Below are 43,021 nucleotides of genomic sequence, written 5' to 3' on the forward strand. Positions count from 1 at the left end.
TGGGTTCAGTTGGCTGGTGGGTAGGGCCGACCACTCGGGCGGGCCAGCGTGCCGTGCGGTGTTCGCGTCTGTGGTCACCATTGGCTGGGCTGGTTGCTGGCCGACCGCTCGGGCAGACCTCCGGCCTGCCGTCGCGGCCGGTGGCGAACACCACCCGGCGGCCCACCGTCGCGGCCGGCGTTGTGAATAACCCTCGTCAGCCAGAATTAGCGTGGAGAATTAAGTCCTGTTTGTGGACAATGCCGCACACCCCTGGGCACTGGACCGGTTCAGCGGTTTCCTGTCATTGGGAATCCACACCGACCGGAGGTGCTCATGCATACCACCCGCATCCGGCGCTGGCAACGCACGCTCGTCGCCGCCCTCGTGGCCCTGGCCACCCTGAGCACCGTGGTCTCCAGCGCCTCGGCGGCGCTGCCCACCAGCTTCCGGTGGAGCTCCAGCAACGTGCTGATCAGCCCGCGCTCGGACGCCACGCACAACCTGGTGTCCATCAAGGACCCGACGGTCGTCCGGTGGAACAACCGCTGGCACGTCTACGCCTCCACGGTCAACACCAACCAGCAGTACAGCCTGGTGTACCTCAACTTCAGCGACTGGTCGCAGGCCGCGTCCGCGCCGCAGTTCTACCTGAACAACAATCCCAACATCGGCAACGGCTACCGGGCCGCGCCGGAGCTCTTCTTCTTCGCCCCGCAGAACCGCTGGTACCTCGTCTACCAGACCGGGCCGCCGTCGTTCTCCACCGCCGCCGACCCCAGCCAGCCCGGCACCTGGACCAGGCCGGCCAACTTCTTCCCCAACGGCGAGCCGGCGATCGTCACGCAGAACAAGGGCAACGGCCAGTGGATCGACTTCTGGGTGATCTGCGGATCGGTGAACTGCTATCTGTTCTTCTCCGACGACAACGGCCACCTGTACCGGTCGCGGACCAGCATCGCGAACTTCCCCAACGGCTTCACCGACACCCAGATCGTGCTGTCCGACCCGAACCGGTTCGCCCTGTTCGAGGCCTCCAACATCTACAAGATCCGCGGCCAGCAGGCCTACCTGCTGCTCGTCGAGGCCATCGGCAGCGACGGCAAGCGCTACTTCCGGTCCTGGACCACCAACCGGCTCGACGGCGCCTGGACCCCGCTGGCCAACACCGAGGCGAACCCGTTCGCCCGGGCCAACAACACCACGTTCGCCAGCGGGGCGTGGACCCGCGACATCAGCCACGGCGAGATGATCCGCTCCGGCGTCGACCAGCTGCTCGAGATCGACGCGTGCCACCTGCAGTACCTGTACCAGGGCATGAACCCGTCCGCCACCGGCCCGTACAACCTGCTGCCGTGGCGGCTCGGGCTGCTCACCCAGACCAACTCCAACTGCTGAACCGGTTTGTTGACGCGCTGACGGCGTAAATGTTTAGCTCTGCTCTGGGAGCGCTCCCAGAGCCTTGTTACCCTGCGGCTGAGGATGGGATCTTCATGACATATCAACGACTTCGCAGATACACGGTGGCCGCGGCCGCCGTGCTCGGCGCCGCCCTGCTGACCGCCGGCAACCCCGGCGTCGCGCCGGCGGACGCGCCGGACGTCACCGTCACGGTGAACGCCAAGGCGGGCCTGGCCACGGTGCCGAGCACCGCGCTCGGCGTCAACCACGCGGTCTGGGACCAGGAGCTCGGCACCAACGCGGTGGCCGACCTGCTCGGCGGCGCCGGGGTCGGGATGCTGCGCTACCCCGGCGGCTCCTACGGCGACATCTACCACTGGGTGGACAACACCGCGCCGGGCGGGTTCGTGGCGCCCAACACCGACTTCGACCACTTCATGGCCGGCGTCCAGCGGACCGGCGCGCAGCCGATCATCATCGCCAACTACGGCACCGGCACCGCGCAGGAGGCCGCGGACTGGGTGCGCTACGCCAACATCACCAAGGGCTATGGCGCCAAGTACTGGGAGATCGGCAACGAGAACTACGGCAACGGCCACTACGGAGCCAACTGGGAGGCCGACAACCACGCGGACAAGAGCCCGACCGGCTACGCCAACCTCGTCGTCGAGTACGCACAGGCGATGAAGGCGGTCGACCCGACCGTCAAGATCGGCGCGGTGCTCACCACCCCGGCGAACTGGCCGGACGCCGTGGTCGCCGGCGGTGACGCGGCCACCTGGAACCAGACCGTGCTGTCCATCGCCGGCCCGCACGTCGACTTCGTCATCCTGCACTGGTACCCCGGCGGGGCCACGGCACCGGAGACGTTCGCCAGGCCCGACCAGGCCTCCGACATCGTCTACATGGTGCGCCAGCAGATCGCCCGGTTCGCCGGCCCGAACTCCGGCCGGCTCGGCATCGCGGTGACCGAGCTCAACACCTCGGTGGGCCGCAACACCCAGCCCGGCGCGCTGTTCGCCGCCGAGATGTACACCAACCTCCTGGAGAACGGCGTGTTCACCGTCGACTGGTGGAACACGCACAACGGCATGGGCAATGTGTCCACTGTGGCCGGTCAGCCGGACTACGACGACTTCGGCCTGCTCTCCAGCGCTAACTGCAACTCCGGCGGCGTCTGCGAACCCGCGCTGAACACCCCGTTCGCGTCCTACCACGCGATCAAGATGCTCAGCCTCTTCGCCCGCACCGGCGACACGCTCATCCGCGCCGGCAGCAGCAACTCCCCCGTGGTCAGCGCGCACGCCGCCCGCCGCGCCAACGGCGACCTCACCGTGCTGCTGGCCAACAAGGACCCGGACAACGCGCACACGGTCGGCCTCAACTACGCCGGCTACACCCCGGCCGCGGCCACCCCGACCGTCCACACCTTCACCAACGGCGCGCCCGGGATCACGACGGCCACATCCGGCACCGCGGCCAGCCAGATCCTGCCGCCGTACTCCCTGACGACGGTGGTGCTCCACCCGTCGACCGTCCCCAGTGGACTCCCCAACCCGGTCTTCGGGCTCTCGGCGAGCGCGGTCACCGACCGGAGCGCGACCATCAGCTGGCCGACGCCCCCGCCGAGCGGCAGCCCGGTGAAGTATGAGATCTACCGCCAGAACGGCGCGGTCAGCGAGCAGTGGGGCGAGACCACCGGTACCTCGTTCACCGCGCACAACCTCAACCCGGGCAGCCGGTACACGGTCAACGTCCTGGCCCGCGACAACGCCGGCCAGCTCTCGCCGACCTCTCCGCCGCTGATCATCACCACCGGCGCCCCGGCGACGAGCACCTGCTCGGTGAAGTTCACCGACGTGAGCAACTGGGGCAGCGGCCTGGTCGCCAGCATCGACATCACCAACACCGGAACCGCGGTGCTCAACGGCTGGACCCTCACCTTCAGCTGGCCCACCGCATTGCAGTCCATGGGCGGCGGCTGGAACGGCACCTGGAACCAGACCGGCACCACGGTCACCGTGACGCCGGCCGACTTCAACTACACGCTCAACCCCGGGGCCACCGCCAACGTCGGCTTCGTCGGCAACTACTCCGGCCCCAACATCATCCCCATCACCTACACGCTCAACGGCACCGTCTGCGCCAACCCGCAGTGATCGCGGGTCAGTACAGATAGACGTCGACGAGTAGCGCCGCGAGGGCGGCGAGCAGGCCGTAGCCGGTGACCCGGCGAGCCGGTTCGCCGCCCAGCAGGGCGAAGACGAGGGCAGCTGCGGCGAGGGTGAACACCCCGGATCCGGTGTCCTGCCAGCTGACCGGGAACACCGCGACCGGCGCGTCGGTGAAGAACTGGTTGCCGTGGGCGGCGCGCAGGATCGCGTTCCAGGCAACCGGTCCGCCCAGGGCGGCCAGCGCGCCGAGGGCGATGACGGCGGGGCGGCGCCCGCGCACCGAGATCGCCAGGAGGAGGGCCGCGGCGATCGCGGACAGCGCGGCACCATAGAGGATCTCGCTCCACTCGAGCACGGCGGCATCCTTCCCTACGAGTCATGCAACCGCGGTTACAGTAGACCGATCGGGGCGGGGTGGCGACACCGACCACGGTTACGCTGGCAGGGAGCGGATTCGTGGAGGTGGGGATGGCGCGCGCGGCTCGCCCGGCGGAGCCCGGCACATGGGTGCTGCTGTCCTATCGGGTGCCGCGGGAGCCGTCCACGCCGCGGATCACCATCTGGCGCAAGCTCAAGCGGCTCGGGGTTGCCCAGATCTCCGACGGTCTGGTGGCGTTGCCGGCAGACGCGCGCACCCGGGAGCAGTTGGAGTGGATCGCCGAGGAGGTCGTCGAGGCCGGCGGCAGCGCGTCGATCTGGCTGGCCCGGCCCGGCACGTTGGCCACCGAGCGAGACCTGGCCGCCGGGATGTCCTCGGCCCGGAGCGCGGAGTACGCCAAGATCACCGCCGAGGCGCGAGGGGGCGGGCGCCTCGACCCGGCCGCCCGGCTGGCACTGGTCCGCCGGCTGCGTGCGGACCTGGTCCGCATCCAGCGCCGCGACTACTTTCCGCCGGTGGAGCGGGACGCGGCCGGCGCCGCCGTGGACGCGCTGGCCGCAACCGCGCTGGAGCCGGAGGAGCAGCGCTCGTGAAGTGGGCCACCCGCGCCAACATCCATATCGATCGGGCCGCCTGTGCCTGGCTGATCCGCCGCGAGGTGGACCCGGAGGCGGAGTTCGTGTTCGTCGGGGATCCCGCCGGTGTGCCCGGGGGCGCCACCCCGTTCGACATGCGGGGCGTCGAGTTGTCCCATCACCACGGGGACTGCAGCTTCGAGACGATCCTGCGCAAGTACGACCTCGACGATCCGGTGCTGTGGCGGATCGCGGCGATCATCCACGAAGCCGACCTGTTCGACGAGCGCTACACCTCCCCGGAGGCCCCCGGCTTCGACGTCGCCCTGCGCGGCCTGTCCATGGTGTGCTCCGACGAGGAGATACTGGTCCACTCCCGGCCGCTGTTCGACGGCCTGTACGAGTTCTTCCGCCGCGCGGCGGTGCTCGGCCGCGACCCCGCTTGAGCCCGCGCGTACACCGCATGTCGATGCGGTGAATTGATCTCTCGACTTTCACCTTCCGGGTCAAGATCAACGGCTTCCGGGTCGAGCTCGGCGAGATCGAAGCCGCGCTGCACGTCCACCACGACATCACCGGTGCCGTCGTCATCGCCACCGGCAGCAGCCACCCTCGTCCCTGAGCGCTTCACCGCAGTGGAAAGGTTCCCGCTCACTCCCAACGGCAAAGTGGACCGCGCCGCACTGCCCTGACGCCAGGCTGGGCACGTATCACGGCTTTGCGTGATCCAATTCCCAAATGGAGCAGCACGCTGCTCCATCTCCGCTATCGAACACTCCTCGGAGTTTACACGGTTCACATTTTCTGAAATACCGATCTTGCCGGATTGTTTGCCGTCCGCGTAGGTTCAGCCGCGCAGGGTATTCCGTGTCAGCTCTCGCGCTGCTAGTGTCGGCTTCAAGAAGTGTAACCACGGTTCCACCACTCGGACCTGAGGCTGATCGACAGTGACTGGCCGCAGTGCCGGTCGTTCAGCGCCTGGGAGGGACACGAATGGCGTTGAGGCACGGCCGAAGATCTCGCTGACCTAACTCACCCTGCGCAACGGCACGTCCGCCGTACACACGCCACATGCCGCGGATTCCGCGCGGCCAAACGACGCCGAAACGGCGATCGCGCCCTCGGACTCTCTGCCGCCGCGCGCTCATTCGGCCAAACGTGAACCGAATATTGAATGATGCCAAGGAAAGGATTGTCATGAACTGGACCGCTTGGCGATTACTTCACCTCGGTGCGGATTCGCGCCGCGACGGAAGGACTGGGAGATGAGCGCCTTCCTGGCCCAGAACGGCGTCATGCTGCTGGTGTTCGGGGTGTTCCTGGTACCGGCGATCTTCAGTCGCCGGATGGAGCGCAGCGACTACCTGACGCTCGTGATCATGCCGATCGGCACCTTCTTCGTCGCGATCCTGCCCGGCGTGATCATCTACGGATTCGACAAGGACGCGGCCACCTACTTGCTGGGCGTGCTCATCGTCATCGCCGTCGCCACGCTGAACTACCGCTCCCAGCGGAACCTGAACGACCGGGACGGCCAAACCGCGGCGAGCGCTGCCGCCGCCGGGGAGAGGTGAGGGCCGTGGCCGTCATTGCCGAGCACTCCGCTCCCACCACTCCCGTCCCCAACCTCAGGCCATCCGGCGGCGTCACCGACGGCATCCGGGAATGGCTGCTCAAGCGCGGAATCCTGTGGGGGATGACGCAGACCCCGCTGCTGGCCATCCTCGGCGGCGTCTTCTTCCACATCGGGTCGTACCGGTTCCTGGTCCTGCCGATGCTGGTCAGCTTCATCGCGCTGCCGGTCTGGGTCGCCTACCGCAAGAAGGTGTCGACGGACCCGGACGAGCCCGTGCACCACCTGCACAAGTACGCGCTGTGGGCACTGGCCCCGGCGGCGATGTTCTCGGTGTCGCGCATCCCGCTGCACTACATGATCGGCATCATCTACTGGCACCCCTGGTATGACTTCGGCACCGCGCTCACCGGCACCGCCCTGGGCGGGCAGGACACCCTGGCCGTGGGCGGGCTGCTCAACGCGATCCAGGGCTGGTCCATCGGGGTGGGCTTCTACATCCTGTTCAAGCGGCACTCCTTGATCAACGTGCTGCTCTACGTCGCCGTCTGGGTGTCCGCGCTGTACTCCTACACCTTTGGCGCCTACTCCCGGGTCGGCCTGAAGTCCCCGCCCATCTGGCATGCCTCCATGGCCTGGGCGCACTGGTGGATGGCGCTCACCCTGTGGTTCATCCCGGTCTTCTACGCCCGGCGGTGGGCCCGGCTCAGGACCGGCCAGCGGGCGACGGCCGTGGCGATCGGGGCGCTGATCCTCGTGATCCCGAGCATCTTCGCCCAGTGGCGCGCCGTCACCTGGGAGTTCCCCAAGCAAACCGCGATCGACCAGGGCCTGTTCAACCGGCCGAACCTGGTGTCGCTGACCGGCACCCCGACGCTGCGGTCTACCGGCACCGATGCCCAGTACAGCTTCGCGCTCAGGCTCGGACCCCGGGACTACAACAACTGGTTCAAACAGGTGCGGACCCTGGACGCGAAGGACATCGACGTCACCGGCACGCTCTCGCAGAACGGGACCACCATCGCCTGGTGCGATGCCAGCATGGGCAGTGTGCCCAGCCCCAACGGCATCGTCCGGCCACTCTCGTTCCCCGCGGCGCTGCAGTCGACGAAGTTCACCGACATCCCCGTGACCTGCAGGGGCCCGGCTCCGGCAACCCAGACCCTGCAGGGAAACCCCCAGGTCACCGTCGCGTGGCACGCACAGATGACGCTCATCGGGGGCCGTGAACAACAGACCAAGGAATTCACCGGAACGCAGACCGTTCCAGTGAGCCTCAGTGGCTGAGCCGGACACCATCAGCGCGCGGTGATGGTCAGATCGTCAAAGCAGGTCTGTGAGTCCGCCTTGGTCCACAGGCCGACCCGGCCGGAGCCAAACGTCGAATCGCTCGCCTCGGCCAGCCGTGTGCCGTCGAGGTAGCTGGTCATGGACTGGCCGGCTACCTCGACGCGCAACTCGTGCCACTGACCGGCGGTGACGGTCGCGTTCGCTTCCTTCACCGCGGCACGCTGGCCATTGCGGTAGCGGTAGAAGTTCACATTTCCTTCCAGGGCGTTGGTCCGCAGGATGTAGTAGTTGTCGCGGTCGACCACCCGGAAGATGATTCCGGCCGCCTGGTCCTCCTTCCCGGAGATCGCTTTGAACCGCACCGCGAACACCCCGTCGCGGTAGTTCTCACCGCTCAACGCCACCGCGGGAAACGTGGCCGTGCCGGTCTGGCACAACGCGTTGGGGGCCGAGCCGGTGCCGTCCTCGGCGCGCACCGCCCACGTGCCATCGAATATCGTCGCCGTGGCGGGCAAGCTGGTGTCGCCGTCGAAGGCGAGGCGTTCGGTGTGGCCGGCGCTCGCAACCGAACCCGTTGGTGTCACAGAGGTTTGCCCGCCGCCGGTCGGGTTCGAACAGCTGGCAAGACTGGCTGCGAGCACGACAGCGGCCGAACCGGGCAGTAACCGCATCATCGATCCTCATCTCGGCTGGCGGCCGGGAAGCGGTCGGCGCCGCCCGTCTTCGCGGTGTTGATTGTGCGCGCCGCCGGCCAGATGGTCAGACCCATCACCGTCAGGCGGTGGTCGCGCAGGTCCAGCACGGTGACCGTGCCGCACTCGGCGGCCATGTAGAGGCGGTGCGCGTTGTGGTCGTAGGCCAGCACATCCGGATCCTCGCCGACCTGGTTGCTGCCGGTGACCCTGCCCGGTGCCCAGGTCCACGGTGAGCAGGATGGCGTTGCCGTCACAGGCTACGAACCCCAGCCCGTTTCCGGAGTCCACGGACATGCCGTGATCATGCTTGCAGCCGGGCAGCGGTATGCGTCGGGTGACCGCGAACATGCTGCTCTTCTGCTAGTCGGGGCCGCGATCGGGATGGTGATCACCACTTCCACTCGGGGCGACACCAGTCTGCCCGCCGCGGACTCCGTCGAAGTCGGCTTCGCGCACGACATGCAGGTGCATCACCTGCAGGCGGTCGCAATGGCTGCCCTGGCCCGGGCTCGTAGCACCGATCCGGCGGTCAAGACGCTCGCCGTCGCCATCGACGGGACCAGGGTGCCCAGATCGGCATGATGATCGGCTGGCTGGGTCTGTGGAACTACTCCGAACTACCCGACCCCGGCAGCAATCACTTGGCCTGGATGCCCGCTGAGCTCACCCGACCACGCTCGTTGTCCGGCAAGGAATTCGACATCTACCTCCTCCAACTCATGTTGCGCCACCGCCAGGGCGGCCTACCCATGGCCCGGTACGCCGCCGGCCACGCCGGTCAGGTCGTCACCGGACATGGCGCTCAACCACTCCCACCCCCAATCTGACGCCGAGGAACTCAACCGGCAGGACACCGGATCCGGCGTCTTCACCTCTCGCCGTCTAGACCTACAGCCGCACTTCGTCATGGGCGGTCCCGGCGCCGGCGTTGATTGGGGCGCCCGGGGCTGGTGCGCGGAGGTATGCGTTGAAGGACTCCTTCGGGACGTTGAACGTCCTGAAGGCGGCCTTTGCTCCGCCGCACATTGTCACACTAGCACCTGTGGTCCCAACAGCATCAGCACTGGCGTGGGAGATCACGAAGTGCGGCTGCGGATCTAGCCGCCCTCCTCGTCGACGAATTTCGGCGGAGGATGGCTCGGTGCCCTTACCCCGCAGTGAAGGTTGCGGCGGCCTCGATCATGATCGAGGTGAGTGTGGAGCAGGTCCTCGCGGTCACCGGCAACCTCGTCGGCGGAGCCGGCTACTTGCCGATCTCCCGCGTTGGAACCGTTGTCCGGTGGTCGACTTCGTCGGGGCGTTCGAGTCCCAGCTGCGAACGGAGATCTCGCGGTGTCACCGACAGGTCGGTCAGCCTGGTCGTGGCGGCCGCGTTGACGGCGGCGCGCAGTGCCCGGTGCGTCAGGGGCGGCGCGCCGTTTTCGGGGAGAACGAGTTGCAGGCTGCCCTCAAGGCGGGCGGTCAGCTGTTGGCGGTCGGCGCGCCGCCGGGTGACCATGCGCCGGACCTCGAGCATGATCGATTTCTCGACCTTCTGGCCGGGGACGTCGATGCCGTCGACTCCTCCGTCGTAACAGGACTCGATCTGGCGGAGCACGGTCGCCGCGACCGTGACCGAATGGTTCTTGATGGCGGCGAGGTTGAACGTGAACGCGCCCGTTCGTCCGTTTCGGACGATCTCGTCGCCCTCCCGCGGACTGCCGACCACCGAGATCGGGCCGGATGGGCCGCCCGCCGGCCCGAGAAGCCGGCCGCAGTCGTCCACTTCGACCCCCCGCCCGGTGCGCCGGTGCGAGCAGGCGATCTTGTTCCGGAGGAGGTTCGCCCACAGCGTTGAATCGACGCGCTCGTAATCCGACTCGCGCCCGAAGTTCGAGATGACGAGATCCGCTTCGATGGTCCGCACCGGCGCCGGACCGGAGACGGACAGGACCAGCGTGCCCGACTCGGTACCGTGGATGTCGTCGACTCTTCCGACGGTCCGGACGACCTGGGCATCCCCGGCCATCGCCGCGTCCACGATTTCGGTCGTGTAGGCCACGGCACACACCCGCAGTGTGGCCAGCAGGCTGCCATAGCGGTCGAGCAGCGCCTGGAGGTCGAAGGACGGTATCCGCCCCAGGATTTCGGGGAGATGAGGCTCCCACGACTTGGAAACGCGTTCCGAAATCACCACCGGTGGGACTTCGGGATACTCACGCGCGACGGCGGCGCAGGCCCGCTCCCATTCAGCCTGGAAACACCGGACGAGATGTTCCCGCCCTTCATAACTGTCGTCCCGCAGTTGAGGGGGCGGCAGCGTGATCACCCGGTGCTGATGGTCCGGCGGGTAGGTGCGGAGCGTCAGGCCGGACCGCGAGATCATGTGGATCGTTCCCGCGTGGCCGCGGCGCAGCAGGAGTGCCGCCTGGTCGTACGCGGTGAGCAGGGTGCCCACGATGGCGACGACGGCGTCCGGCCGGACGCCGAGAATCCGCTCGAGCCCGCTCTCCGAGTACGGGTGCCGCACGAACGCGGGATGGCCCAGCACCCCGGTGGCGAAAGCGGGAAACCTGGTCTCGAGGCCGGTCGCGAGAATGGCATGATCGGCTTCGAGAACCACCCGGCCGGCAGAGTTCTCGACGGCAACATGAACGTGGTTGGTGACCACCTCCACATCGACTGCTTCGCCGTCCGCCTCGATCAGCCGCACGCCCGGCAGCGCTTCGCTCGCGGCTTCGGCGAGGCGGCAGGCGAGATAGTCCTGGTATATCCGGCGCGGCGCGGGCCCAGATTCGGTGAACTCGAATTCGCTCCATTCCGGCGGCCAACCGGACCGGTCGGCCTCGTGGTTGGCCCACAACACGAAATCGTCGACGTTCTCCCGAAATGCCGACATACGGCCCGCTTGGATGTTGAAGACGTGGTGCCAGTGGTTTCCCACCCGATGGTAGGCCACCCCGGCATTCCGGTACTCGGAGCGCCGCTCGAGCAGCACGATTTCCAGGGGCTCACGGGCAAACTGAAGAAACCGGATGGCGGTAGCGGTGCCTCCCAAACCGGCTCCGACGACGACAACCCTGCGGGGCCGGTCGAAGCATCCCATCTGGCAACCTCTGTCGTCTCCAGCGCGACCAGTACCGCAAGCGCGTCGATGGATTGACTGCTATTTTACACGCCGGATGGCACCGCCCATTCCGCCAGATGCCGCAGCCGCCGGGGTTTGATCCACGGACGTGGTCGAGGGCGCCCCGTTGACGCCCGGGAGGCCGAGCGCACTGCGACCTACCTGTGGGGTGCCTACGCTCGTGCACCTCGGCCATCCGGACGCCGTATTCCTGGCCATCCGCGAGGCCCTGCGCATGGCACAGGAGGGAGATGACGAGCTGCTGCACGCCACGTTGCGGGCATCGGTGTCGCGGCAGTTGCTCGTGCAGGGCCGTTATGAGGAGTCCGAGGTGGGTAATTCGGCGGGCTTCGACGGCGTCGGCCCCGCGAAAGCGGTTCATGGCTACGCAGAACCGGGACACGGCTACGCCAACGCCGAACACGGCTACACGGAACCGGGACACGCCGAGACGGCGCGGACACCTCGGGTGTGTCCCGTCTTCACGTAGCCATGTCCCGCCGCTGCGTCGCTGTGTTCCGCGCCCGCGTAGCCGTCCGACGCGAATACCGCGCGACGTTTGGAAGGCGAAACGTACTTCGCCATGGACTTGCAGATCGACAACACGCTGAGTTGATCTTGCAGGAGGTGCGCGGAACGCAACGTGACGTTGCTTGCCCTCCAGGGCATCAACGTGACGTTGCTTTCCGCAGACCCGGCACAGCTCCGCGAACGCGCGACACGCCGGCCGCACGCCGGCGAACGGGGACGGCGGCACCGGCGAGGGCTCCGAGGACGGACAGCACGGCGGCGGTCGCCATCGCGGGACCGAAGCCGTCGCTGAACGCCTGCGCCGAGGCGTAACCGCCGGTCGAGGCGAACACGGCGGCGAGGACCGCGACCCCGAACGCCCCGCCGAACTGGCGCAGGGCGTTGTACGCACCGGACGCCGTGCCGATCGCGGCCGGCGGCACCGAGCTCACCACGGCGTTCTGCGCGGCCGGGATAGCCATCGAGGACCCGGCACCGGCCAGCACGAACGGCACGATCAGCGCGGCGTACGCCATGTCCGGCGCGGCGATCAGCGCGATCCAGACCATGCCGACCGCCTGCAGGAACAGCCCGGTCATGATCAGAGCCCGCTCGCCGATCCGGTCGACCACGCGGCCGGCGATCGGTGCGACCACGGCCGACGACACGGTCCACGGAACCAGTGCCAACCCGGCGAGCATCGGCCCGAAGCCCAGCGTGACCTGGAGGAACTGCGCGATGAAGAACACCTCGCTGAGCAACGCGCCGTACAGCAGGAAGATCGTCACGTTGCCGGCGGAGAACCGGCGGGAGGCGAACAACCCGAGCGGCAGCATCGGCGCCCGCGCCCGCGCCTCCCACCACACGAAGGCGGCCAGCAGCAGCAGCCCGGCGGCCAGCGTCGCGACGACCTCCGCACTGCCCCAGCCGACGACGTTCCCGCGCACCAGCGCCCACACCACGCCGAGTGCGCCGAGACCCTGCAGCACCAGGCCGCAGACGTCCAGCCTGGTGTTGGGGCCGAAACTCTCCGGGATCCGGCGCGGCGCCAACGCCAGCAGCAACACGGCGACCGGCACGTTGATCCAGAAGATCCACTGCCAGGCCAGACCCTGAGTGACCGCGCCCCCGACCACCGGTCCACCCAGGATCGCCAGGCCGGTCACCCCGGCGAAGACACCCAGCGCCTGGCCCCGCCGCTCGGCCGGGAACGCGGCGCTCAGCAGCGCCAGCGCCTGCGGCACGATCATCGCCGCACTGGCGCCCTGCACCGCGCGGGCCACGATCAGCGCGCCGACGCTCTGAGCCAGTGCGCAGCCCACCGACGCCAGCGCGAAGGCCCCGAGCCCGGCCGTGAACACCCGGCGCCGGCCCCACCGGTCGCCGAACGTCACCGACGTCATCAGCAGCATCGCGTAGCTCAGGCTGTAGGCGTTGATCGTCCATTCCAGATCCGCGAGCGAGGCCCGCAGGTCCACCCGGATCGTGCTCAGCGCGGTCGCCACCACCAGCAGGTCCAGCGTCACCATCACCGACGCCACCGCGGTGAGCGCCAGCACCCACCGCTGTACGACCCGGTCGTCCACGTCGCCTCCCGTTTCCTCATGTGGTCACCGGCACCGGCCGAACTGCCGCGCGAGTTATCGATGTTCACATCAGTAACTCGCGCCGAAGTAAGGATCCGGCCATCGTGCTGTCTCGGCACGATGGTGCGCCCGACGGATTACCGCATGCGCATACCGGCGGTTTCATGGCAGTCTTTATTGAAGTGTAGTTCGAGCCCCGGTGGAGTGGAAGACGCAATCAGGTGACTGTCGATAATCGTCGTATTAGTCCGACCGGGTGACACCTGCAACACGCTGCGCACGAACGACATGAAACAGCCTTCTTCGCATCCATTTGCTGGATGAACACGACCTCCCAACAGTCCGCCTCGGCAAGCAGCGTGATCACTGTCGCCATCGCGAACATACCATCAACCGGCCGGGCTGGTGGTCGGTGATGTGCCGGCCCGCGTGCCAGCAGCTCCTACCAGCATTTTGTCCATTTCTTGACAAGACTGAGCTGGTCCACTACCTCAGTACGCACCCACGTCGTAGCGTTATGAAACTACTTCGTGTCACGAACAAGCGTTTAATTTAGCGACTGGAGCACCCTTGCACCCACCCTTGAGCTCGTCTACAGTAGCCGTACTGGGGAGGAGGTGCGAGTCGGTATAATGTTCCGAATTCGGACTCAATGAGCACTGCGGGCGACCCTCGGTCGCTTGTATCCACGCATCGTTGTTCGGACTTGTATCCACAAGGTAAGAGTCACATCAACTTCAGTCCACCGGCGTCTTGGAGTACGTGGCGAGGCGGCCAGGTCCCAGGCGAATGTTGGGGTGTCAATCGGTCGGGCGCCGAACGAACCTCTCATCTCAACTTGCTCTCATTGCCATGCGATCCGGTCGAAAGGATGGATCTCCCTGCTATGACGGACTCTCGCGAGATGGAGCCGGGCACGATGGTTCGTGGGGGCATTCCGGTGAGCCGCAACGGCTGGCGTGTGCTCGTGGTGGAGAATGATGTGGGCGATGCCGAGGTGCTGGCGGGCGGTCTGCGCCGGCAAGGGCACAAGGTCAGCAAGGTCGGTACCGGTGGCGAAGCTCTCCGGGTGTTCAACGACGCCGACCTCGTGCTGATCGATCTGGATCTCCCTGACCTGGACGGGCTCGAGGTCTGCCGGAGCATCCGAACCGTCGGTGACACACCGGTGATCGCCGTCACGAAGCGCGGCAGTGAGCTGGACCGGGTACTGGGCCTGCATGCCGGCGCCGACGACTACCTGGTCAAACCCTATGGTTTCCGGGAGCTGATGGCGCGCATGGAGGCCGTCATGCGGCGGATGCGACCGCAGCCGAAGGCCGCCGACGTCATCGTCCACGGCCGGCTGCGGATCGACGCGTCCTCGCGGCAGGTCACCATGGACGGCAAGAGCGTGGAGCTCACCCGCAAGGAGTTTCAGTTGCTGCATCTCCTCGCCTCCCAAGCGGGCAGCGTGATCCCGCGAAAACAGATCATGGCGCGGGTCTGGGGAGACTCCTGGTCCCGCCGCACACTTGACACCCATGTCAGCAGCCTGCGCAGCAAGCTCGGCAGCACTGAATGGATCATCACGGTGCGCGGGGTGGGTTTCCGGCTCGGCGAAGGAGAGTAGGGGTGACGGTGCCCGCCCGCTGAGGTCGGGCACCGCACCCGCGCCGCCGTGATTCCACTGTGGAGGGACAGCGGCGCCTGATGTCCCACCACCGCCAGGTGAACTCGCCGAGCCCGATGACCGGGGCGGAGGGCTCGGCGAGCTCCACTGGTATTCCTCATACCGAACGGGCTCAGACCGCGGTGGGGCCGAACTGTTCCACGAACTTGCCGGTGAAGATGTCGTTGCCCTTGATCTGGGAGACCAGTTCGGTCGGGACGACGGTCGGACCGTCGGGCGTGGGCAGTTGGCCGACGCCGCCACGCGGCCCGAGCGGCATGAGGATCATGGGGAAGGGCAGGGGCTGGTAGCTCTCCGTGGGCCGCTCGCCACGCAGCTGGGCGGTGATGTTCTTCGCCACGACCTCCGCGTGCTGCATCGCGAAGCCGGCCATCTTGGTCTCCGCGATGTCGGTGAGGTCACCGATCGCGTAGACGTGGTCGTGCCCGCGGACGTTGAGGGTGCCGGTGACGGGGACCTGGCCCTGCGGGGTGAGGGTGGTGAGCCGGCCGTCCGCAAGATAGTCGCTGTTGGCGTTCACACCGAAGGCCCGGAACCAGATGTCGGCGCTGATCTCCTCGCCGCCGGAGGTGGTGACGGTGAAGGCTTCGGTCCGACCGGGCTCGGTCGGCGGCAGCGCGGTCAGGCCGGTGCCCAGCCGCAGCGTGATGTCCAGCGTGTCGAGCTGGCGGTGGAGGTCCTCGCGCAGCTCCGGCAGGAAGCCGGGCGCGAGCTGCTCGACCGGGTCGACGACGGTCACGTGCTTGTGCGGCCAGACCTCCTTGATCTCCCCGGCCAGTTCCAGGCCGACCGGGCCGGCGCCGAGGATCAGCACCCGCTCGGCGTCGATCAGCTCCTTGTGGGTCTGCCGGAGGTCGTTGATGGCCTCGCTGATGGAGTGGGAGCTGGGCTTGGCCGGGTAGGCGTAGCTCGAGCCGGTGGCCAGCACGAGATAGTCCGCCTCGACGCGCTGACCTGAGGCCAGGGTGACGCCGGCGGGATCCGCCGCGACGGCGCGGTCACGAATCACGGTGCCCTTCGTGAGCAGCGTGGCGTAGGGGTAGAACATGTTGGCCGCCCAGTCGGGCCGGGCCAGGGCACGCAGCGATCCGGCCGAGTTGACGAACGCGTCGCGGGGATCGATGAGGATGACGTCGGCCTCGGACTCCAGCGCCTTGGCGACCGCCGCTCCCCCATAACCTCCGCCGATGACCGCGACTGTACGACTCATGATTATTACGCTCCTACGGGCCAAAGGGGTTAGTTCGCTCCACGAACTGTATTAGTTCGTGCCACGAACTGCAAGCCCTGTCCGCAGCGGCAGCGTGGCCTCAGTGCTTGCGAGCGGAGGCTCCGTCATCCAGTTCCATGAAGATCACCGGAACCTTGTTGTCCAGCACGACGCGGCCGAGCAGGGTGGCCAGCGTGTCGCGTTCGGCGGCGCTGAGTCCCGCCGGCAGCTGCTCGATCCGCCGGCAGGTCTCGACATAGAACTCCTCGGCGAGCTTGCTGCCCTGCCGGGTGAGCGCGACCCGCACCGCACGCGAGTCATGCGGGTCCGGCTCGCGCCGGACCAGGCCGTTGCGCTCGGTGCGGTCGACGAGGCCGGTCAGGCTCGACTTGGCCAGACCCAGCATCGCGCTCAGCTCGCTCATGCCGTACGGCTGCGGCATCAGGACGCAGAGCAACTGTCCCTGCTGCGAGGTAAGGCCGTGCTCCTGGCCCGACTGGGCATACACGGCATTCACCAGGAACGTGGACCGCACCAGTGCGGCCACCACCCCGATCTGGCCGTCATCCTTACCCATTCGGCCAGCGTAACATCCGCACGCATACAATTACGGCGGCGAACTTTCTCCTCGTCATGAGAGCATCCTCCGCGCATAACCGAGTGCCGCCGGCTCGAACTGGAGTGCGGCGTGCGAGGCCGCCGCGTGCACGTCCCGCCAGACGCGCTGCATCCCGTGCGAGGTGGCCTGTCCCCGGGTTCCGGTCACGTCGAAGAGCCGGTCGGCCGCCCCGGCGAGGAGCCGCACCGCGAGCGTGCTGTCGCGATGGCTGCGTTCGGCCAGGCCCTCCCCGAGCCGACCGAGGTCGGCGGTTTCGGCGACCCGGGACAGCAGCAGGTTCGCCGCGTCGATCTCGCCCGCCGCGCGGGCGAACGCGATCAGGCTCGACTCCCGGGCCGCCGCACGGGGTGCGCTCGGCTTGCCGGCGAGGTGCTCCCCGGCCAGGCGCAGGGCGCCGCGCGCGGCACCCAGAATCGGCGCGGCGAAGGTCAGTCCGTTCACCGAGAACAGCGGCGCGCACTGGGCGTTGGTCCCTGGACCGGGCAGGATCCCCCGCCGCATGTCGTCCCAGAGGAACGTCCGGTGCTCCGGCACGAACGCCTCGTCCACGACCAGGGTGTGACTCCCGGTGGCCCGCATGCCCAGCGTCGACCAGGTGTCCCGATGGGTGAAGGAGTCCCTGGGGACGGCGAACACCCGGACGGACCGGTCGCCTGCCCGCGGGAGCGCCGAGCTCACCAGCGCCCAGTCGGCGAACTCGACGCCGCTGACGTAGAGCCAGGAGCCGGACACCGTCCAGCCGCCGCCGGCGGGCTTCGCCTCGACCCCGGCCGCCACCATCGAGCTGACCAGCCGGGTGTCCGGGCCCTTGGCCCAGACCTGGTCCTGGCCCTCGGCCGGCAGGTAGGCGCCGAACCGCCCGTTGTACGCCCACAACGAGGCGATCCACGCGGCGGACGCACATCCTTCGCCGACCGCCGCCACGGCCCCGGTCACCGCGTCGAGCGTGGCACCGGCGCCACCCCAGCGCTCCGGCACGAAGCAGCCGGGGAAACCGGCCGCCGTCAAGGCCTCGACGGTCTCGGGTGCGATCCGGCCGGACGCGTCCGAGTCCGCGGCGTTGCGGCCGGCCGCGCCGGCCGCGGCCAGGACCGCGTCCCGGTCCGGCCACGTCCCACCCGTCATGACCGCTCCCGGATGTACTCGAGCCGGCTGAAGTACAACTCGGCGGTGGCCAGCGAGTCCACCGGCGAGGCCGGCCGCGGCCGGCTCACGAAGGCGTGGAAACTCTCCTCGTCCTGCCACTGGGCGTACTTGATCACGTGCTCGCCGGACAGCCCCCGGTGCACGGCATGCGACACGTATCCCGGCACCTCGCCCAGGCCCGGGTCGTCGTCGGTCATCTCCTTGAGCACCACGGGCTGGTCCGCCGGAGCCGACGTGACCACGACCACCACCGTGAACCAGGGCCTGTCCAGCGACAGGTCGGGCGCCGGGTCCCAGGTGTGGACCACCTCGCAGGCCACACTGTCCATCCGGGAATAGGTGAGGGCCTGCTTGAGCCGGCCCTGGGTGCCGCGCTCGGCGATGAAGGCGTCGTAGTCGGCCCGGCTCCGCCATTGCGCGTAGTTGATCACCGACCGGCCGTCGAAGCTCCGGTGGAAGTTGCCCGCGACGAGGCCGGGCTGGGTGTTCGCCGGCGGCAGGCTCCGCCATTGGTCGAACAGCCCCTGCTGCCCTTCCGGCCCGTCGGTGTGAAAGATGTTGAACAGCGTGAGGTAGCCGTCCGCCACCCGTATGGAACTCATGTCGTCTCCCTGCTCAGGCCCCGCGAGTGGGGATCGCCGCGGGTGTGTACCGGGTGCCGGGATGGCTGGGCGGCAGGCGGTCCCCGCGGCCGAAGAACTTGTGCCGCAGCGTGCCCTCGGTGTACGCCTTCTTGTAGACGCCGCGGCGCTGCAACTCGGGCACGATCAGGTCGACGAAGTCCTCATAGGACGCCGGCGTGACCACATGGCCGAGGTTCAGACCGTCCACACCGGTCTCGTCGATCCACTGCTGGATGTCGTCGGCCACCTTCGCCGGGGAGCCGACGATCATCGGGGCATGGCCCAGCGCAAGTCGCTCCACGAGGTGGCGCACCTTCCAGTCGCCCTGGCCGAGGGTTTCGGCGATGGACTGGACCGCGTCGTTCGGCACGACGCGCAGCGGATCGTCCGGGCCGTAGGGCGACAGGTCGAACCCCAGCCAGCCGGAGAACAGCGAGAGCATCGCCTCGACGTCGATGTAGCTCCGGTAGCGGTCGTACTTGGCCGTGGCCTCGGCGTCCGTCTCGCCGGTGATCACCGTGCAACCGCTGAACACCTTGATGTCGTGCGGATCCCGGCCGGCCGCGGCCGCGCGGGCGCGCACGTCGTCGACCTTCGCGCGCAGCACCGACGCCTTCGGCGCCCCGGCGAACACCGCCTCGGCGTGGAGCGCGGCGAAGTCCTTGCCCCGGTTGGACGTGCCCGCCTGGAACAGGAACGGGGTGCGCTGCGGCGACGGCTCGCACAGGTGGATTCCGGGGACCTTGAAGTAGCGGCCCTCGTGACCGATCGGGTGGACCTTCGCCGGGTCGGCGTAGATGCCGTCCCGCCGGACCGCGTCGTCCTCCCAGGAACCCTCCCACAGCTTGTACACGACCTGGAGGTACTCGTCCGCGATCTCGTACCGCTCGTCGTGCCCGACCTGGCGGTCCAGCCCGACGTTGCGGGCGGCGCTGTCCAGGTACGAGGTGACGACGTTCCACGCGACCCGGCCGCCGGTGAGATGATCCAACGTGGACATCCGGCGGGCGAACGGGTACGGGTGCTCGTACGAGATCGACCCGGTGACCGCGATGCCCAGGTGCTGCGTCACGTGCGCGATCGCGGAGACCAGCATCATGGGATCGTTCACCGGGACCTGCGCGCCGCCGCGCAGCGCCGCGTCCGGCGTGCCCCCGTACACGTCGGACACCCCGAGGACGTCGGCGATGAACAGGCCGTCGAACAGCCCGCGTTCCAGCGTCCTGGCGAGATCGGTCCAGTACCGCAGATCCTTGTATCTCCAGGCCCGGCTGTCCGGATGACGCCAGGTTCCGGTCGCCAGGTGGGTCGGGGTGTTCATGTCGAACGCGGTGACGAGTATCTGCTTTCCCAAGACAAAGCCTCCTAAAGGCGTGCTTCGAGAGTGCCGCGTCGGGGTGCCGGGACGCGGCGATTTTCGGGTGGCTGGTCTCCCATGGGGTCAGGCGGAGTAGGGACGCAGGGCTCGGGCGTCCTTGAGCGCGGTGGCCCACCAGGCGAGCTTCTCGAGCATCACCTTGGCCGGGATGGCGGCGTCGGTCGTCCGCAGCCTTCCGTCCTCGCCGAGCTGCTCCCAGACGTTGTGGAAGCTGACGGTGTCCCGGACGGTGGTCGCGTGCAGCTCCGCGAACACCTGGCGGAGCTGCTCGACCGCGCGCAGACCGCCGGACAGGCCGCCGTAGGAGACGAACCCCACCGGCTTGGCGTGCCACGGCGAGCGGTGCCAGTCGATCAGGTTCTTCAGCGGCGCGGTGAAGCTGTGGTTGTACTCCGGTGTGATCACGACGAACGCGTCGGCCGACTCCAGCCGTCCGCCGACGTCGGCGAGCACCACGGCCGGCTCGGGCGCCGGGCGCTGGGTCAGCGACAGCGGCAGCTCGACCTCGGCCAGGTCGACGACGTCCACCTCGAACAGGCCGAAGGCCTCGGCCTCGCCGACGAACCAGCTCGCGACGGCCGGGCCGGACCGGCCCTCGCGGACCGAACCGATGATCACGGCGAGCCGCAGGTCTTCCTCGGACATGGGTTTCCTTCCGTTGTCATGGGTCAGGCGTGGCGGCCGGCCAGCAGCGCGCGCATCTCGGCCACCCACCCGTCGGGGTCCTGGGCCCGGCGGCGGAAGGAGTCGGCCGCCTCGGGATGCGGGTAGATGTGGATGCGGTTCGCCTCGACGCCCTCGAGCGCGACCGCGGCGACCTGCTCCGGCTCCAGCACGTTGGAGAACGACTTCAGGACGGCCAGCTCCTTGTGGTTGCTCACGCTGGCGGTCAGCATCGGCGTGTTGACCGCCTGCGGCAGCAGGCACGAGACGCCGATTCCCTGTTCGCCGTACCGGATCGCGAGGTACTCGGCGAACGCGACGGCCCCCTGCTTGGCCACGGTGTACGGGGCCGCGCCGAAGGCGGTGAGCACACCGGCCGCCGCGATCGTCTGGAGCAGGTGGCCGCGGCCCGCTTCGAGCATCGCCGGGAGCACCGCGCGCGCGGCGTACACATGGGCCATCAGGTTGACCTCGATCGCGCGCCGCCAGTCGTCGTCCGGGGCCTCGAACCCGCCGGTCACGGTCAGGCCCGCGTTGGAGACGAACAGGTCCACCTCGCCGAACCGCTCGCGGGTGAGCGCGACGAGGCGCCGCACGGAAGCCTCGTCGGCCACGTCGGTCCGCACCGCCAGCGCGCTGTCGCCGATCGCGGCCGCGACCTTCTCGGCGCCGTCACCGTCGAGGTCGGAGACGACGACCGCGCGGGCCCCGGCCTCGTGCAGCTTCTCGGCGAGCGCCCTGCCGATGCCGCTGGCGCCACCGGTGACGACCGCGACACTGCCTTCGATCTTCATTCATCGGCTCCCGAACGGATTGGTGATGACGTAGCGCCACTGGCCTTCGGCGTTCTTCTTCAGGACGTCGAGCCCGCGTCCGGTGCCGGTCATCTCCGGCGTGCCGGGAACCTCGATGCTCCACTCGACGACGAGCGCGGCGGTGTCGCCGGCGACGTAGCTCTCGCGCACCTCGGCCGCCAGCTTCGGCTCCTTCTTCAGGAACTCGACGACGGCGTCCCGGTGCTCCGCACCGCGAACCGCCTTGCCCGGCTCCCAGACCGCGGCGGCGCCGGGCGCGTACACCGCCATGATCGCGTCGACGTCCCGCGCGTCGTACGCGTCGAGGTACCGCTGGTTCATCTCCGCCGGATCGGCGGGCCCGGCGGACCCGGGCGCCGCACCCGCGAGGCTCAACTGGCGCACCTCGAGATCCCGCTCCAGATAGTCCATCCGGCCGGCCAGGAACTCCGTCATGTACGGCTGCGCGAGATGGCGGGTCAAGTCCTCTTCGGACACCCACATCTCGTAGAAGACGAAGAGATTGGGGTCGGCCAGATCCTGATGGATCCAGCTCTGCAGGCAGCCCTCCTCGCCCCGCGACCGCTCGGCGAACGTAACGAGCAGCGCGCCCAGCTCCGCGGCCTTCTCCGGTTTGGCGTGGGCCAGGCCCACCGCCGACAGGGTCGTGCTTCGCATGCCAAACCTCCTCAGCCGAGCAGCGTGCCGCCGGTCGCGTCGATGAAGGAGCCGGTCATCCAGCGCGCGTCGCCGGACGCGACGAAGGCGACGATGTCGGCCACCTCGGAGACCTGGCCGACCCGGTTGAACACCGACAGCGCGGACATCTGCTCGAGCGCCTCCGGGTCGGCGAACACCGGGTCCCCGTTGTCCGTCACGCCGGGCGCGACCGTGTTGATGGTGATCCCGCGCGCGGCCAGGACCGGGGCCAGGTGCAGGGTGATCTGCTCCAGGGCGCCTTTGCTCATCGCGTAGGCGATCTGCTGGGGGAACGCGGAATGCGTGACGCCGGAGGAAATGTTGATCACACGGCCGCCGTCCGGGATCAGCTCCAGGGCCTGCTGGATCAGAAAGAACGGGGCCTTGGCGTTGATGGCGTAGCAGTTGTCGATGATCTGCTCGGTGACCTCGCCCGGCCCGGCGCCGGCGAACCCGGTGGCCGCGGCGTTGTTCACCAGGATGTCCAGCTTCGCGGAGCCGGTGAGCTCGACGAGGCCCGCCTCGACCCCGGTCAGCAACTGCTCCACCGAGCCGGGCGAGCCCAGCCGCGCCTGCACGGCGAAGGCCCGGCCGCCGGCCTCCTCGATCAGCGCCACGGTCTCCTTGGCCGCGCCCTCGCTGGTCGAGTAGTTCACGGCGACGGCGGCGCCGTCCCCGGCGAGCCGCAGCGCGATGCCGCGCCCGATACCCCGGCTGGCCCCGGTGACCAGTGCTGTCTTGTTCAGCAGCCTGCCCATGGATCGCCCTTCAGAAAATGAAAAAGGGTGTGGCCGGAGAGCCACACCCGATGCGGATGAGGAATACGAAATTCAATATTGACGGCGACCGGGCGCTAGTCCCAAGGCTGTGAAGTTGAGGCGGCCGCCGGTGTGTCAACGGGTTGGTTGGCTCCCGGAGGACGGGACATGGCTACGCAGAGCCGGAACACGGCTACCGGAAGGCGGAACATGGCTACCGGAAGGCGGGACACGCCGGTTGCCGATCGCTTCGCGTATGGCTGGGACGATCTCCTTGCCCCAACGGCCGAGGGAGTCGATGTCCTGGGTACCGCCGCTGGGCGAGAAGAGCATGAAGCCCGCTGCGCCGTGCTCCAGCACGGCCCCGGTCAGCTCCTCGACCCACTGGTCGACCGAACCGCCGATCCAGCGGCCGGCCTGGTCCCGGGTGGCGGCCAGCGGCCGGTCGGTGATGCGTCCGGGAAGGTTGAAGATCGTGCGGACGTCGCGCGGATCGCGGCCCGCGGCCGCCGCCGCCTCGTCGATGACCGGCCGCGAGGTCCGGTACCGCTCGCTGAGCCAGTCCGCCGCGTGGCCAGGGAGCCAGCCGTCGGCCACCCGGCCGGTGGCGGCCAGGGACTTCGGGCCGACCGACCCGGTCCACACCGGCGGTGCCGCCACCGGAGCCGGCTCGATCTGGTTCACCCGGTGGTGGCGGCCCTGGTAGGTGACCGGCGGACCACCCCCCGACAGCATCTTGACCAGGACGATCCCCTCCTCGAAGGCGTCCACGGCATCGCCCGGTGCCAGCCGCGGCACGCCCATGTCGGAGATCCGGTCCCACAGCCCGCCCGCGCCCATGCCGAGCACGACGCGCCCGCCCGACAGCGCCGACAGCGACGTCACCGCCCGGGCCAGCATGGGAGCCGGCCGCAGCGGCAGGTTGCTGACGTTGGCGAAGCCCGCGAGGCGCTCCGTGCGTCCGAGGACGAACCCGACGGTGGCGTACGCGTCCAGGCGCTCGCCGATGTACGGATGATCTGACAGCGAGAAAATGTCGAGCCCGTCCCGGTCGGCCTGCTCCGCCATGCGCAGCAGCTCCGGACCATCGTCGATGACGCTGTGCGCACCGAAGCCGAAGACGACTTCTTGAACAGCCAATGCCCAGCCTTTTCATGAGAAGGAGAGAGTTGAGTTCGTGGCACGAACTATATCGCACGGCGGGCCGCGGCCGCCCCCTTCTCAAGCCCGGACTCTCACGTTGCGGAAACGGTGGCGTGGAAGCTGTAGCGGCGACCGGCACCGGCCTCGGCCTGCCCCATGTACTCCAGGAGCGGCTCGATCACCTCCTTGATGTGCACGACCGCCTCCTCCTCCGAAGCCCACTCGGACAGCAGGAAGATGCCGTCGTCGGAGACGTGGAAGTTCGCGGCGAGCGCACCCGGATAGGCCCGGTCCTTGCCCTCGTTCTCCTCCTCGTTGTCGAGCAGCCCGTCCACCCAGGAGCGCGCCGCGTCCCGGCTGTCCATGGCGAAGAACGCGGCGGGGAAGCACCGGGCGGGCGGAAGCGGATCGGGAAGGACCGTGGGCCGCACCCTTCGGTGCAACTCGAACGGCTGGGGCGCGCCGGGCTCGAAGCCCAGCGCCCGCCAGTCGGGCCGCACGGAGCTCGGCGACCGCAGGGACTCCCCCAGCGCCTCCGCCGAGGACCACTGGGCGTAGGTCAGCAGGGATCTGCCGTCGGTGCCGGTGAACAGGGACTGGGCCACCAGACCGGCCGGCCACTCGGTGGACTCCCAGTGCTTGACGACCGCGGCCGCCGCGGCCCGCATGCGCTCCGCGTCAACGGTGATGACCTCCTCGACCAGCGCGATGGCGACGTCACCGCGGGCGATGACCGGCTGGGCGTCCAGGGTGATGGGCATTCTCGACTCCTCAGTGTTGAATCCAATGTGAGGGCTCGGGCCCCGATCCACTGCCGTTGTGGCCACGTTGGTACGGACCGACTCCTCGGGCAGGCCTCCGGCCTACCCTCGTCGCCGGTGAGCCCTCACAGGTTTAGCGGGGGCCTCAGCGGTCCTTGTGGCCGATGACCAGGACGTCGTCGTGCAGGCCGGCGACCTCGGCGGTTTCCGGCCGGAAGCCCGCCTCCGCCAGCCAGCCGTGCAGCTGGCGGACGGAGTACTCGGCGCCGCCGTGGGACCAGACCAGCATGGCCAGGCCGGCCAGCACCGCGTGCATCGACGGCTCGTCCCCACCGGCCATCGGGTCGTAGACGAACACCGCGCCGCCGGGGCGGACCGCCTCGTAGGCGCTCGTCAGCAGCCGAACCCGGTCCGCGACGCCCCAGTTGTGCAGCACGTGGCCGAAGACGAGCACATCGGCCTCGGGAAGTCGGTCGGTGAAGAAGTCGCCGCCGTGGAAAGCGACCGTGGAATTGGCGCCGCCCAGCCGGTCCATGTGCCGCTTGAAGGCCGGCTCCAGCGGCGGCAGGTCGAAGACCGCGCCCTTCAGGTGCGGGTTCTGGGTGACCACCTGGTGCGCGAAGTTGCCGCGCGCCCCGCCGATGTCCACAAAGGACGAATAGCGGCTCCAGTCGAACCGGCTCATCGCCAGCGCGACCGGCGTGTTGAGCAGATCCATGCTGTCGAGGAAGCCGTCGGTGGCGTCGGCGTCCTGGTAGAGCGTGTCGTACGGATTGCCGTCGACCGCGGCGCGGTTCTGCGGCTCTCCGGTGCGCAGCGCGGTGGCCAGGCCGTCCCACGCGGGGTTCAGCTCCCGCTCGCAGAACCGCAGATAGCCGCCGATGTACTCGGCCCGGCCCTGGACCAGGAACCGGTCGGCGACCGCGGAGTTGGTGAACTTGCCGTCCCGCAACTCCAGCAGCCCGAGGTGGCTGAGCCCGACGAGGAGGTCGTTGGCGCCGAGCGGGACCAGGCCAAGGTCGCCGGCGAGCTCGGCGGAGGTCGCCGACCGGCCGGCCAGCTCGGTGAAGACGCCGTGCTCCACGGCGGCCAGCAGCATCCGCACCTGCCAGTGACCGGCCATGAGCCCCATGATCGGCCCGGGGTTGACGGACAACTCAGTCGTTTGAGCGGCCATTTCTTGACATCCTCCTTGTTGGGAAATTCAGGCGGGTGACCAGCAGCCCGAGCGCTCCGGCCACGGTGATGAGCGTCAGCGGCAGGCGCACGCTGTCGCCGTAGGTCAGCGTCAGCGCCACCACGGGCACCAGCACGCCGGCGCCGAGTTGGACGCACATCTGGTACAGCGACACGGCCGCCCGCAGGTCCGCCGCCCCGACCGTCGCCGTGGCCTGCATGTTCAGCGCCGCGAACGCGCAGCAGAAGCCGGCTTCGACCAGCAGCAAGGTCGGCAGCATGCCGGCCGCGTACGGGCTGCCCTCGGGCCGGACGAGGGAGAACCCGTAGCCGAGCAACGGAAAGAGCGCGCCGAGGGTGATCAGCCGGCCGGTCCCGTACCGGGCGATCAGCCGGCCCGCGAACGGCACGGTCAGCGCCAGCGGCACACAGGCGGGCAACAGGGCGAGCGCGGTCCGCCACGGAGTCCAGCCGAACTCGCCGTGCGCCTGGAAGGTCAGCAGCACCAGCAGGCTCTGGTAGGTGCCGTTGAGCGAGGCGGCGCCGAGCGCCGAGCGCAGCAGGCCGCGGTCCCGAAGCAGCGCGAGCCGCGGCGACCGGGCCGGGCGCTCGGCGGGGGCGCGCGGCAGCACGGACAGACCGCACAGCAGGAGCACGAACGCGACCGGCCCGGGGAAGACGAAGACCCAGCGCCAGCTCGACTCGACCAGCAGGCCGGCGAGGAGCAGCCCGGCGGTGAAGCCGGCCGCGCCGAACGACGCGTAGACCGACACGGCCCGCCGCCGCTGCGGCCCCTCGGGGAAGGTTTCGTTGATGATGGCCAGCCCGGCCGGTGCGGTCAGGGCCGCGCAGCAACCCTTGACGACGCGGATGGCGACGAGCGACGCCAGGCCACCGGCCAGCCCGCCGGCCACGGAAGCCACCGCGAACAGCAGCATCGCGCCCAGGTAGGCCCGCCGCCGTCCGGTCCGGGCCACGAGGCGCGGGCCGAGCAGCAGCAACGCGGCGAAGCCGAGCGCGAACCCGCTCATCAGCCACTGCACGCCCCACGGCGTCAGCCCGAGCCGGCCGCCGATCGTGGGCAGCGCGATGAGCACCACGGACACCTCGATGGCGTCGAGGAGCATGGTGCCGGACAGCACGAACAGCAGGGACCACCCGCGCGCGTCCCAGCGCTGCGGCGCAGCCGTGCCAGCCGGGGCGGTGTGACTCACCACGGCAGCACCTGCCCCTCGGGCGTGCCGTTCTCGCCCAGGAACACGGCGGTGGGCCCGTCGTCGTCGAGCGTCGCCAGCAGCACCGGGATGCGCGCGCCCTGCTCGGTGCCGAGCACCCCGTTGTGCCCGTTGATATCCGTGGCCACGAAGCCCGGAGAGGCGGCGTTGACGAGGATGCCGGTGCCGCGCAACTCGTTGGCGTAGGTCAGGGTCACCGCGTTGAGCGCGGCCTTGGAGGTGCTGTACGAGAGCATCGTCGGGAACTCGCCGGGCGGGTGCACGCCGGTCGGGTCGTGGTTCGCGGCGGCGGCCGCGAGCGAGCCGATCGCGCTGCTGACGTTGACGATCCGGGCGGAACCGGCCCGGCGCAGCAGCGGCAGCAGCGCGTTCGTCACCGTGATGACCCCGAACACGTTGGTCTCGTAGACCCTGCGCACCTGCCCGGCCGGAGTCTCGCTGGGGGCCTGCACGGGGCCGCCGATTCCGGCGTTGTTGACCAGGACGTGCAGCCGGCCCACCTCGTCCAGCAGCCGCTTGGCCGCGTGTGCCGCCGACGCCTCGTCGGTCACGTCGAGGTGCAGGAACCGCACGTCGAGCCCGCCGGCGCGGAGCGCGCTCTCGGCGGCCCGGCCGCGCTCCTCGTCCCGGGCGCCCAGGTAGACGACCAGGCCCCGCTCGGCGAGCTGCCGGGCGATCTCGCGCCCGATTCCCTTGTTGGCCCCGGTGACGACGGCGACGCGCTCGGTGTCGGAGGGCATGGCTTTCCTCTCCCGCTGGTTGGTTGGTCGGCCCGGGCCGTTCAGCCGAGCAGGGTGCCGCCGGTGGCGTCGATGAAGGCCCCGGTGATCCAGCGGGCCCCGTCGGTGGTCAGGAACGTGATGACGTCGGCGACGTCGCCGGCCTCGCCGATCCGTTTGAAGGCCGAGAACTGGGACATCGCCTCGACGGCCTCGGGGATGTCGAAGATCGCGCCGCCGTTGTTGGTGATGCCCGGCGCCACGCTGTTGATGGTGATCCCGCGCGGCGCGAGGCGGCGGGCCAGATGGAAGGTCAGCTGCTCGATGGCGCCCTTGGTCATCGAGTAGGCGAGCTGGTCGGGATTGGCGGTGCGGGTCAGGCCCGAGGAGATGTTGACGATCCGGCCGCCCTCGGGCATGAGCTCGAGGGCCCGCTGCACGATGAAGTACGGCGCCTTGGCGTTCACGGCGAAGTAGCGGTCGAACTCCTCGGGGGTGAGATCCTCGGGCGCCTGGCCGGTCGTGGTCACGCCCGCGTTGTTGACCAGGATGTCGAGGCGGCTCTCCCCGGTGCGCTCCTTGAGGCCGCGCTCCAGGCCCAGGAACAGTTCGTGCATGTCGCCGGGGACACCGAGCTCCGCCCGGACCGGGAAGGCGCAGCCGCCTTCCTTCTCGATGAGCGCGACGGTCTCGCCGGCCGCCAGGTCGTTGGTCGCGTAGTGCACGGCGACCAGCGCGCCCTCGCGGGCGAGCCGGATGGCGGTCGCCCTGCCGATGCCGCGACTGGAACCGGTGACGAGAGCGGTCTTGTCGGTGAGCCTGTCCACAGTTGACCTTCCGGGAATGAGGGTTGTCGAGACGGGTGGTCGCGGTCGTTCCTGAACGTCCAGACCGCTGATCATGCTGGCGAGGTGGCGGCGGACGGTGCCGAGCTCCAGCAGCTCGCCGAAGACCGCCCGCAGCGCGGTGACCTCCTCGCCACCGAACAGGAGTTGGGCTTGTGCCTGGATGTTGGCCAGCGTGCGGGCCCCGGCCGGATGCCGTTCGGCGTGGTAGCCGGCGAGCAGCCCGGGCCTGGCCCGCCCGGTGGCCGCGTGGGCGAGTTTCCAGCCGAGGTTGGCCGCGTCCTGCAGGCCGAGGTTGAGCGCCTGCCCACCGACCGGCAGCTGGCTGTGCGCGGCGTCGCCGGCGAGCAGCACCCGGCCCCGCTGGTATTCGGTGACCTGCCGCGCGGCATTGCCGAACCGGTTGAGCCAGAGCGGCCGCCCGTGGCCGACGTCCTCTCCGGTGACGGCGGCCCAGGCCGCCGCGACCTGACCGAAGTCGAGGTCACCGGCCGGCGGGTCGCCGTACCTGTGGACCATCAGCCGGGTGGTCCCGTCGGGCCGGCGATAGGCGGTGGCGATCCCGTTGCGGAAGCGCTGCAGGCGCCGGTTGTCGATGGCTATGCCCGCCACGTCGGCGCGCAACATCTCCTTGTCGGCGTCGCGTCCGGCGAAGTCGAAGCCGGCGAGCCGGCGCACCGTGCTGTGCTCGCCGTCGCAGCCGACCAGGTAGGCGGAGGTGAGCTGGTACGGCGGCCCGTCCGGCCCGCGCACCTCGACCCGCACGCCGTCGCCCGTCTGAGCCAGACCGGTCACCGTGTGGCCGCGCCGGATCTCGGCGCCCAGGTCGAGCGCGTACCGCTCGAGCCCGACCTCGAGGCGATTCTGCAGGCATTCCCACTGACCCGCGTAGGGATGCTCCTCGTCAGCGGCCGCGAGATCGAAGCGCAGACCGCCGAAGTGGCCGGGGCCCACCGCGGGAAGCTCGCCCAGCCGGGTCAGCAGGCCGCGATCGGCGAAGATCTCCATGGTCCGGGCGTGCAGGATGGATGCCCGCGACTCGCTGGTCGGCTCGGCCAGCTGTTCCAGTACGAGCGCACGCGCACCGTTGGTGTGCAGTTCGGCCGTGAGGAACAGCCCGACGGGTCCCGCGCCGACCACGATGACATCGGCGTGCCGCGTCATCGGCGCGGTCGCGGCCGGGTGGCCGGGCCGAACCAGCGAGCCAGCGCGGAGCTCAGGCTCTGGCGGTTGCCGGGTGCGGCCCACGCGACGTAACCGTCCGGACGCAGGAGCACGGCGGTGGTGCCGGCCAGCGGGCTGTGCTCGGGTAGCGCGCCGGCGGTGCCGGTCACCACGTCGACCCGGTCCCGCCAGTCCTGTGCGCGGCGGCGGAGCATGGCGTTGCCGGCGAGGTCGAGGAGCACCCCGCGGCCCGGACGCAGCAGCTCGGTGCTGCTGGTCGTACGGGCGCCGGCGGTCAGCGGCAGGTGCGGCATCCGCCGGCCGAGCACCGGGTTGGTGCCACCGCCGACGTCGTAACGGATGTCCAGGCCACTGACCTTGGCGGCCAGGTGCCGGGCGACCTCGGGATACCCGATCAGCTCGGACAGGACGGCACGCAACGGCTGGACCTCGGCGCCGCCCAGCACGAGCAGGCTCTGCGCCTGGGTGTTGGCGAGCATTCGGGCACCTGCCTCGTGGCGCTCCGTGTGGTACGTGTCGAGCAGTGACTCGGGCGCATCGCCGCGCAGCACCGCCGCCAGCTTCCAGCCGAGGTTGTACGAGTCCTGAATGCTGGTGTTCATGCCCTGGCCACCCGCGGGCAGATGAACGTGCGCGGAGTCGCCCGCCAGCAGCACCCGACCCCTGCGGTACTCGGTGACCTGCCGGGTGGCGTCGCCGAAGGCGCTGACCCAGACCGGCTCGGCATGCGAGATGTCGATGCCCGTGAATCGTTTCCAGAGGTCGGCGACCTCGGCGAAGGCGGGCGGCTCGGTACGCCGGCGCGGCGGAATGCCGCGCTCGCCGACGATCACGCGGTGGATCCCGCCGGCCAGCTTGGCGACCATCACGAAGCCGCCGCCGACCTGCTGGCCGGTCATGCGCGGTTCCAGGTCCACGCCGCGCAGGTCGGCGAGGAGCATCTCGGTCGTGGCGTCGGTTCCCGGGAAATCGAACCCGGCCGCCTTGCGCACGCCGCTGCGGCCACCGTCGCAGCCGACGAGATAGCGGGCCCGGATCTTCTCCACACCGTCGGGCCCGCTCGCCGTGACCGTCACGCGGTCACCGGTGTCGTCCAGGGACCGGAACTCGTGCCCGCGCCGGATGTGCGCACCGAGTTCGGTCGCCCAGGCCTCCAGGGCTTCCTCGGTGACCGACTGTGGCACCGTGCGGGCCGCCTGATGAGCCGCCCCGAGGACGCCGATGTCCAGCGGCAGGCCACCGAAGTGACCCATGGTGCTGGTCTGGTACTCGCCGAGCCGGCGCAGGAGTCCGCGCTGGTCGAACACTTCCATGGTGCGGACGGTGAAACCGATTCCCCGGGATTCGCCGGTGCGCTGCGGAAACCGTTCCAGCACCATGACGTCGATTCCCGCGAGGCGAAGCTCCCCGGCGAGCATGAGCCCGGCCGGACCCGCACCGACGACGACCACCGAAGCGTCCATGAATTTCTCCCAACGAACCGCACCAATGAGTAGTGACTGTTCAGCGACGGGCCGACTGCCAGGTCCGGGGACCCTCGAAGCCGCCCACCCGCTCGGGCCGGTGCCATCGCGCGACCGCCGGCTGCTGCCCGCCGGCGGCGTCGCCGGGCGGAGCGGCCAGGACGAGCAGCGCCACGGTGAGCGCGGCCAGTTCCTCGGTGCTCGGATTTCCCTTCACCACGCGCAGGCCGGGAGTGGTCGGGCGCATCGCGGCCCCGGCTACTGCGGCGGGTTGCCGTGCTTGCGGCGCGGCAGGTCGGCGTGCTTGGCGGACAGCATCGCCAGCGCCCGGCACAGCATGGCCCGGGTGTCCCGCGGGTCGATGACGTCGTCGACCAGGCCCCGTTCGGCGGCGTAGTAGGGGTGCACCAGCTCGTCGCGGTATTCCTCGATCTTCCGCCGGCGCGTCGCCTCCGGATCCCCGGCGGCGGCGATCTCCCTGCGGAAGATCACGTTGGCCGCGCCCTCGGCGCCCATCACCGCGATCTCGTTGGACGGCCAGGCGAAGCTGAGGTCCGCGCCGATGGACCGGGAGTCCATCACGATGTACGCGCCGCCGTACGCCTTGCGCAGCACCACCGAGATCCGGGGCACGGTCGCGTTGCAGTACGCGTACAGCAGCTTCGCGCCGTGCCGGATGATGCCGCCGTGCTCCTGGTCCACGCCCGGCAGGAAGCCCGGCACGTCGACCAGCGTGACGAGCGGAATGCTGAAGGAGTCGCAGAACTGCACGAAGCGGGCGCCCTTCTCGCTCGCCCGGACGTCCAGCACGCCGGCCATCGCGGCCGGCTGGTTGGCGACCACGCCGACCGCATGACCATCCAAACGGGACAGTGCGCAGACGATGTTGGGCGCCCAGTGGGCGTGCACCTCCAGGTACTCGCCGTGGTCGACGATCTCCTCGATCACCTTGCGCACGTCGTAGGCGCGGTTGCCGTCGGCCGGGACCAGGTCCGGCATCGTCTCGCAGCGCCGGTCCGCCAGGTCCTGGCCGCGCACCGGCGGCGGCAGTTCCCGGTTGTTGCCCGGCAGCAGGGACAGCAGGTAGCGGACGTCCTCGAGACAGGTTTCCTCGTCGTCGTACACGAAATGGGAGACGCCCGAGACGGTCGCGTGCACGTCCGCGCCGCCCAGCCCGTCGTGGCTGATCTCCTCGCCGGTCACGGCGTGCACCACGTCCGGGCCGGTGATGAACATCTGCGACGTGCTCCGCACCATGAACACGAAGTCGGTCAGCGCCGGGGAATAGGCCGCTCCGCCCGCGCACGGGCCGAGCATCACACTGATCTGCGGGATCACCCCGGACGCCCTGGTGTTGCGCACGAAGATGCCGCCGTAGCCGGCCAGCGCGCTGACCCCCTCCTGGATGCGGGCGCCCGCCCCGTCGTTCAGGCTGACCAGGGGGGCGCCCGCGGCGAGGGCCATGTCCATGATCTTGTGGATCTTCTGGGCGTGCGCCTCGCCCAGCGCTCCACCGAAGATCCGGAAATCGTGGGCGTAGACGAAAACCGTCCGGCCCTCGACCGTTCCCCACCCGGTGACCACGCCGTCGGTGTAGGGACGCTTGCGCTCCAGGCCGAATCCGGTCGCCCGGTGCCGGCGCAGCGGCTCGACCTCGCAGAAGCTCCCCTTGTCCAGGAGCAGGTCGACCCGCTCGCGGGCGGTCAGCTTGCCCTTGTCGTGCTGGCGTTCGGTGGCCTTCGGATCCGGCCCCTCCTGGGCCAGCTCCTTGAGCCGCCGCAGCTGGTCCAGCCGTTCCGCCACGTCGGGCACGGAGGCCGTCATGGTCAGCGCCTCGCCTCGGCGTAGGCCTTGGCGTGGCCCAGGGTGGCCAGGCTGTTGGTGCTCAGCGCGCTGTGCACGAACTCGCGGGCCTCGGCGACGGTGGCGTCGTCGCCGAGGATCCGCGGGATGTTCCCGGTGTTGAGCACCACGGTGTGCTGCGAGGACGCGGTGACGCCGCCGCCGGTCTCGGTGAACGTCCAGTAACCGGTGTGCAGCGTCATGAGCGCGGGCAGGGTCACCTGCTTGTAGGCGATCTTGTGATGCGGGAACGTCACCCGGTACGACTTCGTGGTGTGCACCGAACCGTCCTTGGCCCGGGTGTCCATCTCCAACGTCTGCAGACCGGGGGGTTCCTCCGCCATGGTCACGCTGGCCACGTGCGGCAGCCGCTCGGCCCACCGGTTCGCCTCGTTGATGAAGTCGTAGACGTCCTTGGCCGCGCCGTCGACGGCGACGGTGTCCTCGAAGGAGAAGGTGACCCCGGTCGCGGCGTGCGCGCGTTCCACGTTGGTGCGCAACGCCGCCAGCTCCGAGCGGGAGTTGCGGTCGACCGCGTCGTCGATCCACTTCAGACCTTCGGGGTCGTCGTCGACCGCCCGGTAGTCGTGCAGGAGCCAGATCCGGGACTCCATTGTGGACACCGGTTCGATGATCCAGGCGCCGCCCATTTCGGCCACCGGCGGGGTGGACACCTCCTGGCGGAAATCGATCCGCAGGTTCTCGTGGTCGAGGACGCGGCGCGACGTCCAGTTCTTGGCCTCGCCGTTGGCGGTCGCCCAGATCCGGATGCGCTCCTCCTGGTCGCCCTTTTCCACGTGGTCGACGTAGATGGTCGGCGGGAAGATCTGCGGCCAGTTCTCCACCTCGGCGATGAGCCGGTACACGGTATCGGCCGGGGCGGCCACCGTGATCTCGTGCTCGACCTCACGAACGGTCATGGTCAGCTCTCCTCGCGAATGTCAGAAGTTGCCCAGCCCACCGCAGACGTTGAGCGCCTGGGAGGTGATGGCGGCCGCGGCGTCGGAAGCCAGGTAGCCGACGAGACCGGCGACCTCCTCCGGGGTCGAGTAGCGGCCGAGCGGGATCTTGGCCTGGAACTTCTCCAGGACGGCCTCCTCGGTGGTGTTGTACACGGCCGCGTAGCCTTGCCGAACCCGTTGTGCCATCGGGGTTTCCACATAGCCGGGGCAGACCGCGTTGACGGTGATGCCGGTGGGCGCCAGCTCGTTGCCCAACGCTTTGGTGAAGCCGACGACGCCGTGCTTGGAGGTCGAGTACGGCGCGCCGAGCACCACGCCCTGCTTGCCCGCCGTGGAGGCGATGTTGATGATGCGACCCCGGTTCTTGTGCCGCAGCCCGCCGGCGTTGAGCACCTCGCGGGTGACCCGGAAGACGCTGTTCAGGTTGGTGTCGACGACGTCGTCCCACAGCTCGTCGACGATGTCGGCGGTGACCCCTCCGCCGCTGCGGCCGGCGTTGTTGACCAGCACGTCGACGGTGCCGAACCGGTCGACCGCGGCCTGGACGAAGGCCCGGATGCCGTCCACCGAACGGACGTCGACGGTGGTGCCGTCCACTTCGAAGCCCTCGGCCTGCAGTTGCTTCACGGTCGAGGCGACGTTGTCGGCGGTGCGCGCACCGATGAACACCCTGTGGTTCTGCACGGCGAGCAACCGGGCGACGGCGAGGCCGATCCCGCTGGTGGCCCCGGTGACCAGAGCGACCCGCTTGTCCTGATGTGTCATGTCTTCTCCAGTGATCCGGTTCGGATTCGTCAGCGCGCCACGGCGGACAGGCGGGCGTTCACGGCCTCGACCAGCGAGCGCGGAGTGTGCTCGATGTCCAGCACGTCGTCGTCGAGCGCGATGCCGTATTCGCGCTGGATGCGGCTGCCGGTCTCGAGCAGGGCCAGCGACTCGTAGCCGAGCGACTCGAAGGCGGTGTCGCGGATATCCCCGTCGAGGTCGACGGACTCATCGGCGCCAGCCGCCGCCCGCAAAATGCGCCGCAGATCATCAAGCGTGAATTCCCTGGCTGTCACAGCGATTCCTTTCAGCTTCGGCGGGTCTCAGCCGGCCGACCAACTCGGACGACCATGGCGGAGTTGAAGCCGCCGTGGCCGCGGGCCAGCACCAGTGCCGTGCGCACCTCGGCGGCGCGCGGCTGGCCGACGACCAGGTCCAGGCCGTACTCCTCGGCCGGCTCGGTGTTCACGGTGGGCGGGATCAGACCGGCCTCCATGGCGAGGAAGGTCGTCGCCAGGTCGAGCGCCGCGGCACCGGAGTACAGGCACCCGGTCAGCGTCTTGGGCACGGTGACCGGAATCCCTCGGGGACCGAAGACCGCGGTCAACGCCTCGGCCTCGATCCGGTCCAGCTCGGGAACCGCCGCGCCGTCGGCGAAAACCACGTCCACGTCGCCCGGCCGCACACCGGCGTCGGCCAGCGCGAGCTCGATCGCCTTGCGCAGCGTGGGCGGACGTCCACTGCCCGGCCGCGGATCGAACGTGGCGCCGTAACCGGCGATCTCCCCGTAGACCTTCGCCCCGCGGGTGCGGGCCACGTCCTCCCGCTCCAGCACGAAAAGCGCGCCGCCCTCGCCCGGCACGTGTCCCGCGGCCCGGCGGTCGAAAGGCAGGTAGGCACTGGCCGGATCGTCCCGGGTGCTCAGCCGGCCGCCGGCCATCTGGGCCACCCACCCCCAGGGACAGAGGGAGGCGTCGACACCGCCGGAGACGACCAGCGGCGTGCCCTTGCGGATCTGGCGACGTGCCTGTGCCACCGCGTCCAGGCCGCCCGCCTGATCGCTGACGACGACGCCGCTCGGGCCCCGCAGGCCGTGGCGAATGGAGATCTGGCCACTGTTGACCGCGTAGAACCAGGCGAAGGACTGGTACGCGCTGACGTACTCGCTGCCCTGGCTCCACAGCCGCTGCAGCTCACCCTGGCCGAACTCGAACCCGCCCGCCGCGCTCGCGGTGACCACGCCCATGTCGAATCCGGGCAGCTCCTCCGGACGCACTCCGGCGTCGGCCAACGCCCAGTCCGCGGCGACCAGCGCGAGCTGGGTCATGCGGTCGGTCTGCGGCAGCAGCCGGTTCGGCAGATGATCCCGGGCCGTGAAGCCGTGGATCTCTCCGGCCAGCCGGGACGGGTACCGGGAGGAGTCGAACCGGGACAGGACGCCGATGCCACTCTTGCCGATCCGGGCCGCCGACCAGTAGTCCTGAGCCCCGAGCCCGTTGGGCGCGACCACGCCCAGCCCACTCACCACCACGGGTGCGCTCATGCCGTGTCCTTTGTCTCGGGAATGTTGGCCCTGGTCTTCGGTCCACTTGGGTGTCTGGTCACCAAGACCACTCCTCGGGCAGACCGTGTTCCACTGGGGCAAGCCCCAGACCCAGTTCCTCGGGCCCGCCTCGTCGCGGTGGGCCAACTCCCTCGATCCGGCATTCGCAAGCTCATGCCGGGCTCATTTCGGGTCGGGCCAGCACCATGGCGCTCTGGAACCCGCCGAACCCGCTGCCCACGGTCAGCACGGCATCCGTTCTCCGCTCCCGGGCGGTGATGGGCACGTAGTCGAGATCGCATTCCGGGTCCGGCGTGTGCAGGTTCGCGGTGGGCGGCACCACGTTGTGCGCCATGGCGAGGGCCGACGCGGCTATCTCGATGGAGCCGATGGCACCGAGGGAGTGGCCGACCATGGACTTGATGGAGCTCACCGGTGTCGCATAGGCATGGTCGCCCAGGCTTTTCTTGAACGCGGCGGTCTCGTGCCGGTCGTTCTGCTTGGTGCCCGAGCCGTGCGCGTTGATGTAGTCGATCTCCCGGGGGTTCATCCGCGCCTCGTTGAGCGCGACCCGGATCGCCTCGGCCATCTCCTCCCCGTCGGGGCGAAGCCCGGTCATGTGGTAGGCGTTGCTGCGCGTCGCGTATCCGGCGATCTCCGCGTACGTGCGGGCGCCCCGGCTGCGGGCGCTGTTCAGCTCCTCGAGAACGAAGAAGGCCGAGCCCTCGCCGAGGACGAACCCGTTGCGGGTGCCGTCGAAGGGGCGGGAGGCCCGCTCCGGCTCGTCGTGCCGCGGCGTGGTCGCCTTGATCGCGTCGAAGCACGCCAAGGTGATCGGCGAGATCGGCGCGTCGGTGGCCCCCGCGATCATGATGTCGGCCGATCCCTCGCGGATCAGCTCGGCGGCATAGCCCACCGCGTCGATGCCCGAAGTACATCCCGTGGACACCACCACGTTCGGCCCTTCGGCGGCTACCGCCCAGGCCACCTCGGCCGCGAACGAGCTGGGCACCAGGTAGTTGTAGAGGTGCGGGACCACGTACCGGTGGTCGACCAGGTCCAGCCGGCCGCCGTCGCTGACGATCCGGTACTCCTGGTCGAGCCCCATCGTCGCGCCGACCGCCGTGCCGACGGTGACTCCGACGCGGTGCGGGTCGCCGGCCGCCAGGTCGAGGCCGCTGTCGGCGAGGGCACCGCGAGCGGTGACCACGGCGAACTGGGCGGCCCGGTCCATCCGCCGGATCTCCTGCGGGCGCAGGCCGTGCGCCTCCGGATCGAAGTCGATCTCGGCGGCCACCCGGGACCGGAACGGGGACGGATCGAAGAAGGTGATTCCCCGGGTCGCCGTGCGGCCCTCGGTCAGCAGCGCCCAGAAGGCGTCGATGCCGACGCCGCCGGGTGCGAGCACCTCCATGCCGGTGATCACCACCCGCCGGCGGTTCGCACGCTCGCTCATGCGATGTCCTTCAACTCGGGAATGTTGGCCGATGTCGTGGGTCGCCTTGGCTGATGGGTCACCGGACCGCTCCTCGGGCAGACCGTGTTCCACTGGGGCAGGCCCCAGACCCAGTTCCTCGGGCCTACGTCGTCGCGGTGGGCCAACTCCCTCGCCCGGCATTCCGCAGGCTTCATGCCGAGGCCTCCCACCGGTAGAAGCGGGTGGCCATGGCGTCAGCGGGCGACCGCCAGGTCGCCGGGTCGTACGGCTGGATGAACGGCTTCAGGTCATCGCTGATCTTCACGAAGCGCGGATCCGTCCTCGCCTGCTCGATGAGCTGCCCGCCGTTGTCCGCGTCGAAGTCCTGGAGGTGGAAGTACAGTCCCTGGTAGTGGAAGAGCTGCCGCCGCCGGGTTCCCATCAGGTGCGGCATCTCGGTGGCGTCGAAGTCCTGGAACAGCCTGGCCACGTCGTCGTTCGCGCCGAGATCCATCCGGGCCACGATCAAAGTGCTGTGCACGCGTTCTCCTCCGAAGATGTTCAGTCCTTGATTTCGCAGATGACGGCGCCGGAGCTCACCGTGGCGCCGACCTGCGCGGCGAGAGCCTTGACGGTGCCGGCGCGGTGGGCGTGGATGGGCTGCTCCATCTTCATGGCCTCCAGGACGACCACCAGGTCTCCGGCGACCACCCGCTGCCCGTCCCCGACGGCGACCTTGACCACGGTGCCCTGCATCGGCGAGGCCAGTGCGTCCGCGCCGGTGAACGAGATGCTCTTCGCCGTGGCTCGTCGTGGTCGGGTGCCGCCGGACGCGGGAAGGTCCGCCGGTGCACCGAAGGACGAGGGCAGCGAGACCTCCAGGCGTCTGCCCTCGACCTCGACCACGACCGTGGCCCGGCTCTCGGCTCCGCCCTCCGCACTCGCCGGATTCCCGAACGGCGCGATCCGGTTGTCGAACTCGGTCTCGATCCACCGGGTGTGGACGGTGAACGGCTGGGCGCAACCGTGGACCTCCGGCGCGAAGGCAGGATCGACGACCACGGCGCGATGGAACGGCAGCACGGTTGCCGTGCCCTCGACGGCGAACTCGGCAAGCGCCCGGGCGGCGCGCCGCAGGGCCTGTTCACGGGTGGCACCGGTCACGACCAGCTTGGCCAGGAGGGAGTCCCAGGCCGGGCCGATCACGCTGCCGGTTTCGGCTCCCGCGTCCAGTCGCACGCCCGGCCCCGAGGGCGGAGCGAACCTCGTGACCGCGCCCGGGGCGGGGAGGAAGCCGCGGGCGGGATCCTCGGCGTTGATCCGGAACTCGATGCAGTGGCCGCGCGTGGGCGGGTCGCCGTAGCCCAGCTCCTCGCCCTCGGCGATGCGGAACTGCTCGGTGACCAGGTCGATCCCGGTGATCTCCTCGGTGACCGGGTGTTCGACCTGCAGGCGGGTGTTGACCTCGAGGAAGGAGGCGGTGCCCTCGGCTCCGACGAGGAACTCCACCGTGCCCGCCCCGACATAGCCGGCTTCCCTGAGGATCGCCTTGGAGGCACGGTAGAGCCCGGCGGTCTGCGCGTCGGTGAGGAACGGAGCCGGAGCTTCCTCGACCAACTTCTGATGGCGGCGTTGCAGCGAGCAGTCCCGGGTGGAGACCACGACCACGTTGCCATGCGCGTCGGCCAGGCATTGGGTCTCCACATGCCGGGGCCGGTCCAGGTAGCGCTCGACGAAACAGTCGCCGCGTCCGAACGCGCCGGTGGCCTCGCGGACCGCCGAGTCGTACAGCTCGGGAATCTCCCCGAGCGACCGGGCGACCTTCAGACCTCGTCCACCGCCGCCGAACGCCGCCTTGATGGCGACGGGCAGACCGTGTTCCTCGGCGAACGCGACGACTTCCGCCACACCCGAGACCGGATCAGCGGTACCCGCCACCAGCGGAGCGCCGACCCGCCGGGCGATACGCCGGGCCGCCACCTTGTCCCCCAGGGCGCGGATGGCCTCGGGCGGGGGACCGATCCAGGTCAGGCCGGCGTCGACGACGGCCTGGGCGAACTCCGCATTCTCCGACAGGAAGCCATAACCGGGGTGAACCGCGTCGGCGCCCGACGCGGCCGCCGCACCCAGGATTCTCGGCACAGCGAGGTAGCTGGCGGCAGGGGTGTCGCCGCCCAGCGCGTAGGCCTCGTCCGCCATGCGGGCATGCGGGGCGTCCCGGTCCGGCTCGGCATAGACGGCCACGCTCGCGATCCCGGTGTCCCGGCAGGCCCGGACGATACGCACGGCAATTTCACCGCGATTGGCGATTAATACTTTTCGCACGGGAGAAACTCCTGACCGACCGTGGAAAAAGAAGGCGAATGTCAGATCCAGGTCAGACCGAAGGAGGCCCCGTTCTCCGGCCTACTCCTGCTGCGTGACCCGGGCCTTGCGCCGGCTGAAACTGCCGTGCACGTCGTTCTCCGCGTAGTACGTGCGGCCGTCCCGGGTGATACGGCGCCAACTCTGCTCGCTCGCGAGCCGGTAGACCGTTCCGGTCGGTGTGCTCCACAGCCGGGCGATGTCAGCCGCGGCGAGCCAGCGTTCCTCGGCGGGTGCGGACTGCCGCATCTCCCGGCGCAGCCGGGTCCACTGGGACCCGTCCCAGGTGTGCTCGGGATCGACACCGCACCGCACCCGCGTCCCCGCACCGGCCCGGCTGGCCCGCACCGTCGCGGTGAGCACGCCGTCGCAGTCCGGCAGCACGCAGGAGCCGACGACGATGCGCTTGACGGAGTCGGGGTAGGCCGCGCGACGGGCCATCGTGACCGTCCGCGCCATCTCCGCGCTCGCGTCGGCCACCACCGGGTGGGACAGCAGCCAGGTGAGGTTGGCCAGCAGGAAGTCGGCCAGGACGGCGACCTGCCGCGCGGGAGCCGGAACCCGGCGCTGATCGGTGACGAGACCGCTCCACGACGCGAGGGTGGTGAGGATCTGCATTCGGGCCTCGGCCGCGAAGTCGTTCAACACCAGCCCCGGGGCCGGCCCGCCGGTGATCTTCTCGCGCAGCCCACTGGCCGCGCCGCTGCCGAGCACCGCCCCGCACTCCGCGTACAACCGCGGCAGTTCCCGCATCGCCTCGGCGAGGCGGCTCCGGCAAGCCGCGCACAGCCGCTGGCCTTCAACCGCCTGCCGGCGCTCGCCACCGTTGCGGGCCGCTCGGTGGCAGCCGTCACCGTCGCATGGCTCTCCATCGAGATTTACCGGTTCCATCATCCCCCGTTTCCCGCGTCCGGATTCGGTGACGAAGCACCGGACCTTGACACCTATGTTCTTCGGAAGGCATCCCGGTATCAAGGGGAGCAAGCTTGAGAAGAAAATCCAGATCGGCAGGATTCGGGCAAGTGTCTTTGCGTATTTGCAAGCGAGTGTCAGGTCCAGGTCACGCGGGACACGCCCGGGCTAGAAGCGGGCGCCGAGGTCGGCGTTGTTGACCGGCACCAGGAAGTTGGTGTGCGGTATGGAGCCGTCGGACGCCCGGGGGCCGGTGATGGTGGACGGGTTGGTGCTCTGCAGCGACGCGTCGTTCCAGGTGCCGCCGTTCCAGGAGTTGCCGGAGCCGGTGGAGGCGCCGAGCTTGACCGCGGTGCCGTTGCTGACCGAGAGGTTGCGGGTCAGGGTCGACCGGGAGTCCTCGGTGTCGAAGCCGGTGCCGGTGTTGTGCCAGGCGGTGCTGTGGTCGAGGTTCATCGAGCCGGGGTTCTTGTTGTCGATGAAGCCGCCGGCGGTGTTGTTGAACGCGATGCTGTTCCGCACGATGTGGTTGGCGGCCATGGGAGTGTCGCCGCCGCCGAGCTTGAAGCCGTTGCCGTCGCCGGAGAAGTTGGGGAAGTTCCAGCGGTTGACGCCGTTACCCCAGGCGACGCTGTTCTGGATGGTGATCGGCGAGAGGAACTCCCAGGCGTCGAAGCCGTCGTCGACGTTGTTCCACAGCCGGGCGCCGCGCACGATGTTGCCGGTACCGGAGCCTTCCTTGATGGCCAGGCCGTCCGCGCTCTCCCCGTTCTTGCGCGGGTCGCGGTTCATGAAACTGTCCAGGTTGAGGATCTGGTTGTTGCTGGACGTACCCTGCAGGTGCAGCCCGCTCTCGTAGTTGTCGTGCGTGCTCAGCCGGTCGAAAATGTTGTTGCTGGCGTTCCGGCCGAAGATCGCGTACGGCCCGTTGACGATCTCCAGGTTGGTGAACGTCCAGAACGACGCCTCCAGGTGGATCACCCCGCGCTCGCCGTTCGGGATGCTCCCGCCCACCGGAGCCGGCGTGTTCGGCATCTGCTCGCCGTCGAGGATCGCCCGCTCCCCCGGGAAACTCGTCATCGTGTACCGCGCGCTGGACGTGCCGCTCTTGACCACCTGGATGTTGCGCGTCGGGGCGTACCGGCCGGCCCGGATACTGATCGTGTCCCCGGCGTGGGCGAGGTCCACGGCGCGCTGAACCGTCTTCAACGGCTGAGTCACGGTCCCCGGGGCCGCGTCGTCACCATTGGTGGCCACCACCAGCGTCACCGCTTGGATGCCCACGTCCGCGATCGCCGGAACCGGCAGGAACCCAGCCACGGCAACCACTCCGGCCGTCACCCAACGTCGCATGTCCGCGCTCCCTCGCCTGTGCCTACTTGGTTGACGACGTTAGGCAGGCGGGCGTGCACGATCACGGCCAATGCGTGGACAATTGCGGAGAGATCGCCGGTTCGGGGTTGGTTATGGTGCGCGGCTTCGGGGTTGGTCAGGGTGTGGCGCTTCGGGGTGGGTTCGGGGGCGGCGCGCATTGTGCGGGGTCGCCCCTCCGGCCTCAAGGGCGCCTGCGGCGTCGGCTGCGCCGATCGCGGCCAGACGCCTCGAAGTGCGCAGTTCGGCAAAAGTCGGCCGCGACCCTTGACCCCGGAGCCTCTGCGACCCCTGGGGCCGCGCACAGCGCGGGCAGGGCGGACGCCCTGCCCCCCACCCGCGCACCGCCCCCGAACCCCAACAAGCCGTAGCACCCCCATTCACCCGAAAGAGCAAAACCAACGACCAGAAATGTCGGTGCAACCCGGTAGAATCGAGATATGCGAAAGGCGCTCGACCTCGACACCCTCCCCGGCGGGAAACACCTC

40 protein-coding genes and 1 pseudogene are annotated in these 43,021 nt (G+C 69.4%); 9 read left to right on the forward strand and 32 right to left on the reverse strand.

The features are described from left to right. Positions 1–315 precede the first annotated feature (315 nt). Both VGR06_RS12980 and VGR06_RS12985 read left to right on the forward strand, forming a co-directional pair. Positions 316–1,377: a non-reducing end alpha-L-arabinofuranosidase family hydrolase gene (locus tag VGR06_RS12980; RefSeq protein ID WP_327559293.1), complete on the forward strand. Its 1,062-nt coding sequence runs from the start codon at positions 316–318 to the stop codon at positions 1,375–1,377. A gap of 95 nt (positions 1,378–1,472) precedes the next feature. Beyond that, complete coding sequence (locus VGR06_RS12985; protein ID WP_327559294.1) at positions 1,473–3,539, forward strand: cellulose binding domain-containing protein; 2,067 nt, start codon at positions 1,473–1,475, stop codon at positions 3,537–3,539. 7 nt (positions 3,540–3,546) lie between these two features. Here the strand turns inward: VGR06_RS12985 and VGR06_RS12990 are convergent, their stop codons facing one another. Continuing rightward, complete coding sequence (locus tag VGR06_RS12990) at positions 3,547–3,909, reverse strand: hypothetical protein (RefSeq protein WP_327559295.1); 363 nt, start codon at positions 3,907–3,909, stop codon at positions 3,547–3,549. A gap of 113 nt (positions 3,910–4,022) precedes the next feature. Here VGR06_RS12990 and VGR06_RS12995 point away from each other — a divergent pair, with 113 nt between their 5' ends. The 4 genes from VGR06_RS12995 (at position 4,023) to VGR06_RS13010 (ending at position 7,368) form a co-directional block, all read left to right on the forward strand. Beyond that, the gene (locus tag VGR06_RS12995) at positions 4,023–4,526 is read left to right on the forward strand and encodes a Chromate resistance protein ChrB (RefSeq protein WP_327559296.1); all 504 of its coding nucleotides are present in this window, start codon (positions 4,023–4,025) and stop codon (positions 4,524–4,526) included. Then, positions 4,523–4,954, forward strand: coding sequence for a chromate resistance protein ChrB domain-containing protein (locus tag VGR06_RS13000; protein ID WP_327559297.1), 432 nt, complete (start codon positions 4,523–4,525; stop codon positions 4,952–4,954). Before VGR06_RS12995 ends, VGR06_RS13000 begins: the two co-directional genes overlap by 4 nt. Before the next feature lie 819 nt (positions 4,955–5,773). Further along, positions 5,774–6,082, forward strand: coding sequence for a hypothetical protein (locus VGR06_RS13005; RefSeq protein ID WP_327559298.1), 309 nt, complete (start codon positions 5,774–5,776; stop codon positions 6,080–6,082). A gap of 5 nt (positions 6,083–6,087) precedes the next feature. Next, the gene (locus VGR06_RS13010) at positions 6,088–7,368 is read left to right on the forward strand and encodes a hypothetical protein (protein WP_327559299.1); all 1,281 of its coding nucleotides are present in this window, start codon (positions 6,088–6,090) and stop codon (positions 7,366–7,368) included. 11 nt (positions 7,369–7,379) lie between these two features. Here VGR06_RS13010 and VGR06_RS13015 read toward each other — a convergent pair whose 3' ends face one another. Then, complete coding sequence (locus tag VGR06_RS13015) at positions 7,380–7,955, reverse strand: family 16 glycoside hydrolase (protein ID WP_327559300.1); 576 nt, start codon at positions 7,953–7,955, stop codon at positions 7,380–7,382. An 86-nt stretch (positions 7,956–8,041) separates the two neighbouring features. Further along, a complete protein-coding gene (locus tag VGR06_RS13020; RefSeq protein WP_327559301.1) occupies positions 8,042–8,236 on the reverse strand; it encodes a hypothetical protein in 195 nt (64 codons plus the stop codon). Positions 8,237–8,555: 319 nt separating this feature from the next. On the opposite strand from VGR06_RS13020, the pseudogene VGR06_RS13025 reads away from it, so the two are divergent. Then, positions 8,556–8,893: pseudogene (locus VGR06_RS13025) on the forward strand (DUF305 domain-containing protein). A gap of 416 nt (positions 8,894–9,309) precedes the next feature. On the opposite strand, the gene VGR06_RS13030 reads toward VGR06_RS13025, so the two are convergent. Then, a complete protein-coding gene (locus VGR06_RS13030; RefSeq protein WP_327559302.1) occupies positions 9,310–11,151 on the reverse strand; it encodes an FAD/NAD(P)-binding protein in 1,842 nt (613 codons plus the stop codon). Positions 11,152–11,353: 202 nt separating this feature from the next. On the opposite strand from VGR06_RS13030, the gene VGR06_RS13035 reads away from it, so the two are divergent. Continuing rightward, the gene (locus VGR06_RS13035) at positions 11,354–11,662 is read left to right on the forward strand and encodes a hypothetical protein (protein ID WP_327559303.1); all 309 of its coding nucleotides are present in this window, start codon (positions 11,354–11,356) and stop codon (positions 11,660–11,662) included. Positions 11,663–11,840: 178 nt separating this feature from the next. Here VGR06_RS13035 and VGR06_RS13040 read toward each other — a convergent pair whose 3' ends face one another. Then, the gene (locus VGR06_RS13040; protein ID WP_327559304.1) at positions 11,841–13,268 is read right to left on the reverse strand and encodes an MFS transporter; all 1,428 of its coding nucleotides are present in this window, start codon (positions 13,266–13,268) and stop codon (positions 11,841–11,843) included. Between the two features lie 904 nt (positions 13,269–14,172). On the opposite strand from VGR06_RS13040, the gene VGR06_RS13045 reads away from it, so the two are divergent. After that, positions 14,173–14,880: a response regulator transcription factor gene (locus VGR06_RS13045; protein ID WP_327559305.1), complete on the forward strand. Its 708-nt coding sequence runs from the start codon at positions 14,173–14,175 to the stop codon at positions 14,878–14,880. Positions 14,881–15,052: 172 nt separating this feature from the next. Here VGR06_RS13045 and VGR06_RS13050 read toward each other — a convergent pair whose 3' ends face one another. The 27 genes from VGR06_RS13050 to VGR06_RS13180 form a co-directional block, all read right to left on the reverse strand. Further along, positions 15,053–16,150 carry an NAD(P)/FAD-dependent oxidoreductase gene (locus VGR06_RS13050; protein ID WP_327559306.1) on the reverse strand — a complete coding sequence of 366 codons (1,098 nt, stop codon included), beginning with the start codon at positions 16,148–16,150 and terminating at the stop codon, positions 15,053–15,055. A gap of 100 nt (positions 16,151–16,250) precedes the next feature. Beyond that, positions 16,251–16,727 (reverse strand): MarR family transcriptional regulator, encoded by a 477-nt coding sequence (locus VGR06_RS13055; RefSeq protein ID WP_327559307.1) that lies wholly within the window; start codon positions 16,725–16,727, stop codon positions 16,251–16,253. A gap of 54 nt (positions 16,728–16,781) precedes the next feature. Then, the gene (locus tag VGR06_RS13060) at positions 16,782–17,894 is read right to left on the reverse strand and encodes an acyl-CoA dehydrogenase family protein (RefSeq protein ID WP_327559308.1); all 1,113 of its coding nucleotides are present in this window, start codon (positions 17,892–17,894) and stop codon (positions 16,782–16,784) included. After that, entirely contained in the window at positions 17,891–18,517 is a 627-nt protein-coding gene (locus VGR06_RS13065) for an antibiotic biosynthesis monooxygenase (protein ID WP_327559309.1), read from the reverse strand. The genes VGR06_RS13060 and VGR06_RS13065 overlap by 4 nt, the downstream gene beginning before the upstream one ends. 13 nt (positions 18,518–18,530) lie before the next feature. Then, positions 18,531–19,892 (reverse strand): LLM class flavin-dependent oxidoreductase, encoded by a 1,362-nt coding sequence (locus tag VGR06_RS13070; RefSeq protein WP_327559310.1) that lies wholly within the window; start codon positions 19,890–19,892, stop codon positions 18,531–18,533. 87 nt (positions 19,893–19,979) lie between these two features. Then, positions 19,980–20,561 carry an NAD(P)H-dependent oxidoreductase gene (locus VGR06_RS13075; RefSeq protein ID WP_327559311.1) on the reverse strand — a complete coding sequence of 194 codons (582 nt, stop codon included), beginning with the start codon at positions 20,559–20,561 and terminating at the stop codon, positions 19,980–19,982. Positions 20,562–20,584: 23 nt separating this feature from the next. Then, positions 20,585–21,373, reverse strand: coding sequence for an SDR family oxidoreductase (locus VGR06_RS13080; RefSeq protein ID WP_327559312.1), 789 nt, complete (start codon positions 21,371–21,373; stop codon positions 20,585–20,587). Continuing rightward, positions 21,374–22,051, reverse strand: coding sequence for an antibiotic biosynthesis monooxygenase (locus VGR06_RS13085; RefSeq protein WP_327559313.1), 678 nt, complete (start codon positions 22,049–22,051; stop codon positions 21,374–21,376). 11 nt (positions 22,052–22,062) lie between these two features. Continuing rightward, positions 22,063–22,830 carry an SDR family oxidoreductase gene (locus VGR06_RS13090; protein WP_327559314.1) on the reverse strand — a complete coding sequence of 256 codons (768 nt, stop codon included), beginning with the start codon at positions 22,828–22,830 and terminating at the stop codon, positions 22,063–22,065. A gap of 135 nt (positions 22,831–22,965) precedes the next feature. Beyond that, complete coding sequence (locus VGR06_RS13095; RefSeq protein ID WP_327559315.1) at positions 22,966–23,970, reverse strand: LLM class flavin-dependent oxidoreductase; 1,005 nt, start codon at positions 23,968–23,970, stop codon at positions 22,966–22,968. 95 nt (positions 23,971–24,065) lie between these two features. Beyond that, positions 24,066–24,734: a hypothetical protein gene (locus VGR06_RS13100; RefSeq protein ID WP_327559316.1), complete on the reverse strand. Its 669-nt coding sequence runs from the start codon at positions 24,732–24,734 to the stop codon at positions 24,066–24,068. 145 nt (positions 24,735–24,879) lie between these two features. Then, positions 24,880–25,911 (reverse strand): methyltransferase, encoded by a 1,032-nt coding sequence (locus VGR06_RS13105; protein ID WP_327559317.1) that lies wholly within the window; start codon positions 25,909–25,911, stop codon positions 24,880–24,882. Next, positions 25,892–27,124, reverse strand: coding sequence for an MFS transporter (locus VGR06_RS13110; protein ID WP_327559318.1), 1,233 nt, complete (start codon positions 27,122–27,124; stop codon positions 25,892–25,894). Before VGR06_RS13110 ends, VGR06_RS13105 begins: the two co-directional genes overlap by 20 nt. Then, positions 27,121–27,885 carry an SDR family oxidoreductase gene (locus VGR06_RS13115; RefSeq protein WP_327559319.1) on the reverse strand — a complete coding sequence of 255 codons (765 nt, stop codon included), beginning with the start codon at positions 27,883–27,885 and terminating at the stop codon, positions 27,121–27,123. The genes VGR06_RS13110 and VGR06_RS13115 overlap by 4 nt, the downstream gene beginning before the upstream one ends. Positions 27,886–27,926: 41 nt before the next feature. Continuing rightward, on the reverse strand, positions 27,927–29,873 hold the full coding sequence (locus VGR06_RS13120; protein ID WP_327559320.1) for an SDR family oxidoreductase: 1,947 nt from the start codon (positions 29,871–29,873) through the stop codon (positions 27,927–27,929). Next, the gene (locus VGR06_RS13125; RefSeq protein WP_327559321.1) at positions 29,870–31,357 is read right to left on the reverse strand and encodes an FAD-dependent monooxygenase; all 1,488 of its coding nucleotides are present in this window, start codon (positions 31,355–31,357) and stop codon (positions 29,870–29,872) included. Before VGR06_RS13125 ends, VGR06_RS13120 begins: the two co-directional genes overlap by 4 nt. 40 nt (positions 31,358–31,397) lie before the next feature. After that, on the reverse strand, positions 31,398–31,604 hold the full coding sequence (locus VGR06_RS13130) for an acyl-CoA carboxylase subunit epsilon (protein ID WP_327559322.1): 207 nt from the start codon (positions 31,602–31,604) through the stop codon (positions 31,398–31,400). An 11-nt stretch (positions 31,605–31,615) separates the two neighbouring features. Next, positions 31,616–33,181, reverse strand: a complete 1,566-nt coding sequence (locus VGR06_RS13135; protein ID WP_327559323.1) for an acyl-CoA carboxylase subunit beta — start codon at positions 33,179–33,181, stop codon at positions 31,616–31,618. 2 nt (positions 33,182–33,183) lie between these two features. Beyond that, positions 33,184–34,119: an aromatase/cyclase gene (locus VGR06_RS13140; RefSeq protein WP_327559324.1), complete on the reverse strand. Its 936-nt coding sequence runs from the start codon at positions 34,117–34,119 to the stop codon at positions 33,184–33,186. Between the two features lie 21 nt (positions 34,120–34,140). Continuing rightward, entirely contained in the window at positions 34,141–34,926 is a 786-nt protein-coding gene (fabG, locus tag VGR06_RS13145) for a 3-oxoacyl-ACP reductase FabG (RefSeq protein ID WP_327559325.1), read from the reverse strand. Between the two features lie 29 nt (positions 34,927–34,955). Beyond that, positions 34,956–35,222 (reverse strand): acyl carrier protein, encoded by a 267-nt coding sequence (locus tag VGR06_RS13150; RefSeq protein ID WP_327559326.1) that lies wholly within the window; start codon positions 35,220–35,222, stop codon positions 34,956–34,958. Between the two features lie 11 nt (positions 35,223–35,233). Then, entirely contained in the window at positions 35,234–36,469 is a 1,236-nt protein-coding gene (locus VGR06_RS13155) for a ketosynthase chain-length factor (protein WP_327559327.1), read from the reverse strand. A gap of 172 nt (positions 36,470–36,641) precedes the next feature. Next, positions 36,642–37,925 carry a beta-ketoacyl-[acyl-carrier-protein] synthase family protein gene (locus VGR06_RS13160; protein WP_327559328.1) on the reverse strand — a complete coding sequence of 428 codons (1,284 nt, stop codon included), beginning with the start codon at positions 37,923–37,925 and terminating at the stop codon, positions 36,642–36,644. A gap of 172 nt (positions 37,926–38,097) precedes the next feature. Next, entirely contained in the window at positions 38,098–38,427 is a 330-nt protein-coding gene (locus VGR06_RS13165) for a TcmI family type II polyketide cyclase (RefSeq protein ID WP_327559329.1), read from the reverse strand. Positions 38,428–38,447: 20 nt separating this feature from the next. After that, entirely contained in the window at positions 38,448–40,211 is a 1,764-nt protein-coding gene (locus VGR06_RS13170) for an acetyl/propionyl/methylcrotonyl-CoA carboxylase subunit alpha (RefSeq protein WP_327559330.1), read from the reverse strand. Between the two features lie 81 nt (positions 40,212–40,292). Next, positions 40,293–41,003, reverse strand: a complete 711-nt coding sequence (locus VGR06_RS13175) for a hypothetical protein (protein WP_327559331.1) — start codon at positions 41,001–41,003, stop codon at positions 40,293–40,295. A gap of 327 nt (positions 41,004–41,330) precedes the next feature. Beyond that, positions 41,331–42,515 carry a right-handed parallel beta-helix repeat-containing protein gene (locus tag VGR06_RS13180; protein ID WP_327559332.1) on the reverse strand — a complete coding sequence of 395 codons (1,185 nt, stop codon included), beginning with the start codon at positions 42,513–42,515 and terminating at the stop codon, positions 41,331–41,333. Between the last annotated feature and the right edge of the window lie 506 nt (positions 42,516–43,021).

Origin of the sequence: Actinophytocola sp., from assembly GCF_036002505.1 — a bacterium.
Classification (GTDB): Bacteria; Actinomycetota; Actinomycetes; order Mycobacteriales; family Pseudonocardiaceae; genus DASYTH01.

What these genes read in the sequence shown, in the direction of transcription:
- VGR06_RS13085 (WP_327559313.1), bottom strand. Translation starts at nt 22,051, where the DNA reads ATGCGAAGCACGACCCTGTCGGCGGTGGGCCTGGCCCACGCCAAACCG.
- VGR06_RS13090 (WP_327559314.1), bottom strand. Translation starts at nt 22,830, where the DNA reads ATGGGCAGGCTGCTGAACAAGACAGCACTGGTCACCGGGGCCAGCCGG.
- VGR06_RS13030 (WP_327559302.1), bottom strand. Translation starts at nt 11,151, where the DNA reads ATGGGATGCTTCGACCGGCCCCGCAGGGTTGTCGTCGTCGGAGCCGGT.
- VGR06_RS13160 (WP_327559328.1), bottom strand. Translation starts at nt 37,925, where the DNA reads ATGAGCGAGCGTGCGAACCGCCGGCGGGTGGTGATCACCGGCATGGAG.
- VGR06_RS13135 (WP_327559323.1), bottom strand. Translation starts at nt 33,181, where the DNA reads ATGACGGCCTCCGTGCCCGACGTGGCGGAACGGCTGGACCAGCTGCGG.
- VGR06_RS13180 (WP_327559332.1), bottom strand. Translation starts at nt 42,515, where the DNA reads ATGCGACGTTGGGTGACGGCCGGAGTGGTTGCCGTGGCTGGGTTCCTG.
- VGR06_RS12980 (WP_327559293.1), top strand. Translation starts at nt 316, where the DNA reads ATGCATACCACCCGCATCCGGCGCTGGCAACGCACGCTCGTCGCCGCC.
- VGR06_RS13050 (WP_327559306.1), bottom strand. Translation starts at nt 16,150, where the DNA reads ATGAGTCGTACAGTCGCGGTCATCGGCGGAGGTTATGGGGGAGCGGCG.
- VGR06_RS13075 (WP_327559311.1), bottom strand. Translation starts at nt 20,561, where the DNA reads ATGTCCGAGGAAGACCTGCGGCTCGCCGTGATCATCGGTTCGGTCCGC.
- VGR06_RS13080 (WP_327559312.1), bottom strand. Translation starts at nt 21,373, where the DNA reads ATGAAGATCGAAGGCAGTGTCGCGGTCGTCACCGGTGGCGCCAGCGGC.
- VGR06_RS13055 (WP_327559307.1), bottom strand. Translation starts at nt 16,727, where the DNA reads ATGGGTAAGGATGACGGCCAGATCGGGGTGGTGGCCGCACTGGTGCGG.
- VGR06_RS12985 (WP_327559294.1), top strand. Translation starts at nt 1,473, where the DNA reads ATGACATATCAACGACTTCGCAGATACACGGTGGCCGCGGCCGCCGTG.
- VGR06_RS13045 (WP_327559305.1), top strand. Translation starts at nt 14,173, where the DNA reads ATGGAGCCGGGCACGATGGTTCGTGGGGGCATTCCGGTGAGCCGCAAC.
- VGR06_RS13155 (WP_327559327.1), bottom strand. Translation starts at nt 36,469, where the DNA reads ATGAGCGCACCCGTGGTGGTGAGTGGGCTGGGCGTGGTCGCGCCCAAC.
- fabG (WP_327559325.1), bottom strand. Translation starts at nt 34,926, where the DNA reads ATGACACATCAGGACAAGCGGGTCGCTCTGGTCACCGGGGCCACCAGC.
- VGR06_RS13130 (WP_327559322.1), bottom strand. Translation starts at nt 31,604, where the DNA reads ATGCGCCCGACCACTCCCGGCCTGCGCGTGGTGAAGGGAAATCCGAGC.
- VGR06_RS12995 (WP_327559296.1), top strand. Translation starts at nt 4,023, where the DNA reads ATGGCGCGCGCGGCTCGCCCGGCGGAGCCCGGCACATGGGTGCTGCTG.
- VGR06_RS13060 (WP_327559308.1), bottom strand. Translation starts at nt 17,894, where the DNA reads ATGACGGGTGGGACGTGGCCGGACCGGGACGCGGTCCTGGCCGCGGCC.
- VGR06_RS13140 (WP_327559324.1), bottom strand. Translation starts at nt 34,119, where the DNA reads ATGACCGTTCGTGAGGTCGAGCACGAGATCACGGTGGCCGCCCCGGCC.
- VGR06_RS13115 (WP_327559319.1), bottom strand. Translation starts at nt 27,885, where the DNA reads ATGCCCTCCGACACCGAGCGCGTCGCCGTCGTCACCGGGGCCAACAAG.
- VGR06_RS13005 (WP_327559298.1), top strand. Translation starts at nt 5,774, where the DNA reads ATGAGCGCCTTCCTGGCCCAGAACGGCGTCATGCTGCTGGTGTTCGGG.
- VGR06_RS13175 (WP_327559331.1), bottom strand. Translation starts at nt 41,003, where the DNA reads ATGCGGGAACTGCCGCGGTTGTACGCGGAGTGCGGGGCGGTGCTCGGC.
- VGR06_RS13065 (WP_327559309.1), bottom strand. Translation starts at nt 18,517, where the DNA reads ATGAGTTCCATACGGGTGGCGGACGGCTACCTCACGCTGTTCAACATC.
- VGR06_RS13125 (WP_327559321.1), bottom strand. Translation starts at nt 31,357, where the DNA reads ATGGACGCTTCGGTGGTCGTCGTCGGTGCGGGTCCGGCCGGGCTCATG.
- VGR06_RS13100 (WP_327559316.1), bottom strand. Translation starts at nt 24,734, where the DNA reads ATGCCCATCACCCTGGACGCCCAGCCGGTCATCGCCCGCGGTGACGTC.
- VGR06_RS13105 (WP_327559317.1), bottom strand. Translation starts at nt 25,911, where the DNA reads ATGGCCGCTCAAACGACTGAGTTGTCCGTCAACCCCGGGCCGATCATG.
- VGR06_RS13120 (WP_327559320.1), bottom strand. Translation starts at nt 29,873, where the DNA reads ATGACGCGGCACGCCGATGTCATCGTGGTCGGCGCGGGACCCGTCGGG.